Here is a 57,671-nt window from a genome sequence, read left to right as displayed (position 1 = left end):
TGGCGACATTGACGGCCTATACGATTCATGGGAACAAGATGACGAAGTGGCTGAAAAAATGGCCGCGTTAACAGGCGATGACGTTTACAAGGCCCCTTTTATTCTTGAAGGCGGCTCCATTCATGTGGACGGCGAAGGAACGTTATTTACAACCGAAGAGTGTTTGCTTCACCCGAGCCGAAACCCTGATTTGAGCAAAGAAGACATCGAAGACTTGTTAAAAACCTATCTCAATGTCGACAAAATCGTCTGGTTAAAAGACGGCCTTTATAATGACGAAACCAACGGCCACATTGACAACATAATGCACGTCATTCGTCCTGGCGTAGTGGCATTAACCTATTGTGAAGACAAAAACGACCCTCAATACGCCATCAGCCAAGACGCCTTCAGTGTATTAAGCAACACAACTGACGCAAAAGGCCGTATATTAGACGTCATCAAGTTACCCATGCCGGGGCCTCTTTTTGTCACGCCAGAAGAAGCCAAAAACTTAACCGAAAGCCAATACATGAATCGCAAAGTTGGCGAGCGCCTTGCTGCGTCTTACGCGAACTTTTTAATCACCAATGATCGTATTGTTTTTCCGTTGTTGGATGAAAAAACCGATGACCAAGCAAAGCGAATTTTGCAAATGGCGTTTCCTCACCATTCCGTCGTAGGCGTGTCTGCCAGAAACATATTATTAGGCGGAGGAAACATTCACTGTATTACTCAACAAGTACCTAAAAAACAATTGATTAAAATCAACTAATACCATTTAAAATCGGCGTATCTTTTACATAAATACACATAAAGCCCGCCTTTTTATGCGCGCGATATTTCTGTTTGTAGCACACTCACACTATGATAATCTCGCGATGAAACATTGATATAAAAGGCTTAAAACACCTCAATGTTTTAATAACTTTCTGGCTAGAATAAAACCCGTTTTTATTCGGTTGTACTAATTGAAGCGCATTGCTTCTTATTTACGAAGGCGTTTTTCGCTTGGGGTAATAGTAATGGATTCCACGTTTACTTTATTGGATTTAGGCTGGCAGGCTTATTTCCAACAACAGTTATCATTGGATGATTTAGAATCTAACCGTATTGCTCGGATCTGCTCACAAAAAGGCAGTAATTATGAGTTAATAAGTGAGTTTGGTTTGTTTTCGTTAGAAAGTGATTCCGACATGCCAAGCATGACGGTCGGCGATTGGGTAATTACCGACACCGAACATCGTTTTTTACGCCTTTTAGAATCCAGTTCCATCTTTGAAAACAATGCCGCGAATATCGACACGATTTTCATCATGTGTGCATTAGATCAACATTTTAATTTGGCGCTTATCAAACGCTATTTAGAGTTGACTCATAATGCCCAAGCCGATGCCGTAGTGGTGCTTACAAAAGCAGACCGCTGTGAAGACGCCACAGAGAAACGCGCGCAAGTTGAAAAGCTAGACCCGTTACTCATTGTCGAAACCGTCAACGCGCTGGAAGCACAGAGCTTACACTGCCTATCGCCTTTTCTGAAAAAAGGCAAAACCGTTGCACTACTTGGCACTGTTGGTTCCGGTAAATCCGCATTAATTAACACCTTGATGCAAACAACGGACGGCGGCAAAACACCGCAAAGTATTGGCGATTCTGGCGCTTTAAAAATCATGCCATCTGGTGCGATTTTGCTCGATACAGAAAGTATGCGTGAACTGCAACTGGCGGAATTTGATAACCACGCTCTTGGCAGTTTTGCGGATATTATTGCACTGGAAAAGCAATGCAAATTCAGTGATTGCCGACACCAAGGTGAACCAGGTTGTGCGATCAAAGCCGCCGTGTCCAACAAACGATTAGGCGAACGCCGCGTGGCAGATTTTATGCTCCTTCGTAACGAAGACTATGATGACAATCAAGTCACCAAATCCAAACCTCAGGGAAAATTCTACCGCAGCGCGCAATCTGACGTCCGTGCCCGAAAGCACAGCGCCACTGAATAATACCAACTCGGTTTGTTCTATCGAAAACGGCCTAGTAAAATAGGCCGTTTTTTTTGATGTTTAAAAAAACAACGTTCATCCGCCCGCTTCTTTCCGTCGGCAACCTTTACAGCGAGCCTTTGAGTGTTTATAACAACCCTCTCATTAAGCGTTTGACCGACTCTTAACTTCTTTTTTAGAATCGATTTCGAAACACGGCTTTATAAAGCAGCGCTTTAAACCCACGCCAACCGAGGCAGTTTTTCTGAATTATCATGTCTAATACTTTGCTTATCTACTCGACAACCGACGGCCACACCAAAAAAATCAGCCAAAAAATACAAACTGTCATTGAAGAGCAAGGCCACACTGTCACGCTATTGCCTGTAGAAGACGCTACAAAAGACGCCATTGCCAACCATGACTCAATTATTATTGGTGCGAGTATTCGTTATGGCAAACACCAAAAGATTGTCACTCACTTCATTGAGCAACATAAAGCCCTTCTAGAGAGCAAGCCGACGGCGTTTTACACCGTGAATTTGGTCGCCCGTAAAGCGGAAAAATGCCAACCCGATACCAATCCGTACATTATTAAGTTTTTGGCTCAATTAGATTGGCAACCCAGTTTACAGGGCGTTTTTGCGGGAAAATTAAACTACCAACAATACGGCCCAATCGATCGCAACATGATTCGCTTTATTATGTGGATGACCAAAGGACCAACCGATCCAACAACCAACATGGAATTTACCAATTGGGAAAGTGTCGATGCCTTTGCCTTGGCAGCCAGTAAACTGTCTTAATCTTGTAAAAAACGAGCGCTTTACCTTACGCCATGACTTCACGCTAGATTTTAGGAATTCAATGAAATGACCGACGCACTATTATTAGCCTTTGTTTTTCTTGTCGCTGGGGTGATTTCTGTTCCTATTGCGTCGCGCCTTGGCTTGGGTTCAGTGCTCGGTTATTTGCTCGCCGGTATTATCATTAGCCCGTTATTAGTCTTGTTAGAAGTCGACATTAATTCACTTCAACACGTTGCTGAATTAGGCGTCGTGTTAATGCTCTTCCTGGTTGGATTGGAACTAAACCCTAAAAAATTGTGGGCATTGAAGTCTAAATTGCTCGGATTAGGTGGCGGTCAGGTCGTTTTGACGGCAGCGCTTATCATGGGGTTGGGCATATTATTCAACCAAGATTGGCGAACCAGTTTGGCAATTGGTTTGGTGTTGGCGCTTTCTTCAACGGCTATTGTGATTCAAACGTTGACCGAGAAAGGCTTAATGAAATCGGATGGTGGACAATCGTCTTTTGCCGTATTGCTTTCCCAAGACATTGTGGTCATTCCCATGTTGGCGTTTATTCCTTTGTTGGCCACACCAGAGCTCATAGCGTCCTTAAGCCAAGTTGCGAGCGTAGCCACCGCGGGAAACCATTCTGAAACCGTATCTTTCATCGCGGGCTTAGCGTCTTGGGAGAAGATGTTGGTGACAATGGGCGCAATTGCCATCGTCATTATTGGTGGCAGCTATTTTGTGACCCCTATATTTCGCTTTATTGCGGTTGCGCAATTAAGAGAGTTGTTCACTGCTACCGCATTAATGTTTGTTATAGGAACCACATTATTGATGTCCTTGGTTGGCCTCTCTCCCGCGCTTGGCACTTTTTTAGCCGGCGTGGTATTAGCTAACTCACCGTATCGTCATGAGTTAGAAAGCGATATTGCCCCTTTTAAAGGTTTGTTGCTTGGTTTGTTCTTCATGACAGTAGGAGCTGGCATTAACTTCACGCTGCTGTTTCATCACTTTCCATTGATCCTTGGATTAACCCTTGGTTTGATCTTGGTGAAAGCCTTTACGCTGCTGATATTAGGATGGATATTTAACATTCGTGGGTCGAACAAATGGCTGTTTGCCTTAGGGTTGGCACAAGCGGGGGAATTTGGTTTTGTATTGTTGTCGTTTACCGTCAGCAGCGCCGTTATCTCTCAACAAGTGGCCGATATGTTGCTGCTTGTGGTGGCGCTGTCCATGTTACTCACCCCCATTTTGTTCATCGTATACGATCGCATCATTGCGCCGCGTTATGCCTCTGACCAAACGGCGGGGCATCATGAAGAATTCCCCGATGAAAATAAAATCATCATTGCGGGCTCAGGCCGAGTCGGCAGCACCATAGACAACATTCTTCGACTGGCAAACTACCATTCCACAGTGATTGATTTCAGCGTTAAACGACTGGAAGCACTGGAACAATTTGGCGTTAAAAACTATTTTGGTGACGCCACCAGACCCGACTTATTGGAAGCCGCTGGCATTGACGAAGCCTCTCTCTTTATTATTGCCATCGATGATCCTGAACAAATCACTAAGCTCGTCAAATACGTAAAAGAAAAATACCCAGATTTACATGTCATTGCGCGCGCGTTCGACAATAACCATGTTTATGATTTATGGGCGTACGGTTGTCGAGACATCATTCGAGAGAATTTCGACAGCAGTTTACGAATGGGGCGATCCGCTTTTGAAGCGCTGGGGATTTCCCATGAGAAATCAGGTGAAATGATCGACGTCTTCAGCCAACACGACAAAGTGTCTATGGTGGAAGTGGCCGACGCGCATCAAATTGGCGTACCATTCCATGAAAACAAAACCTTCATCGCGCGTCTGAAAAAATACCTTGAAGAAAAAAACCCTCAACTTCAAGCAGAAATGAAGCGCATCCAAGACAAAAACCACGACTAACGTCGACCTAACACGATGAATTCAGGCTCGGCCTGAGTTCATACGATCAATGCAAGGTACGTTTTTTTAGTCGTTCATTCCATTTGCCCGCGTGAGATCGTTCGCACGCTTCCTCGGTATCAAAGCTCACTTGCTGACGAAGATGGTTGAGCTTGATGTTTACCGCATTGAGTTCATGGCTAATCAGTGTGTAAAAATAGTCGTCATGTTTTTCATCGAGAGCACGCACAAGCTGCTGGTCTGTTTCAAACACACAAACAACGCATAAGGAATTCGGAAAAGCGTTGTAATTCACCGTGTGCGTCAACCAAACAAAGCCTTCCACCGACCCCAATGCGCTTTCACACACCTTTGTCAGAGCAGTACGAAGTGCGTTATCGATTTTCTTATCGGACTTTTTCATAGGTCACCTTATGCGGGCTTTTTGATCGCGCTTTTAGATCATCAAATAAGCCGCTTAAACTACATCAGACCGCCAAGCAGAGTAAAGCGATTCATTGCACATCAATGGGGGTAGAAAACCTCTTTTTTTCAATATTAAGCCCTGCGCTCAACTATTCAGCTAAGGTGTTATGCATTACACTATTTGCTTTGATTTAAGACATCCCGTAAGGATCCCCTGCTGTGAAAAAAGTATTTATTGATGGTGAAACTGGCACGACTGGCCTACAAGTAAGAGAACGTCTGATTAACCATCCAAACATTGAAGTCATTAGCATTGACCCGTCTAAAAAACGCGATGTCGAAGAAAAACGTCGCCTGATGAAAGAAGCCGACGTGACCGTGCTTTGCTTGCCAGATGACGCTGCCGTAGACAGTGTTATTTTAGCCAAAGAAGAAGGCTGTCGTATTCTGGACGCCAGTTCCGTTCACCGTGTTGCTGAAGGCTGGGTGTACGGCTTACCCGAATTAGATGTCACACAACGCGACAAAATCAAAGACGCACAATTTGTCTCAAACCCTGGTTGTTACCCAACTGGCGCGGTTTTGTTGTTGAAACCTTTGATCGAAGCCGGCTTACTGCCAGCAGCGGGCGATTATTCCATCAATGCCATTTCAGGCTACAGCGGTGGCGGTAACGCATTGATCGATCGTTATGAAAGCACTGACAACGCCCCTATTTTTGGCGCGTATGGTTTAACGTTTAACCACAAGCATCTACCAGAGATTAAAACCTGGTCAGGATTAAGCAAAGCGCCGATTTTTGTACCGAGCGTGGGGGATTTCCGTCAAGGCATGTTGACCTTTTTACCCATCCAGTTGAAAGGCGACGTTACCATGGCGCAACTGCAAGCCAAATTGGCAGAAGTGTATGCCAACGACACCTTTGTTACGGTCAATGGCTTTAATGTGATTGCTGATGACGCGGCGCCATTCTTAACACCCCACGATCTAGACAACACCAACCAAGTTGAATTGTCTGTTCTGAGTGCACCTGACAATCAGTCTGGTGTGCTTGTGGCGAAATTAGACAATCTTGGCAAAGGCGCATCTGGCGCAGCCGTACAAAACCTCAATATTATGTTGGGCTTTTCAGAAGAGATCGCGGTAAATCTTCGCTAATTAGACAATCAGGCCTTCTTTAACCGATGAAAGAAGGCCTGACGTTTACCCGTTAGGATTTTTCATGAGCCATCAAAATCATACGCCACAATCGTCCGTATCAACGGATAACACGTCTTTGAAAACCACATCAAAACCCAACTGGCCACTGTATTTTATTCTCATAATAACGCTTGCCATTACCGCCACTGCTTATCAATTCCTGACGGTATCCCAAGCACTTGTGTCGGGTTTGCTTTTTATCTGTATTGCCTTTTGGGCAACGTCACTAGTGCCGGCTTATTGGCCTGCGCTGGGGTTATTTACTTTTGCAACGGCAACGCAGCTTGCGCCGAACAACGTTATTTTTGCGGGCTTTTCATCGTCTACTTTTTGGTTATTGTTTAGCGGTATGATCTTTGGCGCAGCAATTAATCACACGGGGCTTAATTCCCGTGCGACCAGATTACTGATGATGGTGTTGGGCAACAGTTACCAAGGCACCATCATTAAGATTGCATTCTTTGCAATGGGGTTGGCATTTCTGATTCCTTCTGGCGTGGGTCGAATCGTTTTAATCATCCCTATTATTGCTTCGCTCGCTGATCATTTTGGTTACGACAAACACGCTAATGGTCGTAAAGCCATGCTACTTGCGGCGGCATTTGGCACTTTTTTACCCGCCTTTTCTATCTTGCCAGCGAATGCGCCAAACATGCTGCTGTCCGGTATGACAGAAGCACTTTATGACACGCCGTTTTCCTATTGGGAATATTTACTGTTGCACTTCCCCGTGTTGGGTTTAGGAAAGCTCATCGCGACGATTATTGTCATTTTATGGCTTTTCCCTGATAACGCCCCAAGCCAAGCCATTCAGGTGTCCATTGAAAAATCGGCCATGACGTCGGTTGAAAAGCGCTTATTGTGGGTCTTGTGTGGCTGTTTTGCTTTGTGGTTTACCGACGCCTTACATCATATTTCTGCAGGCTGGATCGGCTTAATGGCTGCGCTCGTTTGTCTATGGCCAAAATTTGGTTTAACCGGAAAAAACTGCATTGATAAAGACCTACAATACGGTACGCTTTTGTTTGCGGCAGGCATTATTGGTTTAAGCGCTATTATCGCAGATTCAGGGCTTGGCCGAATATTGGTCAATTACCTAACAGACGTCATTCCATTTTCACCTCACTCGCCGCTGCTCAATTTAAGTTTGCTGACGTTTATTTCTACTTGTGTGGCGGTGGTCACCAATCTGGCAGGCGTGCCAGCCATCATGACACCGATGGCGGAGCACCTTGCGGATATAACAGGACTTTCCAAAAATGCGGTATTAATGACTCAAGTATTGGCATTTTCCAATGTGTTACTGCCTTATCAGGCGCCACCGCTGATCACCGCAATTGCGCTTGGTAATCTTTCTATCGGTGCGGTCAGCAAAGTTTGTCTGGCCACTTTTGTGATAACGAGCTTAATATTATTGCCTATCAATTTTCTCTGGTGGCAATGTCTTTCGGTGTTTTAAGCTAAATAACGCATTTAAACGTCAGTAGATAAAAAGCGCAAAGCGCCTATTTGATAACAGCTTTTTGAACGAAAATATCGTATTATTCACCGCTATTAGCCATTAACTCAGCATCCTAACTATTGATTCCTATGATTCGACTTTCCAATATCCAACTTCCCCTAGATCACGACGCCGCCGCACTGGAAAATACCATTTTATCCATGCTTGAAATTTCCACCAAGCAGCTGGTTCGTTTTAATGTATTTCGTCGCGGCTACGATGCGCGTAAAAAAACCAACATCATGCTGATCTACACCTTGGATATTGAAACCACTTGTAACGACGACCTTTTGGTTAAGTTTGCAGAGCACCAGCAGATCAAAGAAACGCCAGATTTGGATTATCATCCTGTTGCACACGCGCCAATCACCTTAACAGAGCGCCCTATCGTCATTGGCTTTGGCCCTTGCGGTTTATTGACCGCATTAGTATTAGCACAAATGGGTTATAAACCAATCGTTTTAGAACGCGGTAAAGAAGTGCGTGAACGAACCAAAGACACCTTTGGTTTCTGGCGTAAGAAAGTGTTGAATACCGAATCCAATGTTCAGTTTGGTGAAGGCGGTGCAGGAACCTTCTCAGACGGGAAACTCTACAGCCAAGTCAAAGATCCTAAACAATACAGCCGAAAAGTCCTGAATGAATTTGTTGCGGCGGGCGCACCGGATGAAATCCTCTATGTCAGCAAACCTCACATAGGTACATTCAAGCTGGTCGCCATGGTCGAAAAAATGCGCGCGCAGATTGTTGAATTAGGCGGCGAAATTCGCTTTAGTTGCCGTGTTGATGACTTGCACATTGAAGAAGGTCAAATTACCGGCGTTACATTGGCAGATGGCGAGCAACTACACTCGAAACACATTGCGATTGCCGTTGGTCACAGTGCGCGCGATACCTTTGAAATGATTTATAAAAAAGGCGTATACATCGAAGCCAAGCCTTTTTCTGTGGGCTTTCGTATCGAACACGAACAATCGGCGATCGACAAAGCACGCTTTGGTCCAAACGCCGGTAATGAGATTCTTGGCGCGGCGGATTACAAATTGGTTCACCATTGTAAAAATGGTCGTTCGGTTTATAGTTTCTGCATGTGTCCTGGTGGCACGGTTGTGGCCGCGACGTCTGAAGAAAATCGCGTAGTAACAAACGGGATGAGTCAATATTCTCGTAACGAACGCAACGCCAACAGCGCTGTCGTGGTTGGCATTGACCCTTCCGATTATCCGGGTGGCCCGCTCGCGGGAATCGAGTTCCAACGACAACTAGAAAGCCATGCGTTTATTATGGGTGGAAGTAACTACGATGCGCCAGCGCAAACCGTCGGTGCGTTTTTAAGAAACGAAACACCGGAAACGCTCGGCACAGTCTCACCTTCATTCAAACCGGGCATTAAGCTGACCAATCTTGCCGATGCGCTGCCTGACTTTTGTATCGAGGCGATTCGTGAAGCCATTCCTGCGTTCAATAAAAAAATCAAAGGCTTTTCATTTGAAGACGCATTATTAACGGGTGTAGAAACGCGCACCTCGGCGCCAATCAACATCACGCGTGATAGAGAAAGTCTAGAAAGCATCAACACCAAAGGCTTGTACCCTGCTGGTGAAGGCGCTGGTTATGCTGGCGGCATTATGTCGGCAGCAATTGACGGCATTAAAATTGCTGAAGCCATGGCATTAAGCATCAACGCAAAAGCCACGCAGTAAGCATTCGTCTCAATACATTAAAGTCACCCAACAACATTAAGTAGTTGGGTGATGATTGCGTTGATATTCTTCGCAATTCATTTGTCGTATTAACGACCAAATACCAACTCACGAAAAGGAATTACCTGTGAAGAAAATACTCGCCTTAGTGGCCTTCATTCTAGTCACTGGTTGCGTTGTCTTACCAAAACTCATCGCGCCGACGTATCAAGAAAACGTCGAAAAACTGATTAGTAACATCGATCATGCCCAAGGTTACAGCGCTAACATTGTATCAACCGAATCCGCTTGGTTTGGGTCGATTAACAAGGTCATGATTGGCTTTGATCCATCACAGATAGATGCATCCCTTCAAGGAGGAACACAAAAAGCGGAACTCATTATTGAGTCGCATTTTGGGCCACTGCTCTTCTCTAACAACCTGTCGGTGGGTTTATTCGCAACGAAAGTCCGCTTTGATGGCGAGACGCTGCGAAAGGACCTAAATTGGGAAGAAAACGCTCCTTTCTATCAACTTTCAATTCTTGGTGGTTTCACAGGAAATTTCCAGCTTACGGATGCTATTCCTGCGTTTAGCAACTCAGAAAAGACCGTCCAATTCAGCGGATATTCGGGTGAAGGAGAAATGAACAACGAAGCATTCACCTACGAAGGCACATTCGATCATGCGAAGGCCAGCAATGCTTATCGCGAAAGCAAAGCCGAAGGCTTTACTCTGTCTGTCGAACTATTAGCCAACTTAGACACCATTATGAAAGGTGGATTTTACGACAGCATGATGAACCTAAGCCTAGATACTCTGGTTCTCGACGCGGACACCGAATTGTCAGGTCTATCCATTGGTTTAGGCTCTGCACTCGATACAGACACACAGCTTGGTAGTCTTGAAATGAGCTACCTGATCAATGGCCTCGTTTACGGCGACTTTACAGCGAATGACTTGTCACTGGTAACGGAGTTGGATCGTCTCAACAACCAGTTTTTCCTCGATTTTAAACATTTTTCCGATGGTATGCTGCCTAACACAAACAACTCTGACGTTATCAATAAAGAAACACTCACCTTCCTGAAAGATAACCTGAATCTATTGCTGGGCGACAAACCTGAATTCAACATCACTAATTTTAGCGGGACGTTTCCTGAAGGCAGCTTCAATGCCAATTTAAGCACTCACCTCGCAGACATGAATACACCAACAATAGAAGACCTATCTGTTCCTGAATTTTGGCTTTACAACACCGTTGGCTCTGGCGCTATCGAAATTGATGAAGCGTTATTGCAGAACTTAACGGAGCGATTCATTGCCAGCAAAATGCGAGCACCTATTACGACTCCGCAAGTCAAACAGCACGCTCGATTGATCATTGACGGTTTATTGGAGCAAGGCCTTGTAACATTAGAAAATGATAAATTTCTCAGTGACATTGCCATTAAAGAAGGTCAGTTGACCATAAACAACGCCCCCTTCCCTTTGATGTAACCTTCGATCTCATATTTAGTAAATCAAGATACTGAGTAATGAAAAAAGGCGCGTTGTGTGTTCCATTTAAAACACACAACGCGCCTTTTTTTGTTTCCCACAACCGCTTTAGTTTGTGGCGAAAGCATCTCCATTGTATTGCGTAACCAAGCAGTCTTTGCCTTTTTCCTTCAGCATTTTACAAAAGTCTGAGCTGTAAGATTTTTCAACAAATGGCCCAACTTTTAATTGGTACATCATACGGCCATTAACGTCTTTTTGATTCACCAACGGCGTTAACCCATCAAAGGAAGTTGGGTATGCTTTTAATAAGACTTTCCAGCCTCGAACGGCTTCATCTCGATTGCCATAAGAAGCCACTTGCACCCCGTATTCTGATGTTTTCTTGGCCATTGGTGCGGTAACAACTGGTGCCACGACCACAGGCTCTACCGCCGTCAAATCAGCATTCATGTCAGCCATTGGTGCGGCATTCACACTATCGTTTAATGGTGCCTGTGTAACCGCTGGCGCGACGTCGATGGCGGCCATACTTTCATCGGTGAGCATGTCGTCTTCTACCACAACACTTGTTGTCATATCAGAAGATGAACCGGACATTTTGTCCTGTTTTAGCGCCGCCACTTCCGCTTCAAGCGCATCAATCCTATCCAGCTTCGACTGTACTGATTCCCATTGTTCATCATGAGCACGGACTTTTTCTTGTAGGTCACCGTAGTTCATAAAGGTATTTTTACCACCTGTACTAGAACAAGCACCCAATGATAGTCCTGCGACAACAATAATCAGTTTTTTAGACATTCCCATTATTCTATTCTCCATGTACATCATTAAGACATGTCGCTCACCATTTGCACTACACGCTTTATTTCGCGTTCTTTTAAGGCATTAATAGTAAGTGTTGTCCCCACAAAATTAAGGCATAACGAGCCGCCTTGCCAATCAGAACCAAAGGTAAAAAATACCAAATAGGCGTACGAAACACCCCCGATACTAAAGCAATCCCATCACCAACAACAGGCAGCCAAGTAAATAATAAACTCCAAACACCGTAACGGTTAAACACGCGCTCGGCTTTTATTCGTGTCTGCACACTTATCGGAAACCACTTTTTATGCTCGTACCGAACCAAATACAGCCCTAGTAACCAGTTCGTTAAACCACCTAGCGTATTACCTAAACTCGCCCACAACCACAAAAAAAACACAGACATGGTCGCGTCATTGGCGTAATACAGTAATACGCCTTCTGACCCCAGAGGTAAAATGGTCGCCGATAAAAACGAAACAAAAAAAACCAATAAATAATCCAACTCGACTTCTCTACCTGCGGCTATCAATTCAACAAAACACCTAAGCGCAAAAACAATGACTTAGCTCAATGTTTCGCTACTAGGCAATATAAATAAAAACATTTAACCTAGAAAAACCACCAAACTTTTACTATTACGCTCGGATGATTTTATATTTTTTCTTATATAACAAAGCGTTATATTCATTATGCATTCGTCGCGTTCGCTAAATGGCCCAGATCAAAACGAAACCGAAACACCCTAAACGCTATGGAGACCACATGCTGGATCGCATCAATGATATAAAAATTCGTTACAAGTTATGGGCGATTATTGGACTTATGTCCATGGGAACCGCCGCGCTCATTCTCGTCTCCCTTACGTCATTGTTTAACAGTCATGTTGATGCTCGAAAAGACCGAACACAAGACATTTTAGACATCGTCAACACGACGCTTTCGCCTATTTATCAACAACAACTGTCTGGTGAACTTTCCGCTCAACAAGCGAAGCAACGCGCTATTCGTGTTTTGTCTGACTTTAAATACGGTGACAAACAAGGCCTTTGGATCGTCAATCAAAGTAATCGTACATTACTTAGCGCGCCTTCCATTTATAAGAGCACGACCACGCCTCCTTCTCTCAACGAGGCGTTAAAAAAACCGCCACAACCCACATCTGTAAAGAATTATCAGTCGATCACATTTGAGTATCAAGGAAACGATCGTTTGGCTCACCGAATGATCGCCAGCGCGTACTCTTTCACACCTTGGAATATCACGATTATTGCCACGGCATCCATGGATGAAGTCATGCGATTTTTCCTAAATGCCTTAGTGGATTACGCGATTTTAGTCAGTGTGTTGACCGTTTTAGTGGGCGTAACGGCGCTCTACATCATTCATTTGGTCACCAGTCGTGTTACTTCATTGTGTAAAACCATGACGTCGGTACAGGATTCTGGTGATTTAACAAAACGCGTTGATTTCACAGGGCAAGATGAAATGGGGGAAATGGCCTACGCATTTAACAGCATGATGAATGACTTTCAAACCATCGTTCGTAACGTCAGCCATTCCAGCGAAACGCTAGACAGTATCGTCGGGCAAACCAATCATTCAACGCAAAAAACAGCGCAAGGTGTTGCCCAACAATTGTCCTACACAGGCAAAGCGACCGAATTGATGCAAAGCCTGATGACGTCCGTTGAAGACACGCTCGCCATTGCCGAAAAAGCAAATCACACGACCCAAGAATTAGGCCAGCATTCCAAACAAGGCTTAGGCGTGATGAACAAAGCGAATCAAGACATCCAGCAACTGTCTATTGAAGTGGGAGATGCGGCGGTACAAATTCAACAATTGCGAGAAGCCGTTACCCACATTAATGACCGATTGGGCATCATTGCGGAAGTCGCCGATCAAACAAACCTACTCGCCCTCAATGCCGCCATAGAAGCCGCGCGAGCGGGCGAACAAGGTCGAGGATTTGCCGTGGTGGCCGATGAAGTACGTCACCTCGCCCAGCGCTCCCAATTAGCCGCCACCGAAATTGGCGGTTTAATTGATCAACTAACACAACAAACATTGACCACGGTGGATGTCATGGAGTCCGCTCGAAATACGGCAAATCAAGGAGCGGAGCAAACGTCTCAAGCGGGTCAAGCGTTCACCGAGATTGCCAATGGTGTGCTGTCAATCTCCAAGCTGAACAGTAATATTAGCCAAGCGGCTGATCGTCAGTTCGACACATCTCAAACCGTTCACCAAACCTTAGCCAGCATCGCCAATGTCTGTGAAGAAACCGATCTCAACTCTACCGACATTCAAACCTCGGTCAATAATTTACAAGACTGTGCCAGCCAACTTCGTCAACTGGTTCATCAATTTAGTACCTAACAAAAGAGAGGCTAAGTCCATTCGAACACTTAGCCTCTCTTGATATTCTACAAGCACAACTTACGCTCACAAAGCCTTTCAATACCGCATTCCAATACACTTTCATGCCCAGCTTTTGTGCATAAAAATTGATTTCCATACAAATTCTACGGTTTCAAAAATTTAAGTGAAAAAGAAGTGACTTTACGAGCTTAACTGCTTGGTGAGTTTCATAATATTTGGGTATAGTAGTTTTTAAATCAATTCACACCTATAGTCTAAGTTCGGCCTAAAGCCTACGAACAGTTGCGTTTTATAAAGGATCAAACATGGCGTCTGACACACAAGATAAGCTAGATTCTCTTTACCAACATATCCAAGCGGTTATTTTATCCCGCCAACACCCAGTAACAGGACTTTTTCCTGCCAGCACAAGCATCAACAACCACGGTAATTACACCGACGCTTGGGTACGAGATAACGTTTACAGCATTCAAGCGGTTTGGGCTTTATATTTGGCTTATAAACGCGCTGCCAATCCACATAAGCGTACCCATGAACTCGAATTTGCTTGCATAAAGATGATGCGTGGACTGCTTTTTGCCATGATGCGACAGTCTCATAAAGTCGAATCTTTCAAGCACAGCTTGGACCCAAAAGACGCACTGCACGCCAAATACGACACCAAAACCGGTTTAGAAGTCGTCGCCGATGACGCATGGGGGCACTTGCAAATCGACGCCACCAGCTTTTATCTGCTGATGTTGGCGCAAATGACCAAAGCGGGCAGTAAACTCATTTTCTCGCGCGACGAATTTAACTTTATCCAAAACCTTATCTATTACATTTCGCGTACCTACCGCACACCAGATTACGGTATTTGGGAACGAGGCAATAAGGTCAACAACGGCAAAGCGGAAATAAACGCCAGCTCTGTGGGCATGGCAAAAGCCGCTATGGAAGGCATGGATGGCTTAAACCTTTTTGGTGAAGATGGTCCAGAATGGGCGGTGGTTCACTCTTTTGCAGACGCGGTAGCCCGCGCTGGCTCTGTCTTGCAGTCTTTGTTGCCGAAAGAGTCTCGTTCTAAAGAAGTCGACAGTGCGATCCTCAGTATCATCGGCTTCCCTGCTTTTGCAGTAAACGATGAAAAACTCACACGACGCACACGCAAAGAGATTATCAACAAGCTGGGAGGCGAATACGGTTGTAAGCGCTTCTTATTGGATGGTCACCAATCCGAACTCGAAGACCAAAGTCGAATTTATTACGAATACGATGAGCTGATTAATTTCGAGCACATTGAATCCGAATGGCCACTTTTCTTCACTTACCTTTATATCGACCGTTTGTTTGCCCGTGACTGGGAAAGCGCGAACTATTATCGTCATAAATTAGAATCGTTAATGGTCGAAAAAGACGGTCAAATGTTGCTGCCTGAGCTCTACTATGTGCCTCAAGAAAACATTTTAGCTGAGAAAGAAAACCCTGGGTCACAGAAACGTGTGCCAAACGACAACTTGCCGTTAGTGTGGGCTCAGAGTTTGTTTTTGGTGGGCAAAATGCTTGATGAAGAACTTATCAATACCGACGACCTTGACCCTCTCGGATTGCATCGTATTCAGCACAGACCAAACAAAGTCACCACATCCATGGTGATTTTGGCGCAAAACGACAAAGTAAAACAAAAGCTGCTCAATGCAGGCTGTTTATGCCAAACTCTAGAAGACATCGCGCCGCTGAAAGCCATTAGCGCAGGCCAATTAGTTGAAACCTACCGTCATCTTGGTGCATCGGATACGTTGGGCCTAACGGGTCGACCTAATCGCGCGCTAAACAGCTTGGCAACGTCTCAAGCATTCAGTATTAATGACGAAAGCTATTTGTGTTTATCCTGGATTCAGAACGAAGACAAAGACTATCGGAAAATTGACCCAGCCCTCTTCCAAGCGCATATACGCAATGAGCTTCAAACCATTGCCGATCATTGGTATTACCAAGCCAATGCCGTTTTCAGCATTCTTATTGATGAAGCAATGAGTGAAATGCAGGGTTGCGACGAACTGTTCGAGTTCATTCGTTTACTGCAAAAACGCGAGCATGAAGAGTTTCGTGTTATCCCTCAATCTGCGAAAAATGCGTTTAAATCCGGTAACCGACGCGCCATTATCATCAATACACTTGACCATCATCAATTGGGAGTAAACCTTCCGGTTCATGACGCGCCTTGGCCAGTTGCGAAAGAACCTAAGGTGTACGACGTAAAAGCGATTAAAAACGCGGACACCGATCAGTTACTCATTCAACTCAACGATCAACCAGATTTTAATGAAGCCATCGATTGCTTGATGGAACTCGGCAGCCGTCGGGCACTAATGAACACCATACCAAACTCAACACCGGCAATAACCGCATATAAGGTGCTGAATAGCGTGTACCTGCAAGCCTTGTTGTCAGAAAATTGGCGCTCTGCAAGACAGCTTTATTCCTTGTTAATCAAACCCACAACGGATTTGGCGACCTATATTGCCGACATCACGGTGCGTCAGCGTTTGCTTGTCATCGGCGAAACACCAGAAACGGAAGACGATATCAGCACACCGCTTGATCAAGACGTTATTCTAGACAGGCTCAGAGCGGTGTCTTCAACACCGATTGGTTTGTCCATTTCACATGAGTTAATTGCCATAGCGGGAACGCTCATCAAAGTACATCCGGAGTTTTTCTCTGGGGTTCGAACGATTCGTATTCATAATCTTGCCTTGCTCTGTGCTCGGCAGTTTGACCCAGAAGAAAACGAACCCGTTTTCGATACACTTTCTAATGTGTCGCCAAGTGCGCTTTACGAAGCACTTAAACAAGTGTTACAACAAAAGCACGATGAGTTTGCGCACGTCGCCAATAATATGCGTTATCACCACAGCACAGACGCACAAAGCAAGATGAAAGACGTCGACTGGTTTGACTGGCGTGCGGATCAAGGCATGATCACGAAGCTACCTGAATCCATGCTATTACAACTGTGGGAAAGTTTGAGCCATGCCAATACGATTGTATTTGGTGATTTACAAAGTAATACGGCACTGGACTGCAAACGCGCTCTTAGCTCAATGACACCTGGAGAAGACACCTTTGCACTCTTGATCGAATCTTTAACGTCGGACATTCACCCAAGCTGGTATAAAAGCCTTATTTTTGAAGGTTTGTATGCCTTCATTCAGTTTTGCCAACAACACAAAACCTGTAAGTTTGATCAAGAAATCAACCTGCCTGTTTTGGTTTCTCAGGCCGCATTGGATCATGCCAAACAACACCAAGTTGAGCACCCAGAAGACAGCAGAGCGGATGCTGCACTAGACGAATTTGCACAAATAACACCTAATAAAGTGAACCAATATTTGCGTTGGGCGGTGAGCAAGCTTCATAGCCACCAACACCAACACTCATCGAGTTAACACGCTCACTCTTGCTGGAGAAGTGAATGGATTTAATTAAAAATGCCCTAATTGGCGATGTACTCAACACACATTGCTCAGACCCATTTGGCTGCTTAGGGCTGCAGGAATCTTCCTCTAAAAAGGGTTTGTCGTTGATTGTATGGCAGCCTGAAGCTACCGCTATTCGTGTATTGGCTATTGATGCCGACACAGAATTAGCCACCATGAATCAAACCAGCCATAAGGGTTTGTTTTCAGCGCATTGGCCAAAAGAGTCTACGCGCTTTCATTATCGACTAGAGATCACCTATACAGACAACAGCACTTTCACTATGGTTGATCCTTACCAATTTCCCAACACAACCTTCGTCGATCCAGAACACCACCAAGCCAGCTTATACAAAAGCCAAGGTGCGATACGAGCCAGCGCCAAGGTCAATGATCAACTCTCGATTCAGGGCACTCGCTTTGCGGTGTACGCGCCTGCTGCACGCTCTATTTCTGTTGTCGGTGATTTTAATAGTTGGGATGGGCGCACACATCCGATGTCGAGCAACGGTGACGGCATCTGGCGCTTATTTGTGCCCGATATTAATCATGGTGCACGCTATAAGTTTGAAATTCGCGCCAAAAATGGTGACATACTTCCTCATCGAAGCGATCCCTACGCACAGCGTATTGAACAATTCCCTTCGTTTGCCAGCGTGACCTGTTTTGACGAAAAACATCAATGGCAAGATGAAGCGTGGGTTAAACGCCCTATTGAAGACATCTATGAAAAGCCCATGAGCATCTATGAGTTGCATCTAGGTTCATGGCGCAGAAAAGGCAAGAACCAGCCTCTCACGTACCTTGAAATAAAAGATCAACTTGTTCCCTATATCCAAGAAATGGGCTACACACATGTAGAATTATTGCCCATCACGGAATACCCCTTTGATGGTTCATGGGGTTATCAGCCAGTGGGGTTGTACGCGGTAACGTCTCGATTTGGTACGCCAGAAGACTTTAAAGCACTGGTCGACGCGCTCCATCAAGCCAATATTGGCGTAATTATGGATTGGGTTCCGGCTCATTTCCCCGCCGACAGTCATGGTTTGGCCAACTTCGATGGCTCCAAACAGTACGAATACCCAGACCCCAAAAAAGGCTGGCACCCAGAATGGAACTCACTGATTTACGATTTTGGTAAAGAACATGTCGTCAATTATCTGATCAGCAATGCAGTTTATTGGTTGGAAGAATTTCACATTGACGGTTTACGCGTCGATGCCGTTGCGTCAATGCTGTATTTGGATTACTCCCGTGAAGATGGCGAATGGATCCCCAACAAAGACGGTGGGAATCATAACTATGAAGCGATCGATTTCTTACGCCGTTTGAACGAAACCGTGTACTTAAATCACCCTCATTGCTTTACCGTTGCAGAGGAATCTACTGCGTTTTCAGGCGTGTCCAAACCCACGTACATGAACGGTTTAGGCTTCGGTTTTAAATGGAACATGGGCTGGATGAACGACTCTCTCGATTACATCAAAAAAGACCCAATCTACCGACAACATCACCAAGGCGAACTGAGTTTTAGCATGGTTTATGCCTTTGATGAACAGTTTGTTCTGCCTATTTCTCATGATGAAGTTGTGCATGGCAAAGGCTCTATGATCACAAAAATGCCGGGGGACACTTGGCAGAAATTCGCCAACCTACGCGCCTTTTCTGCTTACATGTATTTTCATCCGGGTAAGAAGCTCAACTTCATGGGCAATGAATTTGCTCAAGGCCAAGAATGGAGCCACGAACGTTCGCTGGATTGGCACTTACTCGAAATCGAATACCACAAAGCTCAGCAAACATTATCAAAAGACTTAAATCACCTTTACCAACATGAAACAAGCTTGCATTATGACCATTCTCATCAAGGCTTTGAATGGATCAGTTACGACGACAACGTGAACAGTATTTTAGCCTTCGTACGCAAAGCCAAAGACAGCGACGCGCATTCCGTGGCTGTCATTAACTTCACACCCACACCCCATGACAACTATCGAATTGGTGTGCCTAAATCGGGCTGTTATCAGGTCATTATAAATACCGACGACGATCAATACACGGGCAGTAACTTCAATGAAAAGCGAGAATATCAGACTCAGACAGTGAACAGCCATGGTCGAGACCAAAGTATAGAATTGCACATTCCACCGCTGGCCGGTGTTTTATTAAAATGGTTAGGCGACGTTTAGGGCGTTATTCTTACATGGCGTCAACAATACAGAGGTCTTCATGAATTCAGCAGCGTATCAAGTGTCCACTGGCACCCTCTTTCCTCTTGGTGCAACCGTGACCGACAAGGGCGTTAACTTCGCCGTTGTCTCTGAAGACGCCACTCAGCTTTTTTTATGTTTATTCGATTCAGAGGGAAATGAGTTAAGCCAACTGCCTTTTGTGTCAAAAAAAAGAGGCATTTGGCACATGGAAGTACTTGGCCTAAAAGAAGGTCAGCATTATGGATTACGGGCGAATGGCGAGTTCAACCCAGAACAGCAGCTTGCGTTTAACCCTCTCAAATTACTCATTGACCCTTACGCCAAAGATCTGAGTGATAAACTCGTCTGGCACGAGGGTCAAGCCGCCATCACAAGGGAAGGCCTGCTGCACCCAGTGGATTCTGCTTACTGCGTTCCTAAGTCGATCGTTCGGACTGTTGACGTAAATCCAGAGCGTCCAGCCAGAATCGAGATAGCCGACACCAGTCGCGCGTTATATGAATTACACATAAAAGGCTTCAGCCAAAATCTACCCATCGATGACGACTTAAAAGGCACCTATCTAGGGGTGATCTCTCCCGCTGGAATAGCGCATTTACAACATCTGAATATCACCACGATTCAATTAATGCCCTGCTTTAGCTTTATGACAGAACGGCATTTACAGCAATTACAGCTGAATAATTACTGGGGTTATAACCCCATCAGCTTTTTTGCACCCGAACCTTCTTACGCAAAACAAGACGCCATTACTGAATTCCAACAAATGATCGATGGATTACGTGAAGCGGGTTTTGAAGTTATTTTAGACGTAGTTTACAACCACACAGCTGAAAGTGAATTCGACCAGTCCAGCGTTTGTTTTCGGGGGTTGGACAATGCCCATTACTACCGTCATCAAGATGGGCAATATTTGAATTACACCGGTTGCGGTAACTGCATCGATACTTATCAGCCCGCCAGCGTTCGTCTTATTTGTGACAGTATGCGCTATTGGGTCGATGTGATGGGTGTGGATGGATTTCGCTTCGATTTAGGCGTAGATTTAGGCCGTACCGATCATGATTTCACACCTAACGCACCCTTGCTTCAAGCCATTTTACAAGACCCTGTATTAAGCAAAACCTGTCTTGTGATGGAGCCTTGGGATATCGGACCAAATGGCTACCAAGTTGGTCAATTCCCAAAAGGGTTTCTGGAATGTAACGACAAATATCGCGATACCATTCGTCGCTTTTGGCGTGGCGATGACGGTGTGGTAGCAGAATTTGCCACTTGTTTTATGGGATCCAGAGACGTGTTCCATAAAGGCCATAAAAGCGCCTTAAATTCGGTTAATTACATCACCTATCACGATGGTTATACCATGAAGGATTTGGTGTCTTATCACCAACGTCATAATCTCGCCAACATGGAAGAAAACCGCGATGGTCATGGTGATAACATCAGTCAAAATTTTGGTGTGGAAGGTGAGACTGACAATGTCGAAATTCAAGTTCAGCGCCTTAATCAACAGTTGTGTTTTATGGCCACGTTATTGCTGAGCCAAGGAACGCCGCATATTTTGGGCGGAGATGAACTGTCGCACACTCAGCATGGTAACAATAATGCGTATTGCCAAGACAATGAAATCACTTGGCAAAATTGGCATGATAACGAGGATCGATCCGCGCTGAAGCAGGCAATTTCAACACTCATGGCGTTGCGCAAAGCCTATCCGATACTGGCAGAAATGCACTTAGACGATGATCCACTTTATCAACATACAACACCGGATCAAATCGAATGGCTCAACGAACAAAACAAACCAATGGCAGAAAAAGACTGGGCAGATAGTAGCCGACATTATATTGCTTTAACGCTTATTCCAGCTGACCTTTCTACTCGTTTCTGGATCGTATTTTACAATGACGATGCCCCGATCGATGTGCCAACGCCTGCACAAAGTACTAATATTGATGTGCTTTATCAAACACCTGGCATGTCAGTGTCTGACAATTCCTTGCATTGCGCCTATCGCGGTGTCTTTATTGCTAAGCTTTAAATTTGAAAGTTAAAAAATAGGAATCCAGTGAAATCATTCAACGACCGTCATGCAACGACAGCCGTTCAATGAAAACCAGAGAACTACGACATACTTAACTCACTTTGACTAAACTGCAAGTCTGCCAAACGCTTATACAAGGGGCAACTTTCTAACAGTTCTGCATGAGTGCCTTGGGCGATAATCTCGCCTTGATCCATTACCATAATGCGATCCGCATTCAACACCGTCGCCAACCGATGCGCTATCACCAAGGTGGTTCTCCCTTTCATCAAGGGAACAAGGGCCGCTTGGACCTTGTTTTCACTTTCGGCATCCAGTGCGCTGGTTGCTTCATCTAATAACAAAATTGGCGCGTCTTTCAAGATAGCGCGAGCAATAGCAATACGCTGTCTTTGTCCTCCAGATAAACGTACACCGTCTTCACCTAAACGTGTGTCGTATCCTTTGTCTAATCGCGTGATGAAGTCATGTGCATTGGCTTTTTCAGCGGCATCTTGTATGGCTTCGACACCCGCGCTGCGGTTTGCATAACCTAAGTTATCAGCAACACTTTGATCAAACAGCACTGTTTCTTGAGGAACCAACGCAAAATGCTGACGTAACTCAGCCAAGGCATACTGCTTAATATTTTGATTCGCTAATGAAATTTTACCTTGTTGAGGATCATAAAAGCGCAGCAACAATTCAAATAATGTCGACTTACCGGCACCAGACGGCCCAACTAAAGCAAGCATTTCACCCTGCTTAATCGAAAAAGAAAGGTTTTTCAAAGCGGCGTGATCCGGTCTTGAAGGGTAACGAAATTCAACCTGTTCGAATCGAATTACCTCTTCGCCGTAGCGAATTGCATTCATTGCCTCTTCTGGGAATCGCTCTGATCCGCTAACGACGGCACTACGAGCACTCAATAATTCCATAATGCGCTCTGTCGCACCCGCGGCTCGTTGTAATTCGCCCATGACTTCTGAAATCGCCGCGACAGCGCCAGCCACCACAATCGAATAAAACAGAAAACTCGCCAAATCACCGGCGCTGATCTCGCCTGAGATAACATCTTTACCACCAAACCACAGCATCACACCAATGCCGCTCATGGACAACAAAATGACCATCAAAGTAAGCCAAGAACGCTGCTGAATGCGTTTAACACTTACGTTAAACGCCTGATCGACTGTATTAGCAAATCGCTGAACATCATGTTTTTCATGCGTATAAGCTTGCACTACTTTGATGTGCCGTAACGCCTGAGACAGATATCGCCCTACATTGGCTATTTCATCTTGGCTATCACGAGATAAGCTTCGTACTCGACGACCAAAATACAGCACCGGAACAATGACAAAAGGCACGCACGTCAGCAAAATCAGTGTCAGCTTAAAATGCATAATTAATAAAAACAAAATGCCGCCTAACAACATCAAGCTGCTGCGTAAGGCAATCGATAACGAAGAACCAATCACACTTTGTAAAAGCGTGGTGTCCGTGGTGATACGAGATTGAATCTCGCTGGGAGAGTTATCTTCGAAAAAAGAAGGTGATAATGTTAAAAGGTGTGCAAAAACCGCTTGCCGAATATCCGCAACCACACGCTCACCAATCCACGACACCAGATAAAATCGGCAAAAGCTTCCCACACCCAGCAGAAAAACCAATCCCATGAAAATCAATAATGCATGAATCAATCCCGCTTCTGAGCCAGACGCCAATCCTTGGTCAATTAAAAATTGAACGCCTTTCCCCAAACTCAGCATTGTGCCAGCGGTTACTACCAACGCGATTAGGGCAAACACCATCTGACGCCGATAAGGACGCAAAAAAGGCAACAAGGTGTTTATAGCATTCCGATCATTCAACGGCTCATTCATAGATCAACCCCACAACGTTTATTTCCCATCACTATACCGCATCTAAGCGTGAGCAACGGGGAAAAACGCCGCACCGTTTTTTTATGGCCGTTTGAAGCTCAAGCTACGCTTCCGACTTGAAACCCATTCTAAAACCACCCCAATGCTGCCCGTTTACAAAAATCGGGACAGACAAGTCATGAAGAATTTCACCAGTATCGCGTTTATAAGTTTGCAGTAGAAAAGTGTCGGTGTGCGCCCCGCAGCGACTGCCCGTAGGATCGTTAAAAATTCGTTTGGTGCGGTTGTTTACCAAATCTTTGTCATAATCGCCGCTCAAAGGCTGGCTGAATTTTTTATTATGGGTAGGAAAATACCCATTTACATCAACCGCGCCGGCAAACATTACGTCTTTATGTTGTTCTAATACGGCTTCTTGGATGGCGGGAAAACAACGATCGCTAAACGCATCGTAGGAGGTGCTGTATTTCTGTGGATTCGTCTGACTTATCGGTTGATAGTCACGAGAAAAAACCGCTTGCTGAGTCAATTCGCCTTTACTAATCGCGTCTTCAAACGCGCGGGCAATTCCCTGCGCCGCCGCTTTAGCCACATTCAGTAATTCAGAGAAGAACAATGTCTGATCGACCTTGTCTAATTCCCTAAATACAATTTCTGCACCATTGCTGAGACTAGATGCTTCTTGTGACAATCGATCACTGCGTTGCGAGATGTCCTGTAATGAATCGCTGATACGTGAAATGGACCCGCTAATTTGCGTACTCGTCGCCCCTAATGCTTCACCCGAACTTTCAACTTCAGACAAAACCGCCGACGCATTTTGCACATCCTCTGTTAACGCAATAAAGCGCTGAGTTTCCCCTAACAACGTACTGGAAAGAGATTCGGTTAAACCTTTTAAAGACGACATTTCTTGATTGGTTAATTCACTGTTTCGGCGAACATCGGTAAGCAAGCTGGATATTTGTTCTGATGCATCCGCGCTCTTAGCCGCCAGTGCGCGCACCTCATCGGCCACCACAGCAAAGCCCCGACCCTGTTCACCAGCTCGGGCAGCTTCAATTGCCGCATTTAATGCCAATAAATTGGTTTGTTCTGATACGCCCTTGATAACGGAAGTAATGCTGTCGATATCATCAGCACTTTTTGTTAGCAATGCTAACTGCTCGCTGGCGGTATGGACCTTGGTCGTTAATTCACTAATTTGCTCGGCACTTTGAGACAGCGCAGTTTGTGCCGTCCGACTTGATTCTGCGGTGTCCGCCATCGTACGGGCCAATTGACCGAGATTATTTGAAAGCGCCAAGCCGGTATCCGAAAGAGTGCCTACGGCGCCTGAAATCTGTTCGCTGTCATCGCGAGTGAGATGGATGTCTTTACTTAATGTATCGACAAAATGAGACACCTCTGCAGCACCCATGGCCATTTTTGACGTGGCATGAGTGACGGTTTTACTTACCCCAGAAAACGAGCTTTCCAGCGTTTTGGCGTCGGATGTTAAATGACCTTGCGAAGGATGGTTCGTTGTTTTACGCATTGCCCTTGGTATCACTAACATCGCACATAAAACGATACCGATAAAAGCATAAGACTGAGGAATACCCCCTTGCACATAACCCGATAGAAAAAGCGCAAGAAGCCCTAAAAAGCCACAATACTGGAAGTAAACCATCAACCATCCCTTCTTTTAATTATTATTTTTTCTAGTGTTTAACGATCACCATAGTAGGTCAACACAAAACAGAAAACTTACGACTAAAGTCGTACTGAAAAAATCCTTTATGCTGCTATCTAAAAAATAGCGTCACTCTAAAGAAACACGTCCTTCCCCAAACCAACCACCAAAAGGAATAAATCATGCAAAATTAATAACAAACTCAAAAAATTAAACCTCAATTTTTTAAAAACCACACATAAATAGCAAAACATTTTCCTAAAAAGCTAACTAAACTAGAAAACGCGCTCACAAAGCACGATAAAAATAATAACACCATCGCGCACAACCTGCCGATGCTCTCATTGAGGATTGAATTATGATTACTGACAAGCCAAACACAGACGCCTTCTATCTCGAACTGGGCCAACTTACCGCAGATAGCGTTAACCATCTTGTGCCATCGTTTGACCATTTACCACCCAATCCCTATGCCGATGGTGCCTTTCGTTTACGTCGTTATTCTCGTTTTAGCATAGACCACGGAACAATAAAGCGACTGCCTACTCAAGCCTTTGTTCAAGATGAGAGCATTAACCATTTTCAAGGAAATGTCGTTCGAAGTTATGAAGAAATTGATGACAGTATTGTTAAAGATGCCGCGTTTATTGAGTTGTTTGAACACTTTCAAAAAATGGCAAATGTATCGGATCATACGCCAATAGAAGTCCATCAATTACGAGTATTCGCCGATCACAAAAGCGCCGAAGTCGCACCAGAAGGTGTTCATCAAGATGGTTTTGATCGTATCGGTATTTACGTCATGCAACGCCATAATATCCAAGGCGGTAATATTAACGTTCACCTTAGTAAAAACAGCCCCGCACTGATTAGTCATGATTTTGATAACGGAGAATTTGTGGTCTTAAACGATCGTAAATTTTTTCATAGCGCCCAACCTATTAAACCCATAGATGGGGATCAAGGTTATATGGACATTTTTGTATTAACCGCCAATTTGATGCATTAACTCACCGTCTTCTTTACGAATTTTCTGTTTTAAAAAGCGAATGATTATTACCAACACTCTGTTATAGCGTTCAGAGTGTTGTGTCTTAAGGCTTTTTTTTACTTCTTGAATAAAACACACAACATTAAACAACTAAACAATTCATACCTATCCATTTGATATTTAACAAAATATTAAAAACCCTTACGAATCGTGAACTTAAAACGATCATAACGGTTAGGATTTTATATTCGTGCATGCTATAAACAGAGAAATAATAGATACATTTCAAACATAAAGAGTCGGGATGCACTTTTGACAAGTCTAACTGCCCTAGGCATTGAAAATACAAACGATATTCATAAAAACATAATCGATATATCAAAAAAGCGTGTTCTAATCATCGAAGACATCGGTGAAATGCGCCTTATGTTGAAGTCTTTAATGACCTCTATAGGCTATTCCAATATCGATGTAGAATCCTCTGGGCAAGCTGCAATCAAGCGTGTATTAGAAAAGCATTATGATGTTGTATTATCCGACTTTAACCTCGGTGGCAGCATTGATGGCCAACAGATTCTAGAAACCTCTCGAAAAAACTATTCGCAAGACCATTCAACTATTTTCATTATGATCACTGCCGACACGGCATACGAAAGCGTCGTCAGTGTTTTAGAATATCAGCCAGACAGCTATCTCGTTAAGCCGTTTCCACCTGCGGCTTTTTTCAGACGATTTGAACGTGTAAAGAAACAAAAGAAAACCTTCGAAGGCATCAACAGCGCACGCAAGGAAAAAGACTTTGATAAAATGGAAATGCTGGCAAAAGCCGTCATGGGAAAATTCCCCAACCTTTCCAGCCAATGTTTAAAAATCATTGGCGAATCCCTTTACGCTCGAGGCCGTTACAAAGACGCTAAAAGCCATTACATGCTGGTTATTCAAAAAAGTAAGAATTTAGCCTGGGCACACTTTGGCATTGCAATGTGCGAACTAAAATTAGGGGCAGTTGCCGCGGCAATCAACAAACTTGAGCACACGATTGGTTTAAGTCGTCACTTTTTATCCGCATACGATTTACTGGCCGACGCCCAAGAAAGCCAAGGTAATCTAGTCAAAGCGCAGGCGGCGATGGTCAGCGTCCTAGAAGTCTCTCCACGCTCTACTGAGCGCGCACTGAGACTCGCTCAAATCAGTATGAAGCTAGAGGATTGGTCTAGCGCTGAACAAGCGTATTCACGAATCATTCGTCTAACTCGCGGCACCGGAAATGAACAAGTTGAGTATTATTACGACTATTTAAAATGCCTAACCAATTTGATGGCGAAAGGCACTGACAATGCAAAATATGCCGATAAATTCAAACGAACTCTGATTCGTTTGCGCACCTTTGGTAAAGCAAACCCTGCTGCTATTTCCAATTCATTTCGCATCGAAATACAGCAATACCTTGTTCGTGAACACACAGGTGAAGCGATAAAATCTTGGACTCAATGGAATAGATTGATCGAATCCGGTCAAGCCTCCCCTCTCACTGAAGCACAAACACACACACTTAAAAAACGTCTCGGCTTGCTATAATAGTCTGGCACCGTTAAGGTCATGCGTTGATTTTTTCGAGCGTACCATTGCGTCGAAAAACAGACTATTTTTCACTTCTTTTGATACCAGAGTCCTAAAATTATGTCGGCTACTCATTCCTTTTCAAGCCTTGTTCCGGATGTCATTCTAGACGCCGTTGAATCAACTGGACTATGGAGCGATTCTAGAATCTACCCCTTGAACAGCTATGAAAACCGCGTTTACCAAGTCGGTATTGAAGATAGTACGCCTGTGATCGCCAAATTCTATCGTCCAGACCGTTGGAGCGAAGCGCAAATATTGGAAGAGCACCGGACGTTATTGGCGCTAAAAGACGAAGGGGTTGCCGTTGTTGCGCCACTGGCGTTTGCTGGGAAAACACTGTTTTGCCATAACGACATTTACTTCTGTTTATCACCACAGCTAGTCGGACAGCACCCCGAAGCGGATAACCTTGACGAGCTTTATCAACTTGGCGAACTGATTGGTCAAGCGCATCAAAAAATGTCGACGCCTTTTGTCGAACGCATTAGTGTTTCTCCGTTAGCTCAAATGGACGACGCCGCGAAGCAAGTTTGGCTTGGTAAACACCTTCCAGAAAAGCTCAAACCTCTTTATAAAAAGCAGATATCCACTCTGCGCGACTTGAGTGAATCGCGTATTCAAGCGTACTGGCCTACTCAACTCCGGCCAGTGCATGGCGACAGCCACCGTAGTAACTTGATGCTGCATCAAGGGCAATTCCACTTACTGGATTTTGATGACTGTCAGAACGGCGTCGCCGTACAGGATATCTGGTTACATTTAACGCAGACAGAAAATCCAAGACAGCAACTCAGTGAAATCATCGAAGGTTATGAGGTATTTTTGCCATTTGAAACTCGCGAGCTGGATCTGATCGACGTTTTCAAAAGCGCACGAGTCATCTGCTATGCCGCTTGGTTACAAAACCGCTGGAGCGATCCTGCATTTGTGAGAGCCTTCCCATGGTTTGGCAGTGATGAATATTGGATAAACCACCTAAACGAGCTTAAAAATTGTGAACTTGAATGGGGGAACATTTCCCGATGATGCCAATTGAAAACGCGCTGCATTCCTTATTCGGCTTTGATGGTTTTCGTGAAGGACAACAACAAACCATAGAGCAACTGTTGTCCGGAAACTCGTCGCTTGCTGTCTTCCCCACCGGCTCCGGTAAATCGTTATGTTACCAATTCAGCGCCACGCAATTGCCCAATTTAACCTTAGTCATTTCGCCGCTCATCGCGTTAATGCACGACCAGCTGGATTTTCTTCGTACCAAAGGCATTGCCGCCGCTAGTCTGGATTCAAGCCAAAGCAAAGAAGAAAGCCAAGCCGTGATGTCAGGCGTTCAAAGTGGCGACATTAAAATTCTCATGATTTCGGTTGAGCGCTTCAAGAACGAGCGTTTCAGACGCTTTATTAAGCGTATCCCTATTTCCATGCTGGTTGTCGACGAAGCGCACTGTATCTCCGAATGGGGTCACAACTTTAGACCCGATTATTTAAAGCTACCATCCTATCAACAAGAGCTGGCGATTCCTTTGGTGTTACTTTTAACGGCGACAGCAACTCGTCGTGTGCAACGGGATATGGCGCAAAAATTTGCGATTCATCCAGAGCACATAGTGCAAACCGGTTTTTATCGTCACAATTTAGACATCGACCTAATAAACACTCAATCTCATGAAAAACTAAACCGATTAAAAGCCATACTAAATGACACGCAAGGCGCCAGTATTGTTTATGTGACCCAACAAAAAACGGCGGAAGAGGTCGCCAATGCCCTACGAGCCGATGGCTACTCCGCAACGGCGTATCATGCGGGACTTGGTAATGACATTCGCAGTGCGATTCAAGCGGATTTCATGGCCAGTAAAACCCGCATTATTGTCGCGACCATTGCGTTTGGAATGGGTATCGACAAGTCAGACATTCGCTTGGTGGTGCATTTTGATTTGCCTAAATCGATCGAGAATTACAGCCAAGAAATTGGCCGCGCAGGACGTGACAATCAAGCAAGCCGATGCGTGTTACTTGCCAGTTTAGAAGGCCTAAGTACCTTAGAAAATTTTGTTTATGGCGACACGCCAGAGCCTCAAGACATCGACAACCTGCTGCGCGCGATTGCTGAACAAACCATCGAACAAGAATGGGAAACGCAGCTTTACGGCTTATCAAACCAAACCAATATTCGCTCATTGCCATTAAAAACCTTGCTGGTTCAGCTCGAGTTGTTGGATGCGATCACGCCAAAATACAGTTATTACGCCGATGTTCGTGTTAAATGGGAAGGCGATAGGCTCGCCTTTGCTAGCCAAGTGCCAGACGAATGGCAAGTCGCTTATCAGGCTATTTTGAAAGGTATTCAGTATAAGAAGATTTGGGGTACACCCGATTTTGATAAATTATTCAATGACGCTGGTTTGTCTCGTGGTGACGTATTACAGGTGTTGGAGTTTGCGGCAGATAGAAATATTCTCACGCTGGAAAGCAAAGGACTTACAGAAGTTTATCAGGTCAATGCATCGGCTTTTCACCATCAAATACTGGCAAATCAATTGCACCAATATGTTGACGAAAAACAAGGCGCAGAAATCGAACGCATCGCGACCATGATCCGTTTTTTTCAGCTGGATCGGTGTTTGAACCACAATCTGGCGCGCTATTTTGGTGATCAACATTCGCCAGAGCATTGCGGTCATTGCTCGGTTTGTCGAGGAAAAGTCCTATCTTTTGAACCGTCACCAACCACGACAAAAGATGACAACGCATGGCAAGATGGATTAGCAAGCTACGTGCAAGAATTTGCTCACCACCTTGGCGCTAAAAGCCCAACCACACCCATCAGTGCCGTTTTGATTACACGATATTTAACGGGATTAACCCAACCTCTTTTCACCAAGGTGAAAGCCCGCCAACTTAGCGGGTTTGGGGTGTATGAAGAACAACGTTATTTATTGGTATTAGAAGCGATTACTCAGCGTCTATCGGATCACTGACAGGCTCTTGAGTGTCTTCGTAGACGCTTACTTCAATAAGGTTATTATCAGGATCATTAAAATAGACGGATTGGATAGGCCCTTGAGCACCAGATTTACTCACTGGGCCTTCTAGGATGGTGACGTTATTGGCTTTCAAATGATCAATGACATCGACCATGGTCCAATTCGTAATCAAGCACATATCACCGGCCCCTTCCATGGCGTGATTTCGAAGCTCTTGACCAAGTAATTGAAAATTGATTTTTTGCTGACCAAAGGTCACCGCTTTTCGCCCATTAGCAAAAGTGACAGACTCCATTTTTAGCACGGTTTCGTAAAAAACCACCGCTCTGTCTATGTCGGCCACCGTCAATACGATGTGATCAAAATGACTAATCATCACTCCTTGCCTCCCTACGCAAGTCATCAAAAAACAAAGGCCATGCTACGAATGATTGCTTAAAAAGACAAGTTAAGAAACACACTCTTCTCGTAAAGAATGTAAAACCAGATCCCCATCTATTAGGCTGAGTTTCTGACGCTTATTCAGTTTCTTTACTCTGTATTCTAAAATCAACGCCTCACTCTTTGTGCCAACCGCTTCATGCCACACTAACTCCAAAGGGCCTTTTCCTTTTAAATAGCGAGCCGCGCGCTTACTTGCACCTGAATGCTCTTTGAAACGTCGATCAACATCCGTGCTGATGCCCGTATACAATGTATTCATGCGCGTCTTTATCATATAAAGACTCCACTCGTTATCATTCAAGACATTTAGCTTTTCTGATTTATCTGTCACGTGAATACGGTCTCCTGCAAAGCATTAAGCGCTTTATTCTTATACTTAATGGCCGACGATTAGCAATAACGTTGAGGCGGTGGCAATGCCCATTCCATAATTGAAAATTCTCTGACGCTTCTGATCAGTTAACCACTGTCTAATTCTCACACCAGCCCAAGCCCAAATAGAAATGGCCGGAAATCCCACTGCAGCAAACAAGACAATCATCCAAAATCCTGATTGTGCGTACAAGTCACCGGCAATGGCAAACGTGCTTACACAACCGATCGCCATCATCCAAGCTTTGGGGTTTACATATTGGAATAACAACGCTTGCCACCAATTCATGGGAGAAGATGGGGCCTTTTGGTTCTCAAAATCCCCCACTGGTGCGCTGCCAATTTTCCAAGCAAGCCACAACAAATACCCACACCCAATCCACTTTAGTACATCGTATAACGGTGGATACAAGGCAAACAACGTGCCTAATCCAAGCAAGACCGACAACAGTAATGTCGCCACGCCCATCACAATGCCAATCATATGGGGCAAGGTTCGACGAAAATCAAACTGCGCACCAGACGCCAATAACATGATGTTATTAGGCCCCGGTGTGATCGATGTCACAAAGGCGAACATCGCAAGCGCAATAAAAAAAGAGAGATCCATCATAACATCCGACCTCTTTTTTTCACTTTCGCCATTAGGTCGTTCAAAAAGCCCTTTAGAGACGCTTGCGACATTTCCATTTTCTGGCGCTCTTTTGTCATGCCAATGTCCATCATTTGTTGAGAAGTCAATGTCGCCAATCCTTTGCGTGTCTGGTAGCGCGTCACACAATATTGAACATGAACAAATAAGCTGACGATAAGCATAACCTTCTCCTTCTGAATCGCACCTTTTTAGAGATTAAAAACGTGCTATGTGTATGAATATCTACTTTAGAAGAAGTGCCAAACACAATACAGATTCAGAATTCTTCAATATTAAACACACAGAACACGGTTCTTCTGATCTGTATGGTGTAATAAAACCCAATCTGTATGGTTATTTCGTCACTATTATCCCTCTACAATCAATACAGATTCAGCATAAGGTCTTTTTTACAAAGGAGCAGCCATGACACTTTACCAAAATCTAGCCAACCGCTTGCGAGAGCACATCCAGCATGGTTTTTACAAACCGGGCGACAAATTGCCTTCTGTTCGGCAGTTGGCTCAAGAACATGGTGTCAGTATTTCCACAGTACAAGAAGCTTACCGTCAACTTGAACAAGAGCAACTTGTTGAAGCCAAACCTAAATCAGGCTACTTTGTTTGCTCGCGTAAAAAAGACAATTTACCCAGTATTTCAAGGCCGCCACAGCGTCCTTTAGAAGTGTCCCAATGGGAAGACGTCTTCAACATGCTCATGAATCGCAGTGGCGACAAAGGGGTGCAATTGCAACACGCCATGCCCGACATGAAAGCGCCAACATTAAAACCCTTGCTAAAGACACTGGCCGATCTGTCCAAACAAAAACCTGAACTTGGGTTAGGTTACGCGGACATTAGAGGAATGGAAGAGCTGCGCACGCAACTCTGTCGTCTCACCGTCGCATCGGGTTGCCAACTGCACCCAGACGATTTGGTTGTCACCTCAGGTTGCCAAGAAGCCATTTCAGTTTGTTTACGCGCCGTGACCGAACCCGGAGACATCATTGCGATAGAATCCCCCAGCTTTTATGGCTCTATGCAGGCTATTAAAGCGGCCAATTTAAAAGCCATGGAAATCCCGACACACCCAGAAACGGGTATCAGCTTAGAAGCGCTGGAACTGGCGCTTGACCAATGGCCAATCAAAGCCATTTTCGTCACGCCTACTTGCAGTAATCCTATGGGTTACACCATGCCTGAAGCCAAAAAAGAACAGCTTTATCGACTCGCACAAAGCTACGACATCGCCATTATTGAAGACGATATTTACGGCGACATTTCCTATCAATTCCCTCGCCCAAAAACCATTAAATCGTTTGATACCGATGGGCGAGTATTGCTGTGCTCTTCTTTTTCAAAAACCATCGCGCCTGGTATGCGCGTTGGCTGGATTGCCCCGGGGCGTTATCGAGATAAGGTGACTCACATAAAATACGTGAGCAGTTCAATGTGTCCGGTAATGCCTCAACTTGCTATTGCCAAGTTTATTCGTTTGGGCGGTTACGCCAAACACGTTCGTCAAATGCGACAAAACTACGAACAACAGCGCGATCATTTATTAAATGCCATAAAGACCTATTTACCCAGTGATACCAAAGTCAGCTTTCCAGACGGGAGCTTCATTCTCTGGGTCGAACTTAACCCTAACATTGACACCATGGAGCTGGTTGAACGCTGTCGAACAGAAGGCGTAGGCTTTGCCCCCGGCCCTTTATTCTCAGCAACGGGAAAATATCGTAACTGTTTTCGCCTTAACTTTAGTGAGCAAAGTTCGGAAAAGCGCGAATGGGCAGTAAAAACCTTGGCTGCCATTTTGCAACGTGCAGTCCCCCTAAAAGCAAACACTGTAACGCCCCCAAATAACGCTGTATTAAGCCATAATTCTTAGCTAAATTAATGAATTGTAAAGAAGTGAAAATACACTTAATGACTGACAAAAAAAACGCAACAATTCGACAGATTATATGCTCAAATTTTCCACATAACGCTCACTGATTTTGACCCTTTATATTAGGACACATGGAATGCGTAACCCGTCATTATTAACCGTAGGCGTGCTTTGCCTTAGTGTGACATTAGCCGCCTGTAGCAGCTCGGAAAAGCGTGAAAACTACGCCAATTTAGCCCAGCAGGAGCTAAGCGCCATCGGCGACAATAAATCGTCGCAATGGTATAAAATCGATAACGTGGCTGCGGTGAGTTTCTTAACCGATTTGATTGCAGATCCTCAATTAGAAGACCTCATCACTCAAGCCTTGGAAGCCAACCCAAGCTTACAAAAAACACAACTCACGCTACAAGCCAGTTTATGGAGCATCAAGAGCCAGCATGGTGATTCGTTACCCAGTGTAGAAGCCGGGTTTTCTGGCAGCAAATCAGAAGGCAGCAAAACAAAGTACACCGCAGATTTAGGCATCAGTTGGGAAGCGGATTTATGGCAAAAACTTGCACAATCTGAACAATCCGCCGCAAAGTCTCTTGCCAGTGATGAGGCGATTTTTCAAGCCAGTCGAGACACATTAGTGGCGAACGTCATTAAATCTTGGCTCGCCATAACCGCCAAACAACACGCCATTAATATTGAACAAAAACGTTTAACATTACTCGAAGCCAACGAAAAGCTCATTCTTAAACGCTTTAGAAATGGTCTGGGGGATCTAGAAGAACTCGACGAATCTCGCACCTCGGTTTCTCAATCCAAATCCGACTTAGTGGAATACAAAGAAAACCTTGCCATTGAAATACGCAACTTACAGCTCTACTTGGGCCGAAATGACGCGCTCAGCTTTATTGCTAACACAAATTACCCTGATGTCAGCCTGTCTTTTCAGAACATGCCAATACAAAACTTACAACGTCGACCCGACTTAAAAGCCGCCTATTTGGCGATTGAAGCCGCCGATTTAAACACATCGGTCGCGTACAAAGACATGTTGCCGAGCATCAGTTTAAGCGCCACACTCAGTGAAACTGCAGAATCCCCGCGCGCCGCATTATTTGGCTCTCCGATTTGGTCTTTACTCGCACAAATCACCCAACCACTTTATAAAGGCGGACAATTAAAAGCCGCCGCAGAAATAGCCAAACTGGAAACCGCTAAAGCGTATCAAGATTATCGAGACACCTTACTCACCGCCGTTAACGAAGTCGAAAACACTCTTGGGCAAGAGCACGTATTGTCGCTGCAAGAACAGCATATTCGCGATGCGCTTAACAGTTCAAAAAAGAATCTCAGCCAATATGAGAAAAAATACCGCACAGGATTGATCGAAATTAATGACCTGATTGACGCACAAACCACCACCTACGATTTAGAAGCACAACTCGACGACATTATTTACCAACATCTATCAAACCGAGTCGATCTAGGACTCGCATTAGGGCTCGGAGTAGACAAACAATGAAACGCTTTTCACTATGGATTACGTTAATTTTGGCCCTAATTTCTATCGGTGGTGTGTATTTCTACATAACCAGCGCCATAGAGGATCAAAACAACAAAGTACGTAATCCCCGACCTGAAGCCGCGGAGCAAGCATTAGAAATATCCGTAATTGAGGCAGAATTAGGCTCTTATGCCGCCCAGATAAAAGCCTCTGGATTAGTCGAACCAAGGTATTCACTGACCATCACCAGCCAAGTGAGCGGAGAAGTCACTCAAATATCCAACCAGTTTGAATCGGGTCAGATTGTCAAAAAAAGCCACCTTTTAACCACACTAAAAAACACGGAATTAGCAAGTTTAGTGGCCAGCGCAAAAAACTCTGTTGCCAGTGCGGAACTCGCGTTGAAAGAAGAAGTACGCCAAGGCGAGCAAGCAAGAGCCGAATGGGATGCGTCCGGCTTTAATGAAGAGCCAGACTCGGATCTCGTCTTACGTGAACCTCAATTGGTGGCAGCGCACGCTGAATTAGACTCAGCGAAAGCCGCCTTAAAGAATGCAAAAAGCGATTTAGACAACACAAAAATCACCGCGCCATTTGACGCTCTCATTGTGAAACGCTTGGTATCACCAGGTTCCTATCTGAGCGCTGGTAGTGAGATTGGTACGATTTACAGCGTAGATCGCGCCGAAATCACAATCGACTTATCCAACAGTGATTGGCTAAAATTGCCCGACACAAACGTCCTGCTAACGTCTAACTGGCCCGTCACCATCGCCAGTATTGATGACAACGCAACGTGGCAAGGAAGCATTCTCCACGTGGGTCTTCATATTGATGAAACAACACGCATGCGCAGCCTTACCATTGGCTTGAATAAACCACTGGAACAAGCATCGCCGCTCATTCCTGGGTCCTTTGTTAGTATTTCTTTAAAAGGAAAACAACTGGACAATTTATGGCGTTTGCCCAATACCGCGCTGAGTCAAAAAAGCGAAATTTGGTACCTCGATAAAAACAACCGACTCGCCGCGTTTGAAACCACGCCTCGCTTTGTCGATTCTAAGTATGTCTATATTCAAGTGCCTGAAAACATGCGAAAAGGCCGTTATCAAGTCTTGATCCAGCCCTACAACAGCTACGTCAAAGGCACCTTAGTTGCACCGATAAAAGCGTCACCCCATGCGGCAAAGGGCAATAACCCATGAGCCCAATTGATAACCAATACAAAGGCATTATTCCATGGTTTGCCAATAACCCTGTGGCGGCCAACCTATTATTAATTCTCATGATCACGTTGGGCGTGATGAACATGGGCTCCATCAATAAAGAAGCATTCCCGAGTCTGTCGCCAAACAGAGTGGCGATTTCCGTCAGTAATGACAGCGGCTCCGCGAAAGAAAACGAGGAAGGCATCGCTATTCCAATCGAGCAAGCGTTGCAAGGCACGTCGGGCATTAAGAACATCACAACCTCGTCCTCGGCAAGTTCGACCAGTGTCAGCATCGAAATGGTTGACGGTTACGACATCGATACCTTGATGGACGATGTAAAAGATGAAATTGACCAAATCACCTCTTTCCCAGACGACGCGGATCCAGCAGTCGTATCCAAAGCAACACGTGAAGAACATTCAATCTGGATTCAGCTGTACGGCCAAGCGGATCGACGCACCTTACAAAAACTCACCGATGAATTAGAATCAGACCTGCTCGCCAAAGAAGACATCAGCGCCACGTCTATTTCTAGTTGGTTAGACCCGACCATGATGGTCGAAGTCGACAAAAACAAATTAGAGTCTTATGGCCTCACGTTAACCGACATCGCCACGGCCATTAATGCGGAATCCTCTACTGCGAAAGTCGCCACACTGCGTAATGAAGACATTTATTTAACCATTAGCGCCTCTGAGCAAGCCTATGTAAAAAGCCAGTTCTTACAAATCCCCATTCAAACCACCACCAATGGCGGCAAACTACTACTGAGCGACATCGCCACAATTCGCGATGTGTTTGATGAAGATGAATTCGTTTTATCACGCTTTAATCGACAAAATAGCTTGGCCATTCAAGTTCTCACCACGGGGAAAAGTGATATTTCAAATTCTGTCATTGCCGCCAAGGCGGTCATTCAAGACTGGCAAGACAGTGGTAGATTGCCGCCAAATGTGACATTAGGCACTTGGTATGATCGCAGTGAATCGATCAACCAGCGCTTAGAGTTGATGGTGAAAAATGCCATTACTGGTGTGTTTTTGGTGTTTGTACTACTCGCTATTTTTCTGAACATTACCGTGGCCTTTTGGGTAGCCATGGGGTTGCCGTTTATCTTTTTTGGCACGCTTTTTTTCATGGGCACAGACAGTGTCGGCCTGACGCTCAACATGTTCACCACCTTTGGTTTTATTATGGCCTTAGGGATTGTGGTCGACGACGCTGTAGTGGTGGGTGAGAGCATTTACACCGTACGATCGAAAGAAGGCGATACGCTCGGTAGTACGGTCAAAGGCACGATGATTGTTGCCATACCAACACTATTTGGCGTATTCACCACCGTTGCCGCGTTTTGGGCCTTATCTAATGTGGAAGGTCGTTTGGGGCAACTGTATTCGCAATTCGCGATTGTTGTGGCCATCTGTCTCATTCTGTCGGTGATTGAATCAAAGATTATTTTGCCTGCACATTTGGCTCACATTAACACTCGAAAATCGACCAGAACGAACCCAATTGCCAAACTATGGGCCATGATCCAGCGCGGCGCAGACAATGGTTTGCAGTGGTTCAGCGACCGCGTTTACAAACCCAGCATTGATATCGCCCTAAATCACCGATACGCCATTTGCTTATTCTTTGTCGCTATTTTTTTACTGGTCATGTCCATGCCGTTTACCGGCGCGATTCGTATTAGTTTTTTCCCACAAATTCCTGGAGATACAGTACGCGGTAGTTTGACGATGAATAACGATGTCAGCTACGGGCAAACCAACCGTGTTTTATTAACACTGGAAGAAGCCGCGTATCAGGCTGATATTGTCTTGCGCAGCGACACAGGCGAACGCCGTCGACCTGCTAATAAGTCAAATTCAGATGAAAGTTCGCCTGCTAAGCCTGCGGACCGTGCATCGATGAAGAACGAGCAACAACCCAAAGGGGATGTCGCTATAAAGAACCTACAAGTAACCTCTAGTGATGACCAATCTGGCAACATCCGAATTGAATTGATCACCGACAGGCCTTACACCTCCGCGCAGTTTGCGACGAAATGGCAGCAATTGTCTGGCATGCCAGAAGGCGTGAAAAACCTGCGTATTCGAAGTGCTCGTGAGAGTGTCGATGCGCTGAGAATTGAATTACGAGGAAACGACGCCAGCGTATTAAATGGCGCCATGATGGAATTACTTAAACAACTTGAAACGTTGCCTGCAGTCACGGGTATCGAACAAAACACCGATCCAACCGAATCTCGTCTCATTTTAAAACTCAATGAACAAGGTCGTTTATTGGGTTTATCCACCAGCGATCTCGCCTCTCAAGTGTCGGTTAACTTTGATGGTCAAGTGGTGCAAAAATACCAACGAGACAATGCTGAAGTTGAAGTCCGTTTGGGCTACCCGAATGACCAACAAGAATCGCCCTCTGCCGTCATGAACACCAAGGTAACACTGGAAGATGGAACGCGTATTCCACTGTCTTCTGTGGCATCCATGTCGCAAGAAGAAGCCGAAACGACCATTGTGCGCATAGACGGTAAACGTTCGTTGTACCTTTCCGCCGAAGTCGATAAAGATGAAATGTCTTCCACCGAAGTGGTCGCGTATTTAGAAAAAGCCGTCGTGCCACAAATGAAACGTCAGTTTTCTGGTGTGTCCGTGTTTTTCTCTGGAGAAGCGGAGCAGAGAGCCGAAACGCAATCGTCTATGTCTGAGATGTTCCTTATTGCGCTCTTAGTGATTTATGGTTTGTTAGCAATTCCGCTTAAATCGTACAGCCAGCCGATCATCATCATGATGGCCATTCCATTCGGCATCATCGGGGCGTTACTTGGCCATTGGATGAACGACTTAACGCTAGGTATTTTCTCATTGAACGGTATTTTGGCGCTCAGCGGTGTGGTGGTAAACGACAGCTTATTGCTGGTCTCACGCTTCAATGATTTACGCAATGAAACCATGCACGTAAAAAAAGCCATTAGCTTGGCTTGTCGAAGTCGTTTACGCGCCGTATTACTGACGTCATTCACCACCTTCGCGGGCTTGATTCCGATTCTGTGGGAAACCTCTCGCCAAGCACAAATGCTGATACCTGCCGCGGTTTCCTTGGCGTATGGCATCATGTTCGCCACCGTCATTACCTTGATCCTAATTCCTGTTTTACTGATGATCAAAGAAGACATACACGCTTTGATGCAACGCGTTAAAACCAAGCCCAAAGACCCAGCAGAAATCACGCTGGACTTAACCTAATTCAGACCGAACACGGCTTGGCCACTGTACTTTCAGTCGTTAAGAAATGAAAAAGCCCCAATGAGTTGGTTCTCATTGGGGCTGCTTTCGTGCTATCTGCTATCAAGGTTACACTTTAAAACCTGCGACCAACGTATCGAGCGTTGAAGACAATGTTCGTAACGCTTTGCTGTTATCTGACAAGCTGTTAGCGGTTGTCACACTTGTTTCCACCGAGTTTTGAATGCCGGTGACATTTTGAGCGACATCTTCAATCGCCAACAATTGCTGCTCTGTTGCAAGCGCGACTTGTTGGTTAATCTTATTCATCGTATTCACTTGCTGCGCAATACTGTTTAGAGATTGTTCAGCAATCTGCATTGATTCCACACCGTCATTGGCTATTTCTTGCCCTGATTTTGATGCGATTAACGCTTTGCGAGATTCCGATTGCAGTTGATTAATCATCTCTTGAATTTCATCGGTTGATTGAGCTGTACGCTTAGCCAAGTTCCGCACTTCATCCGCTACCACAGCAAACCCACGCCCTTGCTCACCAGCGCGAGCTGATTCTATTGCTGCGTTTAAGGCAAGCAAGTTAGTCTGCTCTGATATGTTACGGATGACTTCTAGAATCCCACCAATTTGCTCTGAATTCTTCGCTAACTCTCCAACGATCGTTGCTGTTTTTTCACTCTCTTTCGCTAAATTTTCAACTGTCTTTTTCGCGGAAGAAACAACGTTAAGGCCAGAACTGACTTCACGCTCCACAACATTCGCAGTATCAGCCGCTTGCGCAGCATTGCCTGACACTTCTCTAACGGACGCTTCCACTTCATGTATTGCCGATGCGACCATAGCGGTGCGTTCACTTTGTAGTCTGGCATCCTTTAACATGGTGTCGGCTGAATTCAACATTTGTTCAGAAGCATCGTTGAGCTGATTACTGGTTTGGCTAACCTGTTTCACCATATTGTGAATCACACTGACGAATTTGTTAAAACCATTACCAATACTCGCCAACTCGATTGGGCCATCATCACGAAGACGATGACTTAAATCGCCTTCACCTTCTCCAATCTCTTTTAAATTATGAGCCACGATTTCAAGCTGCTTAACCAAGGTAGAGCCAATCAAGAAGGCAACAATTACTGTGATGATACTGAGTAATACACCCATTAATAACAAAGAACGCCCCATTGATGAAACACCACCAAACACCGCTTCATTTGGGATTTCAGCCACCAAAATCCACCCCATTGCGGGAATATACTGACTCGCCAATACCGAGTTTTCAGACATCACAATGTTTAAGCCATCTTGTTTCAACAGTGTTTGGCCAACGCTCTCGCCGTATAAATCTGTAACCGTAGTTTTTTCTAATAATTTGTCATTGCGATGCACTTTTAATATGCCATCTTGCGAGACTAAATAAACAAAACCACCGCCGTTAAACGTGAAGTTATTTAGATAATTCGTCATCTTATCTAAATTCATACCAAAGCCGGCTAAACCTCGACCATTGGTATTTTGATAGTTCACAAACAGTTTAACTTCACCGCTCGATTTACTGCGGTAAACACTGACGTTTTTGCTGTTTGACGAGTCTGTGAATTGAAAAAACCAACCGTCGCCCTCTGGGGTCAAGGTTCTTAGAAAACCATCTTGATTCCAATATTTTGCAGTCTTTCTGTCCGCCCAAGAAGCGGTATCAAGACCTAACTGCTCTTTAATGTTACTCAATAAACCGACAATATTTTTCTCACCAGACTCAGAATAACCATTTTTCGCCCACTCTAAAATCATCGGGTTATTGGCCAACATTTCAGCATTGATCGCCAATGTTTCAATTTGGTTTTCCACTTCATTTTTTATCTGAGTAATTTGAGCGGGTAATTCTGTGTTCGTCGTGCGATCTAACATCACAGACCTAGCTTGGTAAAAGCTCAGCAACCCCATTGAAATAGTCGTTATTAAAACAACTATAACGAATGTATAAATAAGACGTAATTTTAAAGACACGTGTTAAGACCCTTTTCTCAATGAGTGAATATGCACAACGTAATGTTCAAAGTAGAATAACTATTGACCAAATGGTCAGTAATATTCTATCAAAAAACTGGGCGAATAGATTGCCGTTCACATTAAGGTTTTATTGCACATAAAACCTGTGCCAAATGAAAGCCTTCATTCAACAATATACTCATGGCATAGCATGCTCGATCACCTACTTTCAGACACGGACTCACCTTTTTTATCAGGTCGTTCGAGACCTTTTTAAGTCACAAAAAAACCAAAGCTCAATAAAATCGCGCTTTGGTTGTTTATGAATACTGAGTACCGTGAAAAACTTACGACAACTTGTAGGAATTCACCTCTTTTAATACTTCATCAAACCGTGCGTTTACGGTTTGAGTGTCTTTATCCGTTTGGGACACAGACTCTAGAATGCCCTGAGACATATCATTCACTTCCTGTACGTTTCGATTCACCTCTTCAGACACTTGAGATTGCTCTTCTGATGCCGTGGCAACACGCTCAATCGTTTGATTCAAGCGGTCTATCGATTCAAACAAAGATTGAATCATAGAAACGTTTTCATTGACGATGCCCATGGTTTGATCCGCCATTTGAGTACATTCGCCCATGGAATTGAGTGCATTTTTGCCCGACAAAATCAAAGACTCAATGGTTGTGCGTATTTCTTCCGTTGATCCTTGAGTACGTTGCGCAAGCGTTCTCACTTCATCTGCAACAACCGCAAAACCCCGCCCTTGTTCGCCAGCTCGTGCAGCTTCAATCGCCGCATTCAGCGCCAGCAAGTTAGTTTGTTCGGCGATGGATTCTATGGTTTGTAAGATGGCTCCAATAGCTTCTGTTTGCGTCGTGACGTCTTGAACGGCTTTATTTCCGCCCATCACTTCCTCGGATAATTTTTTCATCGATGCCAGTATTGAACGCATACGCTCGCTGCCTTGCGAGCTTTGTTGTTGCATGCTTTCTGTTTCTTTCGATGCCAATTGCATGTCTTCAGAAATGGCGTTGCTGGTTAACGACATTTCTTCGACCGCTACTGCAATTTGGTCTGTTCTTGCGAATTGCGCCTTGGTTTCAGACAAAACATTGCGTGAGGCAATGCCCAGCTGATCCATGCTTACTTTTGAGTCACTCGCTTTTTCGTGCATCAAAAAGAAAGACGTTTTTAAATGTTGCAAATGGCCATTCAAGGAAACAATTATCTGACCAAGTTCATCATTGGACTTATTGTTAATATTCGTCGTGAGATCTCGTTGCTCTGAAACCGCATGAAGCGCTTGGTTAATCAACTCAACTCGTTGCGAAATGGATTTAATAACGATTCGGGCAAATACAATAATCGGAATAATCACCAAGAAAAAAGCCACAATCAACACAGCTCTAAAGAGCGTCGCTTTTTGGTCTAATTCATGACTTACCACAACTACTTCTCTTTCAATTTTGTTTGATAATGTTTTTATCAAGCCGATTTTTTTCGTTGCCATTGCAAACCAATTCGCAGGACCTGTTACCTCGTCCAAGCTTTCCGAAGCCAGAAAATCGTTAGCAATTTTATTCACATTCCCCCAGTCTGCGTGGGCAATCATTGTCTTGTACAGCACCTTATCTTGCTCTGTTGCGACTTCTAAATACTCTTCCTGCCAATACTGCTCGTCTTTGATAAAAGCCTTAATATTCGCCTGTTGTTCGCTCGAACTACGACCTTCCGTAAAGACACCATTTAATGCGCCTCGATATTGACCAGCTCGTTCTTTCATCCATAAAAGAGACAACCACGATTCCAGAATTTTGGTGGCATGAGGGTCGCGAATTTCGAAAATGGCGTGTTTAATGGCCGCCAATGAATGTCTATTTAGTTCAGAGTAATAGAAAAATGCGCCATTATTAGGTGAAAGTGCGTCAACCGATTGTCGAACCGACGCTTTGTCTTCGAAGCCAACTAAAATCGGATGCACTAATAGTTCAAGTTGAGTCTGATCCAATGCCTCAAAATCATTCGCTGTCAATCCAAGTAAAGTAGACTCTGCTTGATCCGCCACTTGTCGCTGAGCGGATAATTCGGCTTTATTTTTTTGCCCCTTACTGGCTAAAAAACCTGCGGTTAATCCTCGCTCTACTGCATGATTATGAGCAACTGCATCCATTGCCATTGAAAGCTTTACGATATCCTTTTCCAATTTGCCCTCTTTCACACCTTCATTCAAATACGAAACTAAGAGCGCCATGATGACAACAGCAAATACAGAAGGCACCACACCGACTATGGTCACGGCATGAGATACCTTGAGATTAGACAACACTGACATTTTCAACTCCTTTTGAGATTTTTTAAGAGGGGGAAGCTAACTTATAGATTAAAAACACAATAATAAAATGACAAAATTGTAAGTTATTGATAACGAAGCCTTTAGATATACAGCTTTCAGGAATATAAAATCAAAAAACGTGATCGACCATTCCATGAATTTACAGTGATATTCTTGATACAAATTTTGTTTAAAACATCATGCACTTTTTGCCATTAACCTACCAATTAACACAGAAAATAATGAGTATTAAAAGTTACATTTATTCTTAAACTGAAAAGATATCGTATTTATTTAATTTATTTATTCTTTTTTTTGCTGCATTTTCAGAACTCACATTCCGTTATTCCTTAGTACTAAGGAATAACATTTCAGCCTATTGAAACAATCGCCCCAATATGAAAACATATTCCAATAAATAACCAAAAAAGAGAACGAAATGCACCTTGATGAGATAGATTTGCAACTACTTGCCTTAATACAAAGTGATGATAGTATTTCGACGGAAGGCATGGCACAGCAAGTAGGCCTATCAAAAACGCCTTGCTGGCGACGAGTTCAAAAGCTGGAACAAGCTGGTTTTATCAAACGCCGCGTAGCGTTGCTGGATGCCGAAAAACTAGGGCTTGGAGTCTCTGTTTTTGTTCAGGTTAAAACCAACCAACACGATGCAAACTGGGCTGACGAATTCGCTCGCGTTGTAGCCGAATTTCCTGAAGTGGTTGAATTTTACCGCATGGCAGGAGAATACGATTACTTGCTGCGCGTGTTGGTAAAAGACATCCCAGCGTACGACAAATTTTATAAACGATTAATTAGTGCCACCGCACTGACTGACGTTAACTCAAACTTTGCCATGGAGCAGATCAAATGGACAACGCAGTTGCCTTTGCCGAGCCTCAACGAAAAAGCAGGTTAACAATGGGTAAAGGCGGTAAGTGCAAATAAGGAACCACCAATGACAACCGCGATCAAAAACCACATTCAAAACCAAACAAACAAAGAAGCATTATTTGCCCGTATTCGTCATGCTGTCATTGGTCACAACGCTCAGATCCAAACGCCATTTGGGCGAAGAACATTAACTTACGCAGACTACACGGCTTCTGGCCGAAGTCTGGATTTCATCGAAGACGCACTTCGCGATCAAGTGCTTCCGCTTTACGCAAACACTCACACAGAAGCCAATGCTACCGGCCAGCAAACCACAGCCTTTCGAGAGCAAGCACGCCAACAAATTCGAGACGCCGTTAACGCCACAGTCGATGACCTCGTTTTGTTTTGTGGAAGTGGTGCCACCAGCGCAATCAACACCTTAATTAGCCAATTAGGCTTACGCCAACTAACACTGACAGAAAAGCAAAACGTGTGTGTGTTCATTGGGCCTTATGAACACCATTCTAATGAGTTGCCGTGGCGAGAATTGGACATCGAAGTTGTTCGTATCCCTGAAGCCAAAGACGGCGGTGTCTGCTTAACATCATTAGAAGAGCAGCTTAAAAGTCATCAGAAAAAACAACTGATTGGCAGCTTTAGCGCCGCATCTAATGTGACTGGCATTCAATGTGATCAAGATGCCATCACCACGCTATTACATCACTACCAGGCCTTGGCTTTTTGGGACTTTGCCGCGGCCGCACCTTATGTTGAACTCAATATGAATCCAGCTGAAGCAAAAACATTGGCCAAGGACGCCATTTTCTTTTCAACCCATAAGTTTATTGGTGGCCCCAGTACGCCGGGCATTTTAGTCGTTAAAAAAGCCCTCATTAAAAATGACAAGCCCAGCCTGATTGGAGGAGGCACTGTGTCTTTTGTCACACCGGATGATCATGCTTTTTTACCCATCGGCGAACGTCGAGAAGAAGGCGGCACACCCGGTATTATCGAATCCATCCGTGCAGGGTTGGTTTTCCAGCTGAAGCAAGAAGTCGGGGCAAAAACGATTGAATCGCGTGAACATGAACTCGTTCAACTAATCGACAAACGTTGGAAAAATCACTTACACATCGAGCGATTAGGACATTCCCAAGCCGCTCGACTGTCGATTACCGCCTTTCGCATTAAAACTGACTTTGGCTATCTGCATCATGGGTTTGTGACGGCGTTATTGAACGATCTCTTTGGCATTCAAGTACGTGGAGGTTGTTCGTGTGCAGGGCCTTATGGGCACCAGCTGTTGAACATTGATAGCGTACAATCAGAGCGCATTCAGCAAGCCATGAAACAAGGTGAAAAACTCGTCAAGCCCGGTTGGGTAAGATTCAATTTGAACTATTTTTTAGACGATGAAGAAGCGAATTTCATTTTGGACGCCATCGATTTTGTGGCAGAACACGGCCTGACTATTCTACCTTTTTATGCGTACGATCAAACATCAGACTTATGGCGGTTTCAGGGAAAGTCAACCACACCAATGTCGCTAAGCAGTTTGTTATGGCGTCCATCAACGACAGAATACGTCCAAAAACAAACAGATGATAAAAACACCTATTTGAGCCAAGCCAACACGATTATAATGCACTGCAAAACAGGTAAATACACACCTCAAACACAACCATTTAACAAAGCGTTTGACGATATAAAATACTTTGTACTAGCGGAAGACATTGTCTAATCCATTTTTCAAACGTCATTCATAACGTAGGGACGTTATGAATGAATCAGATTATTTATTTCTGGATTAAGTTAAACTGCATACCGGCTCGTAATATTCCCGTGCTTAAGACATTGGCTCTTAAACCACCACGGTGAAGCCAAGCTCGAACCACTTGTGACGATGTCAATGAATCGTTAGCAAGGGACTTCCCTAACGACCCACAAGGTTCACATAATTCCACGCCATAAAAACGCACGTCACCAATAGAGAACTCTTGCCCAACCAGCTGGTTAAGCCTGACGCCTTGAGTAAGGATATTTCTTCTTGTCGCTGAATGAACAATATGTTGACCAAAATTCGCATTAAACGCGGCAATCTCTTCACTTTCTACAAACGTAATATTTGGACCATCAATGCCTTTTTTACCGTAGTAGCGATCGCCAACAATGCCCTTACCAGCATCGACTTTCACAGCGTCAATTTCTATCTGAGGCTGCTTAGATTTTTTTGCTACATAAATCGCTTGAATCAAGTATTACCTCCAAAAGTAGACTGGCTTCTCTATTACGATGTCTTTTTTCACAACGAGACTGGAAGAATGACCGACATTTTCCGATAAGGAATGCCCCCTTTAAAAAATCGTTCACCTTGTGCGCTCATGCCACAGCACTCATAAAGTGACATGGCATGCTCTCGAGCATCACACCAAAACACACTGACAGATTGCTGCTGCATTAACGCCATTATATGCCTTAAAACAAAACGCCCAATACCTTTATTCTGATATTCTTCGATCGTTGCAAATTTACGTAATCGTGCAGTGTGTTGTGTCTTATTAAAAAGCGCTGCATTAAATATTTCCGCCACAAAAACCGACGCAACGCACACCAAGGTGTCATTAATAAAGACACCAAAATGTGCGCCATTTTCGTCGTCTTCTAGGCGGCATTCTTCCATGTTTTTATTCGGCCACAATACTCGATGACGAATAGGTAACGCGTCTTCCACTGTGATACAACGAATTTTCCAAGGCTTATCCATCCAAGCGTCGCTTAGGGTTGAATTCATTCCGCTAGCCACTCTAATTCGTCATAAGGTGCTTTTCTTAGCGACTCTAGGCGAGTTGTTAATGACCCCGAATGCAATTCTAATTTATGCCCATCTGGATCTTCAAGGTACAAAGAGTCACCTTCGCTGGTGTTTTTCTGCCATTGTGTCACGCTTGGAAACCCGTCTTTTTGAGTAATATGCCACATTGCAGCCGCATCAAAAGAAAAAGCAACATGCGTGTAGTCCTGACTTGAAGAAACATTACCAAGTGACAAACACAGCCAACAATTACCGTATGACAAATACGCGCCTGTTGCCCAACGCACTTCGCCAGAAAAACCAAGCAGTTCACTATAAAATGCTATAGATCGATCCAAATCAGAAACACTGAACGTCAGATGGTTGAAACCTTTATAAGCGGTTGTTTTGCCTAAAGGTTCGCCTTCTATGGATTTCACCATGGCGTAAATTTTGGTGGCTTTTTCAAAGTGATTTAGCTGATGTTTTTCAATCCACCAGCGGGCCACATTCATGAGTAAAACGGGATCGTCGTTTTTATTGGCAAAAAAAGCATAAAAGGAAACTTGAACCGCGTCGCCCTTTTGTTTTATTTTTTCCAAACATACTGCGAGAATTTTTTCTCTAATCCGTAAATTCATGTCTTTTCACTCTTTTTTTCATTTTTCGCGCATAGATCACGCATTAAAAATGTTCGCTATTTTCACGCCTTATGCGACTAAAGTCTGACTTCTTATTAAGCAGACGCCTGCTAAATTAATAGGGCGTATAAAAATAATTATAAGGAGATCTATCGTGTCAGATCATACCACTAATGCAGAAAAATACTGGCAAGCTAACTTGAGGCTGATTTTAGGCAGTCTTGTAGTTTGGGCGTTAGCGTCCTATGGCTGTGCCATCCTATTCAGACCCCTACTCTCAGGCATCCATATTGGCGGAACCGATCTCGGCTTCTGGTTCGCTCAGCAAGGATCCATCCTCGTATTCATCGGTTTAACTTTCTTCTACGCTTGGAGAATGAACAAACTAGATGAAGAATTTGGCCTTCAGGAGTAAGTCGTATGGATCAGTTTACTATCAATCTACTTTTCGTCGGCGGTTCCTTTGCGCTTTACTTCGGTATCGCGTTTTGGGCTCGAGCTGGCTCAACGAAAGAGTTCTACGTCGCCGGCGGTGGTGTTCATCCTGTATTAAACGGTATGGCAACCGCAGCAGACTGGATGTCTGCGGCATCTTTCATTTCCATGGCAGGTCTTATTGCTGCGGGCGGTTACGCTAACTCTACCTTCCTTATGGGTTGGACTGGTGGTTATGTATTGCTTGCAATGCTATTGGCACCTTACCTTCGTAAGTTCGGTAAGTTCACTGTGCCAGACTTCATTGGTGATCGTTTCTACAGCCGCACAGCGCGACTGGTTGCGGTTGCGTGTTTGATTACCGCATCGGTAACCTACGTTATCGGTCAGATGACTGGTGCGGGTGTTGCTTTCTCTCGCTTCTTAGAAGTAGACAAAAGCACAGGTCTAATGATCGCTGCGGTTGTGGTTTTCTTCTACGCGGTATTAGGTGGTATGAAAGGTATTACCTATACACAGGTTGCTCAGTACGTTGTATTGATCATCGCTTATACCATTCCTGCGGTGTTTATCTCTCTACAATTAACAGACACCTTTATTCCTGCTATTGGTCTTTTCTCTACACACACAGAATCTGGTTTGCCATTGTTGCAAAAACTGGACGAAGTAGTACGAGAGCTCGGCTTCCGAGATTACACAGCGGATGTTGATAACAAACTGAACATGGTTCTGTTCACTCTATCTCTGATGATAGGTACAGCCGGCCTTCCTCACGTTATCATTCGTTTCTTCACAGTGCCTAAAGTGGCTGACGCTCGTTGGTCTGCTGGTTGGGCATTGGTATTCATCGCATTGTTGTACCTAACAGCACCTGCTGTTGCGTCTATGGCTCGTCTAAACCTATTGACGACTATTTACCCATCTGGTCCAACTGAACAACCGATTGAATACGCTGAACGTCCAGATTGGGTTCAGACTTGGGAAACAACGGGTCTAATCAAATTTGAAGACAAAAATGGCGATGGTCGCGTACAGTTCTACAACGATGTACCTGCATTCCAAGACGAAGCAACGGCTCGTGGTTGGGAAGGTAATGAGTTAGTGGTTAACCGAGACATTCTTGTATTGGCAAACCCAGAAATCGCAAACCTTCCAGGTTGGGTTATTGGTTTGATCGCTGCAGGTGGTCTTGCTGCGGCACTGTCAACCGCCGCTGGTTTGTTGTTGGCGATATCGTCCGCCATCAGTCATGACTTAATAAAAGGCTCGATAAACCCCAATATCAGTGACAAAGGGGAATTACGAGCAGCAAGGATATCCATGTTCGTCGCCATTCTTGTGGCAACCTATCTGGGGATGAATCCACCGGGCTTCGCGGCTCAAGTGGTAGCACTGGCCTTTGGTATTGCTGCGGCCTCTATCTTCCCTGCGTTGATGATGGGTATCTTCTCGAAACGCGTAAACAGCACAGGTGCTGTCGCTGGTATGCTAGCGGGCTTGATCTCAACCTTGGTTTACATCTTCTTGTTCCTAGGTTGGTTCTTTATCCCAGGTACTGCGTCGTTCGCGAACACACCTGATAACTGGTTATTTGGTATTTCTCCACTGTCATTCGGTGCCATCGGTGCAGTGATTAACTTCGCGGTTGCGTTCACAGTGTCTTCTATGACGCCTCCACCACCGAAGGAAATTCAAGACCTAGTTGAAAGCGTTCGTTACCCTCAAGGTGCAGGCGGTGCGGTTGACCATTAAGGTTTAACCTAATCGACTTGCATTAAAATCGGGCCTTACTATGTTGTGAGGCCCGATTTCCTTATACTACAAATCCACATACACAAAAATCAAATAGAGAGCGCTTATGTTTTGGGAACTCATTGCTACCATTTTTGCCGGTATGGGTGGCGCAGGTATTGCTCTGTTATTACGAAAAATCACCAAACAAACCGCCCCTAAATGGCTGGTTCCTGTGTTTGCAGGTACCGCGATGCTGGGCTTTCAAGTGCAAGGCGAATACGACTGGTACGATCATCAAACCAGCCTTTTACCAGACGGCGTTGTGGTGGTAAAGGCAGTCCAAGAAGAAGCGCCTTGGCGTCCTTGGAGTTACGTTTTTCCTCAAACCGTTCGTTTTATTGCCGCTGATGTCGCCAATTCAGCTAAAAATAAAATTGATCCAAACCTTATTCTCGTCGACTTATATTTCTTTGAGCGTCGACACATGGCAAAACGCGTTCCTCAGGTTGTCGATTGCGTACAAGGTGCAAGAGCAGACTTTACTCAGTCATTTAGCGCATCCACAGCATCAGACTCTAAATCCACATGGCATGCATTGGAAAACGATGATCCATTACTTAAAGCGGTTTGTACTGGGTAGATCAGCGAATCGTAACATCCGATTACTGACCGCTGATCACCAAACAATTTTCAGATCATCAACAGGCAAAGACAACTCATTTTAGTTATGCATTTTTACATTTCATAAGGAGCTCGGCATTTCGATACGCCCGAGGCGTCATTCCATATGATACTTTGAAGCATCGGCTAAAATGAGCACTACTACTGAATCCCCAGCTAAAAGCAATGTCTGTAATTGAACAATGGCTAAACCCAGGATCAATCAACTTCCTTGCAGCCGCTCTCAATCTTCGATCCCAAATATAATGCCCAACACCGCCAATTTCACAGTGTTTAAATAACCGATGAATGGTTCTTACAGAGCAGTTATTGGCTTCAGCAATTCGCTCTATGGTTAGCAATGGGTCGTCGAGATGTTGCTCAATATAGTTTTTAACCGCCTGAGTAGTAATATCAGTCGACGTACCAAGAAGCTCAATATCCTCAACCGTTCCTTGATCTAGAATATTAGGTAACAACTGTAATACAGACTGGCCTAAGCTAATTTTCGAGTCTAAATTCAGAGAGTCGTAATTAAAAATAGACTCACTCAACATGCCATAAAGCAACTTAGTTAAGCCGTGATCATTACATAGCTTATGCCCTAAAGTATTAAAAAAGCCATTTGCTACTGATAAGCTATTACGAGGTATCGCCACAACAAGCTGATCTGAATACTCGTCATTTGAAATCTCAAATGTATTACGAGTATCAAAAATAAAGGCAGAACCGGGTTCAAGATATTCTTTTGCTCCAGAGCTTTTTAGACAAGTGACACCATTTAACTGAACAACAAGAAGTATCGGAGTGGCGGCGAAGGAAGTCGGTGCATTCAATGATCGCCTAAATCGATGGGGGCTCACTCGCAATCTAGAAAGCTGAAGACTGCCTAAACTACCACTTTCTAAATTCCCTTCAAATTCCCCTTTACCTATCGGCTGAGAATGAACTACCTCAGCCGGTTTAAAAGGATCTGGGCCCTTACCAACAAAATTAGTAATGTACTGTACCCAATTGGATAAACGATATTGTTCTTCAATACCTTCGGTAGATAAATGCATCATCGATTCAGTTTGCATATCGTCCCCCTCTTCTCACATTCAGTCAAAAAGATACTCAAATTGAGACCTTGGCAGGATATTTCCAGCGAAGGTCTCGAATAGGGTTAAACCGGATAATTCGAGTGCGCTTTTTGCCAAGTAACCCAATGTGTACGCGTAAATTCATCAACCAAATAATCGCCGTTAAAGCGACCAAGCCCAGAATTTTTTTCACCGCCAAAAGGAGCATTAGGCTGGTCGTCGATTGTGATGTCATTAATATGCGTCATTCCCGCGACGATACCGCGAGAAAAATTAATGCCTCTGTCCATATCTGAAGTAAAGACAGCACTCGACAATCCATATTCGGTATCATTCGCAAGCTGCAAAGCATGCGACTCATTATCAGCAACAATCAGAGACACTACTGGCCCAAATATTTCATCTTGTGCTAACGCATGGCGATTAGAAACATTGCCATAGACATGTGGTGGTAAAAGTTGGCCTTGATGCTCACCACCAAACAACTTATCTAAACTAGCGTCAGCGTGCTTGATCTTATTCAGCAAGCCATTAAGTTGCTGCTTGTTAATAATCGGCCCAATGATTGTGTCTGCTTCAGATGGATTACCAACTTTAAGATTACGGACACGTTCAACAAACATCTCGGAAAAATCAGCGTAAAGCGACTTATCAACAATAATACGATTTGTACTCATACAAATCTGACCTTGGTGCAAAAAGCGCCCAAGTACTGCTGCTCGTACAGCTGCATCCAAATCCGCATCGTTAAGCACAACAAGAGGACAGTTACCTCCCAACTCTAACGCTATGCGCTTAATGTATTGTCCGCCCGTTGCAATTCGACCAACGTTACGACCTACATCGGTAGAGCCGGTAAAAGAGATTAAGCTTGGTACTTTATGCGCGGAAAAATAATCACCTATTTCACTGCCCGCCCCCACAACGACGTTAAAAACGCCTGGTGGTAACCCTGCTTCATCCAGAATTTTAGCAATCAATAAAGCACCCGTAACAGGTGTGTCACTTGCAGGTTTAACAACAACGGTATTGCCAAGCACGATAGCGGGAAAAATAGAACGAATACTGAGATAAAGAGGGAAATTCCAAGGGCTGATGACACCAATAACGCCAAGCGCTTCTCGAAAGACAAAACTCTTCTTGCCATTAACAGGATGGCTCATCATTTTGCCTTCAACACGATCAGGGTAACTCATGCATTCTTTTGTTAATGCATAAGTACTCTGCCATTCTAGAGTTGCCTTAATACGTGTACTGCCACTTTCTTGAATAATCCATTCAATAATTTCTTCTTTGCGATTGCTCAGGATAGAAAGAATTTTCTCTATGTAGCCAATTCGCTCTGCAGCATCTCTTTTTGCCCACGATATCTGTGCAGATTGAGCGCAATGAAACGCCTTATCAACATCATCACATGAAGCAAGTTGGATAGTGCCAAGTACATCATTGTTAAACGGATTGATATTCTCTAAGGAACGAGATGAAGATCCGGAAACCCACTCGCCATTTATAAACTGTAGTGAGAAATCGGAATATTTTGCTGGGTTATTATTGTTTATATTCATTTTTTACAAACCTCGCGCTGATCATAATCAACTTAGTTGTTTTTATAGTCATGATTCAAAGCTCTTTAACCATCTCCATACGCTAAACAACACCTAAAATTAAATGAGTGATGCATTAAAAGCTTAGGAAGGTCATACTTTAAAATCAATATATCCCACTATTTGAGATTTATCAACAAGTACATATTTTGAGAATTGTATAAAAACGTAACCAATAAGGTTTACCTGACAAAACAGTGCCCGCTAAAAAGTAGAAACTTCTCACACTTTAGCCGTGACAGATGGTTTCAACTTAACGAATAAACTGGGCTAGATCCGCACTCTGGTAAGCTAGGTAAAAATACTAAAAAAAGAGCCTCAGATGAGGCTCTTGAAATGACAGAAATTTATGGGATAACAAGGGGATTATCATCCCATTTTTCTAGATCATGTTAGATGTTCTGACGGTTAATTTTGGAAGGAGCAGTTTCCTTTAAAAAGAGGGTCACAATGAACCCCAAAACCATTGCCCCAGTAGCAACATATAAAATATATTGAATACCAAAGACTTGTGCGACCATACCGACCATAAAAGATACCACACTGCCAGAAAATATCTCTCCTGTACCAATGACCATACCCGAAGAGCTAGAACGTAAATGCTTAGGCACAGATTCCGCGCTAATAGGGCCAACCGTTAATGCTAGTAAGCTGTAGATAAAAAATACACAAACAAACACAACCGTGAATAGCGCGGTCATACTGCTAGCATCCATACGGATTAGCATCAGCAAGGATAACGCACCACCAAGAGCTGACAAACTCACTGCGGCTTTTCGTCCTATTTTATCTGATAAAGCAGGTAAGCATATCGTCCCGACTGTGCCACCAAAGCCAATAGCGGACAAAATAAAGCCCATTTGGTTTAAGCTTAACTTTAGATAATCCGTTAGGTAGTTTGGCAAGAATGCCGCCAATACTGTCAACGCGGTTAACCAGCAAAACATGGATACAACACCTAACGATACATTTCTATATTTAAATATGTCGTACCATTTACTCGCTGGCACCTCTTTAATTACCGCCTCAGCTTTTTCTTCCTTGGGACTGTTTGCCAGTATGTGTGGGTTATCTCTCAGTATTTTATACATGAAATAAGCAACAACAAATCCAGGCAAAGCGACTAAGGCAAAGATAAAATGCCAATCAACCACATTTAATAATTGTGTCACTAATACAGGCGCAATCCCTAAACCAAACAGTGGAAATGCCGCCTGTTGAAGACCGATATTTAACCCCACTCTCGAAGGCTTCGAAGCATCCAGCGTCGCAATAATACTGCTCGGAGTATAAGCACCCTCAACTAAACCAATGCCAATACGAATCAGTAACAACGAACCAAGCGTTGTCGCCAATCCACTGAAACCGGCCAGTAATGAAAAAAGCACTAAAGAAGGTATAAGAATGGCTTTATGCCCTACTTTATCTGAAAACCTTCCCATAAATATGGAGGAAAATCCCCAAGCGATACCCAGCGCTCCAGTGAGCAAGCCAATATCGCTATAATTTAAATTGAGCTCTTTTGCCAACACAGGGAACATAGGCATGATGATAAACCTATCGATCCCAACCAAACCAAAACCTAAAAAAAGCAGGAGAATAGCTTTTACTTCATACGACTTATCCCAGTCCTTTCCAGAGATTTGCTCTATTTTATGTTCGTCGATACTAATAGACATAATAATTTTCTCTCAATTATAAGTAGGCTCAACGCGTTGTTTAGAATTTCTGCGCAATTCTAAACTGCAGTTTCAATTCGTTTCTGAATCGATTTTCAACCATACTTTCTGAGTATGTATTCACCCAAACATTGGTGTTTTGATCCTTTGAACTCCAGAAAACACCCGGTCCGACACCAAGGACTTCTTCTTTAGAATCTGCCAGCGTATCGCCATTCACCTTGTCATCGGTTAATTGTTTTAAGTAATAACCGTTCAAACCTGCGCGTAACCCCGGAAAAATCTCATAGGATGTCGCAAAGTTCATATAAAACGCCTGACCAGCCTGAGTATCACTTACTGCACCTCCATTCCAGTCCATAGGGGAACTACCTGCTGGTTCAGAGTTTTCAAAATTATAAACATAATTGATACGGCCACTCACTTCGACACGAGGAGCCGGCAAGATGGTAAATGACCAATTGGGGATTAGAGTGACGTAATTATTTGATTGGTTAAAATCTTTATCTGCATCATATCCACCTGTTGGAAGAATCACATCAACGGCAGCACGATGAGAAAATATAGGGTGACCATCTTTTATGACTGGTGAAAATTGAAGATAAGGGGAAATAGTAAGATCTCCCAGCTCAGTGCCATTATCGTATAATGTTGGTCCATTGCTACCAAACGTCGCATCAAAACTAACAACAGGAAGTAATGCGGTAATACCAAAACTGTTACCAGACTCATTTGGCTCAAATTTATAGTCAATTTGGTTGATTGCAATAGTCACATCAAGGTTTGGCGAGTCAAAAGGAGCTGCATTCTTACCTTCGTTATCTTTCAACGATGTGCCGTTTTCCCGTTGAATATACAACAAGTAAGTCAGTCCTGAAGAATCCCCAGAAAAACCATCGAAAAAGCTCGTTGACCCAATACTTGTCCCTTTAGGCAAACTTACTGTTGGCGTAACCGATAAGGTATTAGCACTGTATACAACAGCCAAAGACAACAATGTTTTTGAAAATAGTGCATCTGCTTTGATAAAATTATTTTTATATTCTCTCATGGTAAAGCCTCTTATTTATTGTTATGACTAACAAAGTAAACCAAGATGAAACTAAATAATTGTCTAAAAATGTCACTTTTGCATCTTAGTGACAACATAGTAAAAAATTATTGTATTTATTTAAGTCACCAAAAAATAAATATAATAATAAAAAATATCAGACAATAAATAAGTTTTTATTTTATGCTCTAAAAAATCACTGCTGAAAAAATTCCATACAGTACTTTTAGGTTAAAATAAAACTAAATTCGGATTGCTTTTTCTTAATCAAGCAGGAACAGCGGTTGATTGAAAGAAAATGAGTTTCCACTCTTTCCCATATTGCTTCCAAACCTCCATAAAGTAAGACTTTGGGTAATTTGGAGTATCATTGCCTTGTTTATAAAGACACATAGTCATAGCACCAGAAATGATCGCAACATCACCTATTAAAACAATGTTCCGATCA

Annotated in this window: 44 protein-coding genes and 1 pseudogene (2 of these 45 running past the window's edge); 25 read left to right on the top strand and 20 right to left on the bottom strand. The window is 44.1% G+C overall.

Features of this window, described 5'->3' with window-relative positions:
* The 4 genes from aguA to D104_RS19940 all read left to right on the top strand — a co-directional run.
* Window positions 1-754: the 3' portion of an agmatine deiminase gene (gene aguA / locus D104_RS19955; RefSeq protein WP_024022384.1), read on the top strand. The gene continues 353 nt to the left of window position 1, outside the view; 754 of the gene's 1,107 nt are visible here — the last part of the coding sequence; its start codon lies beyond the left edge, outside the window; it ends in the stop codon at window positions 752-754.
* A gap of 250 nt (window positions 755-1,004) precedes the next feature.
* Complete coding sequence (gene rsgA / locus D104_RS19950; RefSeq protein WP_024022383.1) at window positions 1,005-1,982, top strand: GTPase RsgA; 978 nt, start codon at window positions 1,005-1,007, stop codon at window positions 1,980-1,982.
* A gap of 254 nt (window positions 1,983-2,236) precedes the next feature.
* Complete coding sequence (gene hemG / locus D104_RS19945) at window positions 2,237-2,767, top strand: menaquinone-dependent protoporphyrinogen IX dehydrogenase (protein WP_024022382.1); 531 nt, start codon at window positions 2,237-2,239, stop codon at window positions 2,765-2,767.
* A 66-nt stretch (window positions 2,768-2,833) separates the two neighbouring features.
* Window positions 2,834-4,708, top strand: a complete 1,875-nt coding sequence (locus D104_RS19940) for a cation:proton antiporter domain-containing protein (protein WP_024022381.1) — start codon at window positions 2,834-2,836, stop codon at window positions 4,706-4,708.
* A 46-nt stretch (window positions 4,709-4,754) separates the two neighbouring features.
* Here the strand turns inward: D104_RS19940 and D104_RS19935 are convergent, their stop codons facing one another.
* The gene (locus tag D104_RS19935) at window positions 4,755-5,111 is read right to left on the bottom strand and encodes a hypothetical protein (RefSeq protein ID WP_024022380.1); all 357 of its coding nucleotides are present in this window, start codon (window positions 5,109-5,111) and stop codon (window positions 4,755-4,757) included.
* Between the two features lie 221 nt (window positions 5,112-5,332).
* Between D104_RS19935 and argC the strand changes: the two genes are divergently transcribed.
* From argC to D104_RS19915, 4 genes are all read left to right on the top strand, one after another.
* Window positions 5,333-6,271: an N-acetyl-gamma-glutamyl-phosphate reductase gene (gene argC, locus D104_RS19930; protein WP_024022379.1), complete on the top strand. Its 939-nt coding sequence runs from the start codon at window positions 5,333-5,335 to the stop codon at window positions 6,269-6,271.
* Between the two features lie 64 nt (window positions 6,272-6,335).
* Entirely contained in the window at window positions 6,336-7,772 is a 1,437-nt protein-coding gene (locus tag D104_RS19925; RefSeq protein WP_024022378.1) for an SLC13 family permease, read from the top strand.
* A 131-nt stretch (window positions 7,773-7,903) separates the two neighbouring features.
* Window positions 7,904-9,517 (top strand): NAD(P)/FAD-dependent oxidoreductase, encoded by a 1,614-nt coding sequence (locus D104_RS19920; RefSeq protein WP_024022377.1) that lies wholly within the window; start codon window positions 7,904-7,906, stop codon window positions 9,515-9,517.
* Window positions 9,518-9,644: 127 nt separating this feature from the next.
* Window positions 9,645-10,997, top strand: a complete 1,353-nt coding sequence (locus D104_RS19915) for a YdgA family protein (RefSeq protein ID WP_024022376.1) — start codon at window positions 9,645-9,647, stop codon at window positions 10,995-10,997.
* A 108-nt stretch (window positions 10,998-11,105) separates the two neighbouring features.
* On the opposite strand, the gene D104_RS19910 is transcribed toward D104_RS19915, so the two are convergent.
* Together D104_RS19910 and D104_RS19905 are read right to left on the bottom strand one after the other, a co-directional pair.
* Window positions 11,106-11,804 carry an SPOR domain-containing protein gene (locus D104_RS19910; RefSeq protein WP_024022375.1) on the bottom strand — a complete coding sequence of 233 codons (699 nt, stop codon included), beginning with the start codon at window positions 11,802-11,804 and terminating at the stop codon, window positions 11,106-11,108.
* 73 nt (window positions 11,805-11,877) lie between these two features.
* Window positions 11,878-12,336, bottom strand: coding sequence for a YqaA family protein (locus D104_RS19905; protein ID WP_024022374.1), 459 nt, complete (start codon window positions 12,334-12,336; stop codon window positions 11,878-11,880).
* 233 nt (window positions 12,337-12,569) lie between these two features.
* On the opposite strand from D104_RS19905, the gene D104_RS19900 reads away from it, so the two are divergent.
* The 4 genes from D104_RS19900 (at window position 12,570) to glgX (ending at window position 21,910) form a co-directional block, all read left to right on the top strand.
* Entirely contained in the window at window positions 12,570-14,186 is a 1,617-nt protein-coding gene (locus D104_RS19900) for a methyl-accepting chemotaxis protein (RefSeq protein WP_024022373.1), read from the top strand.
* A 308-nt stretch (window positions 14,187-14,494) separates the two neighbouring features.
* The gene (locus D104_RS19895) at window positions 14,495-17,620 is read left to right on the top strand and encodes a glycoside hydrolase family 15 protein (RefSeq protein WP_024022372.1); all 3,126 of its coding nucleotides are present in this window, start codon (window positions 14,495-14,497) and stop codon (window positions 17,618-17,620) included.
* 26 nt (window positions 17,621-17,646) lie between these two features.
* Window positions 17,647-19,842 (top strand): 1,4-alpha-glucan branching protein GlgB, encoded by a 2,196-nt coding sequence (glgB, locus tag D104_RS19890; protein ID WP_024022371.1) that lies wholly within the window; start codon window positions 17,647-17,649, stop codon window positions 19,840-19,842.
* A 40-nt stretch (window positions 19,843-19,882) separates the two neighbouring features.
* Window positions 19,883-21,910, top strand: coding sequence for a glycogen debranching protein GlgX (gene glgX, locus D104_RS19885; protein WP_024022370.1), 2,028 nt, complete (start codon window positions 19,883-19,885; stop codon window positions 21,908-21,910).
* Between the two features lie 83 nt (window positions 21,911-21,993).
* Here the strand turns inward: glgX and D104_RS19880 are convergent, their stop codons facing one another.
* A complete protein-coding gene (locus D104_RS19880; RefSeq protein WP_024022369.1) occupies window positions 21,994-23,778 on the bottom strand; it encodes an ABC transporter transmembrane domain-containing protein in 1,785 nt (594 codons plus the stop codon).
* 103 nt (window positions 23,779-23,881) lie between these two features.
* Window positions 23,882-25,450 carry a methyl-accepting chemotaxis protein gene (locus D104_RS19875; RefSeq protein ID WP_024022368.1) on the bottom strand — a complete coding sequence of 523 codons (1,569 nt, stop codon included), beginning with the start codon at window positions 25,448-25,450 and terminating at the stop codon, window positions 23,882-23,884.
* Between the two features lie 361 nt (window positions 25,451-25,811).
* Between D104_RS19875 and D104_RS19870 the strand changes: the two genes are divergently transcribed.
* The 4 genes from D104_RS19870 to D104_RS19855 all read left to right on the top strand — a co-directional run bounded on the left by D104_RS19870 (window position 25,812) and on the right by D104_RS19855 (window position 31,045).
* Window positions 25,812-26,462, top strand: coding sequence for a 2OG-Fe dioxygenase family protein (locus D104_RS19870; protein ID WP_024022367.1), 651 nt, complete (start codon window positions 25,812-25,814; stop codon window positions 26,460-26,462).
* A 294-nt stretch (window positions 26,463-26,756) separates the two neighbouring features.
* Window positions 26,757-28,022 carry a response regulator gene (locus D104_RS19865; protein WP_024022365.1) on the top strand — a complete coding sequence of 422 codons (1,266 nt, stop codon included), beginning with the start codon at window positions 26,757-26,759 and terminating at the stop codon, window positions 28,020-28,022.
* Window positions 28,023-28,124: 102 nt separating this feature from the next.
* The gene (locus D104_RS19860; RefSeq protein ID WP_024022364.1) at window positions 28,125-29,093 is read left to right on the top strand and encodes a serine/threonine protein kinase; all 969 of its coding nucleotides are present in this window, start codon (window positions 28,125-28,127) and stop codon (window positions 29,091-29,093) included.
* Window positions 29,090-31,045, top strand: a complete 1,956-nt coding sequence (locus D104_RS19855) for a RecQ family ATP-dependent DNA helicase (RefSeq protein ID WP_024022363.1) — start codon at window positions 29,090-29,092, stop codon at window positions 31,043-31,045. Before D104_RS19860 ends, D104_RS19855 begins: the two co-directional genes overlap by 4 nt.
* Here the strand turns inward: D104_RS19855 and D104_RS19850 are convergent.
* The 4 genes from D104_RS19850 to D104_RS19835 all read right to left on the bottom strand — a co-directional run bounded on the left by D104_RS19850 (window position 31,020) and on the right by D104_RS19835 (window position 32,683).
* The gene (locus D104_RS19850) at window positions 31,020-31,427 is read right to left on the bottom strand and encodes a VOC family protein (RefSeq protein ID WP_024022362.1); all 408 of its coding nucleotides are present in this window, start codon (window positions 31,425-31,427) and stop codon (window positions 31,020-31,022) included. The two genes, D104_RS19855 and D104_RS19850, sit on opposite strands and share 26 nt — an antisense overlap.
* A 72-nt stretch (window positions 31,428-31,499) precedes the next feature.
* Window positions 31,500-31,769, bottom strand: a complete 270-nt coding sequence (locus tag D104_RS19845) for a GIY-YIG nuclease family protein (protein WP_235075873.1) — start codon at window positions 31,767-31,769, stop codon at window positions 31,500-31,502.
* Between the two features lie 102 nt (window positions 31,770-31,871).
* Entirely contained in the window at window positions 31,872-32,480 is a 609-nt protein-coding gene (locus D104_RS19840; protein ID WP_024022360.1) for a LysE family translocator, read from the bottom strand.
* Window positions 32,477-32,683 carry a hypothetical protein gene (locus D104_RS19835; RefSeq protein WP_024022359.1) on the bottom strand — a complete coding sequence of 69 codons (207 nt, stop codon included), beginning with the start codon at window positions 32,681-32,683 and terminating at the stop codon, window positions 32,477-32,479. The genes D104_RS19840 and D104_RS19835 overlap by 4 nt, the downstream gene beginning before the upstream one ends.
* A gap of 244 nt (window positions 32,684-32,927) precedes the next feature.
* Between D104_RS19835 and D104_RS19825 the strand changes: the two genes are divergently transcribed.
* The 4 genes from D104_RS19825 to D104_RS19810 all read left to right on the top strand — a co-directional run bounded on the left by D104_RS19825 (window position 32,928) and on the right by D104_RS19810 (window position 40,348).
* Window positions 32,928-34,391, top strand: a complete 1,464-nt coding sequence (locus D104_RS19825) for an aminotransferase-like domain-containing protein (protein ID WP_024022357.1) — start codon at window positions 32,928-32,930, stop codon at window positions 34,389-34,391.
* Between the two features lie 136 nt (window positions 34,392-34,527).
* Window positions 34,528-35,907 (top strand): TolC family protein, encoded by a 1,380-nt coding sequence (locus tag D104_RS19820; RefSeq protein WP_024022356.1) that lies wholly within the window; start codon window positions 34,528-34,530, stop codon window positions 35,905-35,907.
* Window positions 35,904-37,094, top strand: coding sequence for an efflux RND transporter periplasmic adaptor subunit (locus D104_RS19815; RefSeq protein WP_024022355.1), 1,191 nt, complete (start codon window positions 35,904-35,906; stop codon window positions 37,092-37,094). Before D104_RS19820 ends, D104_RS19815 begins: the two co-directional genes overlap by 4 nt.
* The gene (locus tag D104_RS19810) at window positions 37,091-40,348 is read left to right on the top strand and encodes an efflux RND transporter permease subunit (protein ID WP_024022354.1); all 3,258 of its coding nucleotides are present in this window, start codon (window positions 37,091-37,093) and stop codon (window positions 40,346-40,348) included. Before D104_RS19815 ends, D104_RS19810 begins: the two co-directional genes overlap by 4 nt.
* A gap of 108 nt (window positions 40,349-40,456) precedes the next feature.
* Here the strand turns inward: D104_RS19810 and D104_RS19805 are convergent, their stop codons facing one another.
* Together D104_RS19805 and D104_RS19800 are read right to left on the bottom strand one after the other, a co-directional pair.
* The gene (locus D104_RS19805) at window positions 40,457-42,349 is read right to left on the bottom strand and encodes a methyl-accepting chemotaxis protein (protein ID WP_024022353.1); all 1,893 of its coding nucleotides are present in this window, start codon (window positions 42,347-42,349) and stop codon (window positions 40,457-40,459) included.
* 329 nt (window positions 42,350-42,678) lie between these two features.
* Complete coding sequence (locus D104_RS19800; protein WP_024022352.1) at window positions 42,679-44,670, bottom strand: methyl-accepting chemotaxis protein; 1,992 nt, start codon at window positions 44,668-44,670, stop codon at window positions 42,679-42,681.
* Window positions 44,671-45,109: 439 nt separating this feature from the next.
* Between D104_RS19800 and D104_RS19795 the strand changes: the two genes are divergently transcribed.
* Both D104_RS19795 and D104_RS19790 read left to right on the top strand, forming a co-directional pair.
* Window positions 45,110-45,589 carry an Lrp/AsnC family transcriptional regulator gene (locus D104_RS19795; protein ID WP_024022351.1) on the top strand — a complete coding sequence of 160 codons (480 nt, stop codon included), beginning with the start codon at window positions 45,110-45,112 and terminating at the stop codon, window positions 45,587-45,589.
* 39 nt (window positions 45,590-45,628) lie between these two features.
* Window positions 45,629-47,287 (top strand): aminotransferase class V-fold PLP-dependent enzyme, encoded by a 1,659-nt coding sequence (locus D104_RS19790; protein ID WP_024022350.1) that lies wholly within the window; start codon window positions 45,629-45,631, stop codon window positions 47,285-47,287.
* 55 nt (window positions 47,288-47,342) lie between these two features.
* Here the strand turns inward: D104_RS19790 and D104_RS19785 are convergent, their stop codons facing one another.
* The 4 genes and pseudogenes from D104_RS19785 to D104_RS37430 form a co-directional block, all read right to left on the bottom strand.
* Window positions 47,343-47,801 carry an MOSC domain-containing protein gene (locus D104_RS19785; protein WP_024022349.1) on the bottom strand — a complete coding sequence of 153 codons (459 nt, stop codon included), beginning with the start codon at window positions 47,799-47,801 and terminating at the stop codon, window positions 47,343-47,345.
* 47 nt (window positions 47,802-47,848) lie between these two features.
* Window positions 47,849-48,337, bottom strand: a complete 489-nt coding sequence (locus tag D104_RS19780) for a GNAT family N-acetyltransferase (RefSeq protein WP_024022348.1) — start codon at window positions 48,335-48,337, stop codon at window positions 47,849-47,851.
* Entirely contained in the window at window positions 48,334-48,780 is a 447-nt protein-coding gene (locus D104_RS0118550; RefSeq protein WP_051997722.1) for a fosfomycin resistance glutathione transferase, read from the bottom strand. Before D104_RS0118550 ends, D104_RS19780 begins: the two co-directional genes overlap by 4 nt.
* A 6-nt stretch (window positions 48,781-48,786) precedes the next feature.
* Window positions 48,787-48,978 (bottom strand): annotated as a pseudogene (locus tag D104_RS37430) (DUF6500 family protein); the annotation flags it as partial.
* A 154-nt stretch (window positions 48,979-49,132) separates the two neighbouring features.
* Here D104_RS37430 and D104_RS19775 point away from each other — a divergent pair.
* From D104_RS19775 to D104_RS19765, 3 genes are all read left to right on the top strand, one after another.
* Window positions 49,133-49,393, top strand: coding sequence for a DUF4212 domain-containing protein (locus tag D104_RS19775; RefSeq protein ID WP_024022346.1), 261 nt, complete (start codon window positions 49,133-49,135; stop codon window positions 49,391-49,393).
* Between the two features lie 5 nt (window positions 49,394-49,398).
* Window positions 49,399-51,165, top strand: a complete 1,767-nt coding sequence (locus tag D104_RS19770; protein ID WP_024022345.1) for a sodium:solute symporter family protein — start codon at window positions 49,399-49,401, stop codon at window positions 51,163-51,165.
* A 106-nt stretch (window positions 51,166-51,271) separates the two neighbouring features.
* Window positions 51,272-51,787, top strand: a complete 516-nt coding sequence (locus D104_RS19765; protein WP_024022344.1) for a hypothetical protein — start codon at window positions 51,272-51,274, stop codon at window positions 51,785-51,787.
* 85 nt (window positions 51,788-51,872) lie between these two features.
* Here D104_RS19765 and D104_RS19760 read toward each other — a convergent pair whose 3' ends face one another.
* From D104_RS19760 to D104_RS19740, 5 genes are all read right to left on the bottom strand, one after another.
* Complete coding sequence (locus D104_RS19760) at window positions 51,873-52,886, bottom strand: helix-turn-helix domain-containing protein (protein WP_024022343.1); 1,014 nt, start codon at window positions 52,884-52,886, stop codon at window positions 51,873-51,875.
* An 86-nt stretch (window positions 52,887-52,972) separates the two neighbouring features.
* A complete protein-coding gene (locus D104_RS19755) occupies window positions 52,973-54,454 on the bottom strand; it encodes an aldehyde dehydrogenase family protein (RefSeq protein ID WP_024022342.1) in 1,482 nt (493 codons plus the stop codon).
* Window positions 54,455-54,885: 431 nt separating this feature from the next.
* The gene (locus D104_RS19750) at window positions 54,886-56,172 is read right to left on the bottom strand and encodes an MFS transporter (protein ID WP_024022341.1); all 1,287 of its coding nucleotides are present in this window, start codon (window positions 56,170-56,172) and stop codon (window positions 54,886-54,888) included.
* Between the two features lie 40 nt (window positions 56,173-56,212).
* Window positions 56,213-57,223, bottom strand: a complete 1,011-nt coding sequence (locus D104_RS19745) for a SphA family protein (RefSeq protein WP_024022340.1) — start codon at window positions 57,221-57,223, stop codon at window positions 56,213-56,215.
* A gap of 267 nt (window positions 57,224-57,490) precedes the next feature.
* Window positions 57,491-57,671: the 3' end of a nuclear transport factor 2 family protein gene (locus D104_RS19740; protein ID WP_024022339.1), read on the bottom strand. It continues 209 nt past the right edge of the window; 181 of the gene's 390 nt are visible here — the last part of the coding sequence; its start codon lies beyond the right edge, outside the window — the gene reads right to left on this strand; its stop codon occupies window positions 57,491-57,493.

Source organism: Marinomonas profundimaris (assembly GCF_000508165.1).
Lineage (GTDB): Bacteria > Pseudomonadota > Gammaproteobacteria > Pseudomonadales > Marinomonadaceae > Marinomonas > Marinomonas profundimaris.
This window is presented reverse-complemented; position numbering and strand designations above follow the sequence as displayed.

What these genes read in the sequence shown, in the direction of transcription:
- rsgA (WP_024022383.1), top strand. Translation starts at nt 1,005, where the DNA reads ATGGATTCCACGTTTACTTTATTGGATTTAGGCTGGCAGGCTTATTTC.
- hemG (WP_024022382.1), top strand. Translation starts at nt 2,237, where the DNA reads ATGTCTAATACTTTGCTTATCTACTCGACAACCGACGGCCACACCAAA.
- D104_RS19940 (WP_024022381.1), top strand. Translation starts at nt 2,834, where the DNA reads ATGACCGACGCACTATTATTAGCCTTTGTTTTTCTTGTCGCTGGGGTG.
- D104_RS19935 (WP_024022380.1), bottom strand. Translation starts at nt 5,111, where the DNA reads ATGAAAAAGTCCGATAAGAAAATCGATAACGCACTTCGTACTGCTCTG.
- D104_RS19925 (WP_024022378.1), top strand. Translation starts at nt 6,336, where the DNA reads ATGAGCCATCAAAATCATACGCCACAATCGTCCGTATCAACGGATAAC.
- D104_RS19920 (WP_024022377.1), top strand. Translation starts at nt 7,904, where the DNA reads ATGATTCGACTTTCCAATATCCAACTTCCCCTAGATCACGACGCCGCC.
- D104_RS19910 (WP_024022375.1), bottom strand. Translation starts at nt 11,804, where the DNA reads ATGGGAATGTCTAAAAAACTGATTATTGTTGTCGCAGGACTATCATTG.
- D104_RS19900 (WP_024022373.1), top strand. Translation starts at nt 12,570, where the DNA reads ATGCTGGATCGCATCAATGATATAAAAATTCGTTACAAGTTATGGGCG.
- D104_RS19895 (WP_024022372.1), top strand. Translation starts at nt 14,495, where the DNA reads ATGGCGTCTGACACACAAGATAAGCTAGATTCTCTTTACCAACATATC.
- glgB (WP_024022371.1), top strand. Translation starts at nt 17,647, where the DNA reads ATGGATTTAATTAAAAATGCCCTAATTGGCGATGTACTCAACACACAT.
- glgX (WP_024022370.1), top strand. Translation starts at nt 19,883, where the DNA reads ATGAATTCAGCAGCGTATCAAGTGTCCACTGGCACCCTCTTTCCTCTT.
- D104_RS19880 (WP_024022369.1), bottom strand. Translation starts at nt 23,778, where the DNA reads ATGAATGAGCCGTTGAATGATCGGAATGCTATAAACACCTTGTTGCCT.
- D104_RS19875 (WP_024022368.1), bottom strand. Translation starts at nt 25,450, where the DNA reads ATGGTTTACTTCCAGTATTGTGGCTTTTTAGGGCTTCTTGCGCTTTTT.
- D104_RS19870 (WP_024022367.1), top strand. Translation starts at nt 25,812, where the DNA reads ATGATTACTGACAAGCCAAACACAGACGCCTTCTATCTCGAACTGGGC.
- D104_RS19860 (WP_024022364.1), top strand. Translation starts at nt 28,125, where the DNA reads ATGTCGGCTACTCATTCCTTTTCAAGCCTTGTTCCGGATGTCATTCTA.
- D104_RS19855 (WP_024022363.1), top strand. Translation starts at nt 29,090, where the DNA reads ATGATGCCAATTGAAAACGCGCTGCATTCCTTATTCGGCTTTGATGGT.
- D104_RS19850 (WP_024022362.1), bottom strand. Translation starts at nt 31,427, where the DNA reads ATGATTAGTCATTTTGATCACATCGTATTGACGGTGGCCGACATAGAC.
- D104_RS19845 (WP_235075873.1), bottom strand. Translation starts at nt 31,769, where the DNA reads ATGATAAAGACGCGCATGAATACATTGTATACGGGCATCAGCACGGAT.
- D104_RS19840 (WP_024022360.1), bottom strand. Translation starts at nt 32,480, where the DNA reads ATGATGGATCTCTCTTTTTTTATTGCGCTTGCGATGTTCGCCTTTGTG.
- D104_RS19835 (WP_024022359.1), bottom strand. Translation starts at nt 32,683, where the DNA reads ATGCTTATCGTCAGCTTATTTGTTCATGTTCAATATTGTGTGACGCGC.
- D104_RS19825 (WP_024022357.1), top strand. Translation starts at nt 32,928, where the DNA reads ATGACACTTTACCAAAATCTAGCCAACCGCTTGCGAGAGCACATCCAG.
- D104_RS19820 (WP_024022356.1), top strand. Translation starts at nt 34,528, where the DNA reads ATGCGTAACCCGTCATTATTAACCGTAGGCGTGCTTTGCCTTAGTGTG.
- D104_RS19815 (WP_024022355.1), top strand. Translation starts at nt 35,904, where the DNA reads ATGAAACGCTTTTCACTATGGATTACGTTAATTTTGGCCCTAATTTCT.
- D104_RS19810 (WP_024022354.1), top strand. Translation starts at nt 37,091, where the DNA reads ATGAGCCCAATTGATAACCAATACAAAGGCATTATTCCATGGTTTGCC.
- D104_RS19800 (WP_024022352.1), bottom strand. Translation starts at nt 44,670, where the DNA reads ATGTCAGTGTTGTCTAATCTCAAGGTATCTCATGCCGTGACCATAGTC.
- D104_RS19795 (WP_024022351.1), top strand. Translation starts at nt 45,110, where the DNA reads ATGCACCTTGATGAGATAGATTTGCAACTACTTGCCTTAATACAAAGT.
- D104_RS19790 (WP_024022350.1), top strand. Translation starts at nt 45,629, where the DNA reads ATGACAACCGCGATCAAAAACCACATTCAAAACCAAACAAACAAAGAA.
- D104_RS19780 (WP_024022348.1), bottom strand. Translation starts at nt 48,337, where the DNA reads ATGAATTCAACCCTAAGCGACGCTTGGATGGATAAGCCTTGGAAAATT.
- D104_RS0118550 (WP_051997722.1), bottom strand. Translation starts at nt 48,780, where the DNA reads ATGGTGAAATCCATAGAAGGCGAACCTTTAGGCAAAACAACCGCTTAT.
- D104_RS19770 (WP_024022345.1), top strand. Translation starts at nt 49,399, where the DNA reads ATGGATCAGTTTACTATCAATCTACTTTTCGTCGGCGGTTCCTTTGCG.
- D104_RS19765 (WP_024022344.1), top strand. Translation starts at nt 51,272, where the DNA reads ATGTTTTGGGAACTCATTGCTACCATTTTTGCCGGTATGGGTGGCGCA.
- D104_RS19760 (WP_024022343.1), bottom strand. Translation starts at nt 52,886, where the DNA reads ATGCAAACTGAATCGATGATGCATTTATCTACCGAAGGTATTGAAGAA.
- D104_RS19755 (WP_024022342.1), bottom strand. Translation starts at nt 54,454, where the DNA reads ATGAATATAAACAATAATAACCCAGCAAAATATTCCGATTTCTCACTA.
- D104_RS19750 (WP_024022341.1), bottom strand. Translation starts at nt 56,172, where the DNA reads ATGTCTATTAGTATCGACGAACATAAAATAGAGCAAATCTCTGGAAAG.
- D104_RS19745 (WP_024022340.1), bottom strand. Translation starts at nt 57,223, where the DNA reads ATGAGAGAATATAAAAATAATTTTATCAAAGCAGATGCACTATTTTCA.